Below are 41,393 nucleotides of genomic sequence, written 5' to 3'. Positions count from 1 at the left end.
GGCGCCGACGTTCGGGTCGGCGAGCGCGGCGACGACCGGCCGAATGCGCTCGGCGAGGCCCCGGGGGCCGTGGAGGACGGGCGGACGGGTGCGGGCCTGTGATGGGGTCACGGCGGCCGCGTCCCGGGCCGTCATCAGCGGCTCCGGGTCGAACGGGGCGGTCGGGTCGTGCCTCAGCCGGCGGGCGTGGTCCGCAACGGCGGCCAGGGCGTCGGCGAGCGCGTCACGATGAGCCCCCCAGCGGCGGATCGGGAACAGCAGGATCAGCACGGCCTGCGCCACGCCCCCGAGCGCGATGATCCCGGCGTGCTCCAGGGCTCGCCCGACGCTCGTGGGCAGGGTGATGGTCACCAGCATGCTGCCGACTGTCGTCGCTGCGACGATCCCAGCGGTCGATCCGACGGCCCACGCCATGCCCGCGGCAAAGGCCCACACGGCCAGCAGCGGGAGGAACGTCACGAGTCGCCCTGCCGCCAGGTAGCCCACGAAGGTGCTGAGCGCCAGACCCGCGCCCGCGCCGAGCGCGATCACCTTGCGTGGACGCCAGGTGCGCTGGAAGGTGGCCCCACCCGCGGAGTAGGCGCCGAGGGCGGCGGACGCGGCGTACGCAGGGGAGACCAGCCACAGCGTCGGCCCGATGACGATCGCCACGCCGGCGGCCGTGCGCAGCGCGAGCAGAGGCTCCAGCCGCGTCTCCTCGATCGTGAGCCCGGATCGCACGACCTCTCGGAAGGCCCTCAGCCACGTCACGGGTGCGAGCCTGGCCGGAACGCTCTGCCTGGTCGCGTCGGCAGAGCCGCCACCTCCTGACGGCACCGCGCCCGGGTTCGTCGGTTCACTTCGAGGACTGGTCATCTTGGTCGCCCAGGAGGGCGAGGCGACGTTCCTGTTCGCGCTTGGAATAGGCGGCCGCCCGGATCGCCTCGTCGCTCTCCAGGCCTGATCCCAGCGCGCCGCCCACGGTGGCGACCGAAGCGACGAACCAGGCCAAGGTCCAGTACTCCTCGGCGTGCAGTGGGTTTCGTGTCACGGAGGCGAAGAGCCGGTCGTTGAGGATGAACAGCGCCCACACCCAGTTGATGACCAGCAAACCCACGTAGCAGACGAGCACCCCGATACCCACGGTCATGACCGTCGAGGCGTTGTAGAGCCGTGCGCGCTGCCTCGCCTCCGGTGAGCTCTCCGGCGAGCGATGCCACAGCTCCGCGTCCACGATCAGCCAGCCGATCATGATCGCGACAGACCCGACCGTGGCGATCACGAGGCGTGGGGTGCTCTGGGACGCGGCCAGGCTCCAGACGGTGGAGTTCACGGTGGCGACTGCTCCCGTGGCGAGTGCGGCCGCCAGGGCTTTCGACAAACCCGGCACCAACCGCCACGGCCGGTTGGCGCGGACCATCCCGACGAGCACCCGCAGATAACCGCGCGGTCCGCTGACGACGTACCGAAAATCGTCGGTCTCCTTCTCACCGACTGTGCCCGAGGGCCCTGCAAGCGGTCGGCTTCGCGGAGGTTCTTCAGCCCCGGTGGTGTGCGGACCCGTCAAGCCCAGTACGGCTTCCACGACGGCCCGCAGGGCCCTCGACTGCAGCCGCAGGCCCCCCAGCGAAGGAAGAGAGAGCAGCGCCAAGCCGTGTTCGCGATTCAGATTCACAGCGAGCCTGCGCCCGTGTGAGTGCAGCGGAAGATCGGTGAGGGCAACGACGATGTCCCAGTTCTCCGCACGCCCACGGTCCATGATCCGGCGCATCAAGATGGGCGGGTCCTCCGTCCCCGAGGTGAAGGGCTCACTGACCACCTCGACGTCGAACCGTCGCCCTTGGCCCGACTTGTTGGCGAGCCGAGCAGGAAGTGTCTCGGCCATGCGCTGCGCGATCTCCGTCGGCGCGTCCGGATCTGCCAGGAGAGCCACGACCGTAACGCCCTCGGACGACACCCGCATGACTGGGCCCTTCTCGTTGGCTGCCCCTCGATCGCAAGTGCCCAGAGGTGCCGCCGAGGTAACGTGCACAGCCGCTCCGACCCAGCTTGGCCCGCACTCGCACGCCGCGCCACCTGCCCCCCCGCTTCGGAGACCCGGCAAGGGCCTGCCCTGGCAGGGCAATACGCGAAAGCCAATTGGGCCCGACATGCGCATGCGGTCGCGCGCCTCCGTCGGCCAGGCTGACGGGGAATCCCAGAGAGCCGGGAGCCACCCAGGCGCCCGCAGACGGAGGTTGCCGTCATGACCGTGATGTCCATCGCCAGGTTCGAAAAGTTCTTCCGAGCGGCCGCCGGGCTGGACGTCGACAAGAACGACCTCAAGCGCTACAGCGACTTCGTCGACGCCAAGCTCTACGACCTGCTGACCGTCGCCCAGGCCACGGCCAAGGCCAATGGGCGCGACATCATCCGGACCTCTGACCTGCCGATCACGAAAGGCCTGCAGGAGAGCATTCACCACTTCCGGAAGATCGACCAGGAAGTGGAGCTCAAGCCGATCCTGGAACAGCTCGCCGCCCACCCCGCTCTGGACCGCGCACCCGACGACGAGACCGAGGCGGCCTATCCGGACATCGTCGGCGGACTCAGCCTGGCCCTCGCCCAGAGCTTCAAGATCCTCCACCCCGACCTGAAGAACCCCCGGACCCAGCACTGGGACGAGGCCCGAGCCGTCTTCGACCTCCTGCTGTGAGTGACACCGCTTCACAGGGTCAGTCCGCGAGGTCGGCCTTGCCGAACAGGAGCGCGTAACCGGAGGGGAGTTGGCTGATGATCTGGTTCAGCTCTCCGCCGGTGACAGCGTCGGCGACGGTGGTCAGGACAGCGGAGGCGTCCCACTGCGCCGTGCGCGGCCGGGCACCGGTGCGCACGGCGACCCGGCGGTAGAACTCTTCGATTCCGAAGCTCCGTGCCTGTTGGGGTATAGCGTCGTGCAGAACTTGTCCCAGCGGATCGGGCAGCTGCGACGCGAGGTCCTTGACCTCTCCCGGGCTGATGCGCTGGGCCAGGACTTGCAGCACGGAGTTGGAGACGTCCGCTGCCTCTTCCTGGTTGTTGTACTCGCCTCGTTCGCGCACCCGGGCGAGGAATCCGTCGTATTTCATCGCTGCCTCCCTCAGGCCCCGCCGTGGGGCCGAACGGTGTGTCCGGCCCCACGGCGTTCGCGACTCAGCCGCTGCTCTCGGTGCTTTCGCTCGTCTCGCTGATCTCGATGTGCCGGGGCCTTGCGACCTCGGCCTTGGGAACGGTGATGTCGAGCATCCCGTCCGAGATCTGCGCATTGATCTTTTCGGTGTCGAGCTCTCCGGGCAGCCGCAACCGGTACTCGAAGGACCCGGTGCGGCGGGTGCTCCGGCGCAGGACGCCTTTGCGTTCCTTCTTCTTGATGTCTCCGGTGACCACCAGCTCCTGACCGTTCGCTTCGACGTTGATGTCCTTCTTCTTGACGCCGGGAAGTTCGATCTCGATATGGAAGGCGTCGTCGGACTCCGTGACATCCGCAAGGGGCGTCCACGCGACTGCGGTCGCCGCGCCTCCCACCGTGGATTCCATCAGCCCGCTCATCTCGCTGAGCAGTTGATCGAACTCCGTCAGTGGATTGCGCGCCCAGCCGACGGGCCTGTCCTGCAGTGCGCCACCGCGGTGACGCCGGACGGGCGTGGCCATGGCCATCGCCTCCTTCTTTCTTCTCGTGATGACCTGTTCACGTGATGTCGTGGCTCGCTGGGTGTCATGCGAGCCAGGCGGACTCCTTCGGACGGGTGTGCGGGGAGCTGTCGGTGCCGCCGGGTGCGGCCGTGTGGCCCAGGGAGCGGTGCACGAAGTGGATGCTCATCGCGCCTTCGCCGACCGCGGAGGCCACGCGCTTCACCGAGCCGCTGCGCAGATCGCCGGCGGCGAAGACGCCGGGCAGGCTGGTCTCCAGCGTCAGGCAGTCGCGGCCCTGGCTCTGCCACACTTCGGGAACGGAACAGGCCTGCGCCTCCGCCCCGGTGAGCACGAAGCCGCGCGCGTCGAGAGCGAGCACGCCGGACAGCCAATCGGTGTGCGGATCGGCGCCGGTGAAGACGAACAGGGCCCGCACCTGGAGGTCGCGGTGCTCGCCCGTACGGTGGTCGACCACGGTGACCCCCTCGAGCGTCTTGTCGCCGTGTGCCTCGGTCACCTCGGTGTGCAGCAGCACCTGCACTCGGGGGTGGCGCTCGATCTGATCGATCAGGTAGCGGGACATGTGCGCTTCGAGGCTCGGCCCGCGGACGAGCAGATACACCTGCGGTGCGTATCCGGCCAGGAAGAGCACGGCTTGACCCGCGGAGTTGCCGCCACCGACCACCGCCACCGGGTCGGCCTGGCACTGCTGGGCCTCGTAAAGGGTCGCCGAGTAGTGGACACTCGTGCCCTCCAGCGGCTCGATGCCGGGCACACGGAGGCGGCGGTAGCGGGCGCCGGTGGCCAGCACGACGGTACGGGCGGTGACCTCGCTTCCGTCGGCGAACTCGACGGCGTAGTGGTCGTCCCGCCGTTCGAGCCGCGCCGCTTCCGCCGGGACGCTGATCCGGGCGCCGAATTTTTCTGCCTGGAGCACGGCTCGCTCGGTGAGTTCGGCGCCGGAGATGCCTGAAGGGAAGCCGAGCAGATTCTCGATGCGGGACGACGTCCCGGCCTGGCCGCCGGTGGCCAGCGACTCGACCACGGTCGTGCCGAGGCCCTCCGAGGCGGCGTTCACCGCGGCGGCGAGACCGGCCGGACCGGAGCCGACGATGAGGAGATCGCCGCGGTCGTTGCCCGACTCCAAGGACGGCAGGCCGATGAAACGGGCCAGTTCGGCGTTGCTCGGATTGCGCAGCAGGGTCGTGTCACGCCAGATGACGAGTGGTGTCTGCTCCGGGCCGATGCCGAAGCGCCGCAGCAGCGCCTCGGCCTCCTCGTCCGTCTCCAGATCGATCCAGCGGTGCGGCAGCCGGTTGCGGGCGGCGAACTCGCGCAGCCGCCGCGTGTCAGGCGAGTAGCGCGAGCCGATGATGCGGAAACCGGCCCCCTGCCCCACGAGCAGAGCCCGGCGGCCCAGGCAGGCGCGCAGCACCAGATCACCCAGGGCCGAGTCCCGGGTCACCAGGTGACGCAGCTGGTCCATGGACAGGGCGAGGATCTCGCCGGGTTCCCTGACCACGGCGGTGTAGAAGGCCACCTGTCCGTTCAGGAGGCCGAGTTCGCCGATGAAGCGGCCCGGGCCGTGCACACGCAGCAGGTGCTCATCGGGAGTGCCGTAGCCCTCGACGATGGCGACCGAGCCGCTGAGGACGACGTAGAAGGTCTCGCACCGCTCGCCCTCCCGGATCAGCACCTCACCGGTGTCGGTCGCGCGCCGTCGGCCATGCTCCGCCAAGCGGGCCGTCTGGTCATCCGACAAGCGGGGATAGGCGCCGTAGAGGTCCGGAGTCTCGACGGGGACGCTCTGCTCCGTCTCGTCCGGCACAGGCGCTGCGCCGGGCCGCTTCTCGTCGCCGGGCATCACACGAACGCCTCATGGACGAAGCACCAGCGCCAGTCCTCGCCGGGCTCCAGCGACGCCACGATCGGATGGCCGTCGGCGGCGGCGTGCAGGCGGGCGTGCCGGTTCGGCGAGGAATCGCAGCAGCCGACGTGGCCGCAGGTCAGGCAGAGCCTGAGGTGGACCCAGGGGGAGCCGAGCAGCAGGCACTCCTGACAGCCTTCTGAGGTCTGCGGCTGGACCGGCCGGACAAGCGCGAGGTGGGGGTCTGCGTGCAGGGTCATCCGGATCACCCTTTCCGGGCAGTGATCGACTCTTCCACCCACTGGCGCAGCACGGGGGCGGGCGCCGCCCCCGCCTGCCGGGCGACGGTCACGCCGTGGTCGAGGACCAGCAGCGTCGGTACCGCCTGGACCTCGAACCGCTGCGCGAGGCGCGGGTTCTTGTCTATGTCGACCTTGACCAGTTTGATCTTTCCCGCGAGGTCGGTGGCGACCTTCTCCAGCGCGGGGCTCACCATGCGGCAGGGGCCGCACCAGGTGGCCCACAGGTCGACGACGACGGGCACGCCGGCCTGCTCCACGACCTCGGCGAAGTCGTCGTCGCCGGCATCGGCCATCCAGGGCAGCGGTTGCTTGCAGTTGCCGCACCGGGGGCGGCCCTCGGCTACCGCCGGCACCCGGTTGGTGCGCCCGCAGTGTGGACAGGTGACGTTGGTGGCTTGCAGGGTGCTCATGCCGCCCTCGCCTCCTTCACGTCCTCGGGCTGGTCGTAGGTGACCACCAGCTCTCCGTGCTCGGCGTCCACGCGGACCGTCGCGCCGTCCTGGACGTCGCCGCGCAGCAGGGCGCGCCCGACCAGGGTCTCGACCTCGTGGGAGATGTAGCGCCGCAGCGGCCGGGCCCCGTACACCGGGTCGTAGCCCTGGTGGGCGATCAACTCGCGCGCGGCGTCGGTGAGTTCGACGGAGATACGGCGTTCGGCGAGTCGCCGGCGCAGCTCCTCGAACTGCAGCTCCACGATCCGCTCGATCTGCCGCTCACCGAGCGGCTTGAACAGCACGATGTCGTCGACGCGGTTGAGGAACTCCGGGCGGAAGTGCCCGCGCAGCTCGCCCATCACCAGGGCGCGGGCGTCCGGCTTGATGTCGCCGTCGGCGGTGGCGCCGTCGAGGAGGTGCTCGGAGCCGATGTTGGACGTCATGATGATCACGGTGTTGCGGAAGTCGACGGTGCGGCCCTGGGAGTCGGTGATGCGGCCGTCGTCGAGGACCTGCAGCAGGGTGTTGAAGACGTCGGTGTGCGCCTTCTCGATCTCGTCGAACAGGACGACCGAGTACGGCTTGCGGCGTACGGCCTCGGTGAGCTGGCCGCCCTCCTCGTAGCCGACGTATCCGGGCGGGGCCCCCATGAGCCGGCTGACGGTGTGCCGCTCCTGGTACTCGCTCATGTCGAGACGGACCATGTTCTCCTCGGAGTCGAACAGGGCCCGGGCGAGGGTCTTGGCCAGCTCGGTCTTTCCGACGCCGGTGGGGCCGAGGAAGATGAACGAGCCGATGGGGCGGCGCGGGTCGCGGATGCCGGAGCGGGCCCGGATGATGGCGTCGGCGACGAGCTTGACGGCATCGTCCTGGCCGATCACGCGCTCGCGCAGGATCTCGTCCAGGCGCAGCAGCTTCTCGCGTTCGCCCTCCTGGAGGCGGGCGACGGGGATGCCGGTCCAGGCCGCGACGATCTCGGCGATCTCCTCCTCGGTGACGACCTCGCGCAGCAGCCGGTTCTGTCCTTGTTTGGCGGCCAGTTGCTCCTCCTCCGCGGCGAGCCGGCGCTCCAGGTCCTGGATGCGGCCGTAACGCAGTTCGGCGGCGCGGTTGAGGTCGTAGGCGCGTTCGGCCTCCTCCGCCTCGTGGCGGACCTGCTCCAGTTCCTGGCGCAGCTCCTGCACCCGGCGGATCGCCTGCCGTTCCGCCTCCCACTGCGCATGCTTGGCGTCGGCCTCGCCACGCAGGTCGGCCAGCTCCCTGCGCAGCTCCTCCAGACGTGCCTTGCTCGCGGGATCGGTCTCCTTGGACAGGGCCGCCTCCTCGATCTCCAGGCGGGTCACCCGCCGGGTGATCTCGTCGAGTTCGGCGGGCATGGAGTCGATCTCGGTACGCAGCCGGGCGCACGCCTCGTCGACGAGGTCGATGGCCTTGTCGGGCAGGAAACGGTCGGTGATGTAGCGGTGGGAGAGGGTCGCCGCCGCGACCAGCGAGGTGTCCTGGATCTTGACGCCGTGGAAGACCTCCAGGCGTTCGCGCAGCCCGCGCAGGATGGAGATGGTGTCCTCCACGCTGGGTTCGTCGACCAGGACCTGCTGGAAGCGGCGTTCGAGCGCGGCGTCCTTCTCGATGTGGCTGCGGTACTCGTCCAGGGTGGTCGCGCCGATCATGTGGAGTTCGCCGCGGGCCAGCATGGGCTTGAGCATGTTGCCCGCGTCCATGGCCCCTTCGGCGGCGCCCGCGCCGACGACGGTGTGCAGTTCGTCGACGAAGAGCAGGATGCGGCCCTGGGCTGCCTTCACCTCGCTCAGTACGGCCTTGAGGCGCTCCTCGAACTCACCGCGGTACTTGGCGCCGGCGACCAGGGAGCCCATGTCGAGGGCGAACACGACCTTGTCGCGGAGTCCTTCCGGCACGTCGCCGCGGACGATGCGCTGGGCAAGGCCCTCCACGATGGCGGTCTTGCCGACGCCGGGATCGCCGATCAGGACGGGGTTGTTCTTGGACTTGCGGCTGAGGATCTGGGTGACCCGGCGGATCTCGGCGTCCCGGCCGATGACCGGGTCCAGCCGCCCGGACCGAGCCTCCAGGACCAGGTCGCGGCCGTACTTCTCCAGGGCCTCGTAGGCCACCTCGGGATTGGCCGAGGTCACCCGCTGGTTGCCGCGGACCTTGGTGAGCGCGCTCAGGAACGCGTCCCGGGTCGCTCCGTGCTCCTTCAGCAGCCGCCCCGCGGAGGTCGCCGAGCCCTCCTCGGCCAGCGCCAGCAGCAGGTGCTCCACGGACACGTACTCGTCCTTGAGGCGTTTGGCCTCCCGCTCGGCCGCGTCCAGCAGCCGGGCCAGGCGCTGGGTGACGTAGACCTGGCCCGGCGCCGCGCCCGGGCCGGTCACCTTGGGCCGGCGGGAGAGGTCCTCGCGTACGGCCGCGCGCAACGCCTCGGGGTCGGTGCCCGCCTGCTGCAGCAGCCGCGGGATCAGGCCCTCCTCCTGGTCGAGGAGGGCGAGCAGCAGATGTTCGCCGTCGACCTCGGTGTGGCCCAGGCGGCCGGCGGCGCTCTGGGCCTCCTGCAGGGCTTCCTGTGACTTCTGGGTGAGGCGGTTCATGTCCATGGGGGTAGATCACTCCTCACGCCTGCCTGCCGCAGTGCGGCTTCGAGCAGGCTGATGCGGTCGAGCAGGTCGAGCACCAGACCGAGGGACGCGTAGTTCAGGCACAGCCCGGTGCGCAACCGCTGGACGCGGGCCAGGGCGGCCGGGGCCGTCGGGGCGAACACCAGCCGTTCGGAAGCGTCACGGCCGGCGTCCACCAGTCCGAGGGCGACGAACCGGCGGATCAGGTCGGGATGCAGGCCAGTGCGGCGGGCGACGGTCTCCAGGGACAGCACGGGCACGGGCACGATCGCGTACTGCACGCCCACCTCGTGCGTGCCTGCGGGGGAGGGGCGGGCCTTGGCCGGTCGGTCGGTCATCAGGTCCTCCTGGGGTCGAACGAGGAGACGGCGGCAAGTTCCTCCAGCAGCTCGCGCTCCCGGTCGCTCAGCCGGGGCGGCACCATGATCCGCAGCTCCGCATACAGGTCTCCGTTCGCGCCGCGCGGGTTCGGCATGCCCTCGCCGCGCAGCCGCAGGCGCCGTCCGCTGGACGATCCGGCGGGCACGGTCACCTTCGCCGTGGCACCGCTCGGCGTGCGCACCGGTACGGTCGCGCCCAGCGCCGCCTCCCACGGGGTGACCGGAAGCCTCACGTGGACGTCCCGGCCGTCGAGGCGGAACTCGGGGTGCGGCTGGATCCGCACCCTCAGGAACAGGTCGCCGGCGGGAGCGTCCTCGCCGCTCCCGCGCCCGCCCTCGCCGGCCAGCCGGATGCGCTGCCCGTCGGTGGTGCCGGGCGGCACGTCGACCTGGTAGCTCCGCTGCCCGGTCGGCCCGGCGAGGGTGACCGTACGGCGGCCGCCCCGGTAGGCCTCCTCGACGGTGAGCGGCAGTTCGGCCTCCTGGTCGGCGCCGGGCACGCGCATCCGCCCGGCGCCGCCGAACAGCGAGCCGAACAGATCCTCGACGTCGACCCCTTCGCCGTCGAAACCCGGCGTGGAGTAGCGCACCCGGGGACCGCCGCCGGTGGACCACCGGAATCCGCCCCCCGCTCCGGCACCGGCGCCGACCCGTTCCTCCCAGTCCTCCGGGACCTTCCGGAAGTCCTCGCCGAAGCGGTCGTAGCGCTTTCGCTGCTCGGGATCGGACAGGACGCTGAAAGCCTCGTTGATCTCCTTGAACCGCTCCTCCGCCTCGGGGTCCTTGTTGACGTCGGGGTGGTATTTGCGGGCCAGGGTGCGGTAGGCCCGCTGGATCTCGTCCCGGTCGGCGCTGCGCGGAACACCGAGCACTTCGTACAGGTCGCGTGCCATGGCCGCTCACTCCCGCTTGGCGACGGTCACGGCGGCGGGCCGCAGCTGCCGTTCCGCGTCCCCGTAGCCGGGTCGCAGGACCTGGACCACGGTGTTCGGATCGGCGTCGGGTTCCTGGACCACGCCGACCACCTCGTGCCGGGCCGGGTCGAACGGCACGCCGGTCTCGGCATGGCGCGGGTAGCCCAGTCGCTCCAGGACGTTCACGGCTTGGTCCCGCACGGCCCGGACACCTTCGACGATCGCGCCGGGGTCGGCTGCCGCGTGACTCAGGGCGAGTTCCAGGTTGTCGATGACGGGCAGGAAGGCCGCTGCCGTACGGGCGCGCTCGGCCGCGGCCTGTCCCTTCAGCTCCCTGGTATGGCGTTTGCGCAGGTTGTCGAGGTCGGCCAGGGCGCGGCGCCAGCCGTCCTCGGCCTCGCGCAGTGCGGCCGCGGACGCGTCGTCGGGTGCGGCGGTGCCGGTTGCGGCGTCGGGCCCCGGCTCGGCCTGCTCGGCCGGCGGTCCGGGCTGCGGAAGATCCCCGCGCGGCGGCTGTACGGCGCCTTCCGGTGGCGGATCGGGCTCTGGGCCCCGGGGTGCGATGGGCATGGTGAGTACCTCAGCCCTTGTCGAACTCGGCGTCGATCACGTCGTCGTCGGCCCCGGCGTCGCCCGGCGCGGCTCCGCCAGGACCGGATCCGTCCGGTGAGCCGGTGCCCGCCGGACCGCCCGCGGCGGCTCCCGCCTGGTGGGCCGCGAGCGCCGCGAAGACCTGCTGGAGCTCGGACGTCAGTGGCCGGGCCTTGTCCGCCCCGACCTCGCTCTTGACCGCCTCGCGGGCCTCGGACACCAGCATCTCGGCACGGGCCTTCTCGTGTGCGGGCGCGGCGTCGCCGAGCTCGCCGAGGCGCTTCTCGACCTGGTAGGCGATGGCGTCCAGTTCGTTACGGGCGTCGACCGCCTCGCGCAGGGCCTTGTCCTCGCCCTGGTTGCGCTCGGCCTCCTGGACCATCCGCTCGACCTCGGTGCGGTCGAGGTTGGAGCTCTCGCTGATGGTGATGCCCTGCTCCTTGCCGGTGTCCTTGTCCCGCGCGGTGACATTGAGGATGCCGTTGGCGTCGATGTCGAAGATGACCTCGATCTGCGGCTCACCGCGCGGCGCCGGGCGGATGTCGGTGAGCTGGAAGCGCCCCAGGACCCGGTTGTCGGCGGCCCTCTCCCGTTCACCCTGAAGCACGACCACGTCGACCGCGGGCTGGTTGTCCTCGGCGGTGGAGAAGGTCTCGGAGCGGCGCACCGGGATGGTGGTGTTCCGCTCGATGATCTTCGTCATCACGCCACCGCGTGTCTCCACGCCCAGCGACAGCGGAGTGACATCGAGCAGCAGGACGTCCTTGACCTCGCCCTTGAGGACCCCGGCCTGGATCGCGGCTCCCATTGCCACGACCTCGTCGGGGTTGACGCTCATGTTGGGGTCCTTGCCGCCGGTCAGCCTCCGCACCAGGGCCTGGACGGCCGGGATGCGGGTGGAGCCGCCCACGAGGATGACCTCGTCGATGTCCCTGTCACTGACCTTGGCGTCGTCCATGGCCTGCCGCACCGGGCCCAGGCAGCGCTCCACCAGGTCGCCGGTGATCTGTTCGAACGTGGACCGCATGATCGTCGTGGTCAGATGCTTGGGCCCAGAGGCGTCGGCGGTGATGAACGGCAGGCTGACCTGTGTCTGGGTCACCGAGCTGAGCTCGGTCTTGGCCTTCTCGGCGGCCTCGAAGAGTCGTTGCAGGGCCTGCGGGTCCTTGCGCAGGTCGATGCCGTTCTCCTTCTGGAAGCCGTCGGCGAGCTGGTCGACCAGCCGGCGGTCGAAGTCGTCGCCGCCCAGATGGCTGTCGCCCGCCGTGGACCGTACCTCCACCACGCCGTCGCCGACGTCGAGGATGCTGACGTCGAAGGTGCCGCCGCCCAGGTCGAACACGAGGACCGTCTCGTGCTCCTTCTTGTCCATGCCGTAGGCGAGGGCGGCCGCGGTCGGCTCGTTGATGATGCGCAGCACCTCCAGGCCGGCGATCCGTCCGGCGTCCTTGCTGGCGGTGCGCTGGGCGTCGTTGAAGTAGGCGGGCACCGTGATGACCGCTTCCGTGACCCGCTCTCCCAGCTGCTTGGAGGCGTCGTCGGCGAGCTTGCGCAGCACCTGCGCGCTGATCTCCTCCGGCGCGTAGAGCTTGTCGCGCACCTTGAAGCGGGCCGCGCCCCCGTCTCCCTCGACCACGTCGTACGCGACGGCCTTGGCCTCTTCGGAGATCTCGTCGAAGTGCCGGCCTATGAACCGCTTGGCCGAGTAGATGGTGCCCTTGGGGTTGAGGATCGCCTGCCGCCGGGCCAGCTGGCCCACCAGGCGCTCTCCGGTATCGGTGAAGGCCACCACGGACGGCGTCGTGCGGTTGCCTTCGCTGTTGGGGACGACGGTCGGCTCGCCGCCCTCCCAGACGGCGATCACCGAGTTCGTGGTGCCCAGGTCGATGCCTACTGCCTTGGCCATGAGGAATTCCTTCCGCGAGGGGCGGCCCCGCTCGCGTCGGAGTCGCGCCCGGTCTTCCGCACTCGCTCAGGTGACGGTGGGGCCGCCCGGCGGGCGGCTGCTCTTCCAGGCGCCGCTGCTTGTGCCGGCGCCGGTCCAGCTGGGAAACTCGGCCAGCATCTGCACCGCCTCGTCGGCAACCGCTTCGTCGGCGACGACGTCGTACCGGCTGGGCTGCATGAAGCTCACCGAGGCGAAGTCCCGGCGGCCGCGCTGGGCCGTGTGCACCAGCAGACCGAGCAGAGCGCCGACGAGTGCCCCGAAAACCAGGCCGTACAGGGCAAGGAGCAGTCCCGACACGACCGGGTTCAGCCAGTCCAGCAGCCCGAAGATCCACCCGATCAGTGCGCCGGGCAGGGCGCCGCTCGCCGCACCCTGCAGGGCGGCCCCGCCATATCCCAGGCGGCCGGCCACCTGCTCGACCAATCGCACATCCTGCCCGATGATGGCCACCCTCTCGACGGGAAAGCCCTGATCGGACAGGTGATCGACGGCGCGTTCCGCCTCCTGGTAGGTCGTGTAGGAAGCGATGGTCCTGCGGACCTGCTCGTTCATCAGCCAGTCCTTCCTGCCACAGCCACCGGTGCGCCCCGGCGATCCCTGACAGGCCCAGAGTTGCAAGAGAGCAGCGCGCTCCGCCTACACCCGACAGGTCAGAAATCGACGCGGTCGGTCGGTCCACGAGAACAAGGCCAAATCCCGACAAGCCGGATGACCTTGCCTAGGTTGGGTACGCGGGACTCGCACCGGCGTGGATCCCACGACTCGCTCGATCGCCTCCGATGACCGGAGGAGAACGGAGTGTCCATGGCCTCCCATCCGTCACGGACGCTTTCCCCTCACGTCTCCGACCGTCCGCTCGCGGCGCTGGACCCACACGGGCTGCTGGTGCTGTCCCACGCCCTGCTCAACTGCGCGGAGCAGAATGAGATCGTGCGGTTGGCCATGCAGCACGTCAGTGCCCTTGGTCCCTACCACGCCGAGGCCGCATACCTCGCGACGGACGACGGTTTCTCCCACGCCCCCGGACACGGCGTGGGAGCACCCACGGTCGACGACACCGGGATGAAGGAGTTGGGCGAGGCTGACGGTTCCGTATCCATTCCAGGGCGGTCCTGGACCTGGGCATTCGGCCTGCGCGAGGCCGGCGGTCTGCTCGGCTACCTCGTGGTCTCCTCACACTCCGAGCCCGATGAGCAGGGACACTTCCTCCTCTCGACCCTCGTGGAACTCACATCGGCGGCCCTGTCACTGACAGTCCCGCACGACGCCACCAGTGCCGGCGAACTCAGCCGCCTGCGCACTGAACGGGACACCGCACTGCGGAAGCTGGACACAGTGCGCTCCGAGCTGCACCGGCAAAAGGCCGTGCACGAGGCTCTCGCCCGTGTCGCTGCCCGGGGCGGCGGCGAGGACGCCATCACCCAAGCGCTGCACGAGCTCACCGGGCTGTCGGCGCTCATCGAGGACCGGTTCGGCAACCTGAAGTCCTGGGCCGGTCCCGACCGGCCAGACCCCTACCCGGTACGGTCCACGACCTCCCAGGAAGAGATGCTGGGCCAGGTCGCGCGCAAGGAGGGCCCGGTCAGAGTCAAGGACCGGCTGATCGCCCTGGCCCGGCCACGCGGCGACGTCCTCGGTGTACTCGCCGTCGAGGACCCCGAGGCGACAGCCGACGAGCACACCGTGTTCGCTTTGGATCACGCCCAGCGGGCGCTTGCCCAGGAGCTCGTACATATGCGCGAACTCGCCGAGGTGGAACTGCGGCTGCGTCGCCAGCTGATCGACGACTTGCTGGAGGGCACTGACGAGACGAGCGCCTATGCCCGGGCTGAAGCCGTCGGCCACGACCTGCAACGTACTCACTACGTGATCGTGGTGCACTGGCCGGGCAACGCCGCGGCCAGCTCCTTCACCCGTGCCGTCGAGCAAGCGACGGCTACCACGGCGACCCGGCCGCTGATCACCCGTCGCGGCGACCGGATGGTGCTGTTGACCGAAGCGAGGCCTGACGACGATGCCGTGTACGCGGCGTTGGCCCGTGAGCTGGGGACGCCCGGCGGAGCGATCGGGGTGAGCACCCGCTGCGACTCCCCAGACGGGGTTCCTCGCTGTTACAAGGAGGCATTGCGGGCTCTGGAGGTGCGGCAGAACTCCCTCCAGCGCAGCGGGACGACGTTCTTCGACGAGCTCGGGCTGTACCGGATCCTGGGGCCCGGAAACGATCTCCGGGAGCTCGAAGGCTTCGTGCGAGAGTGGCTCGGCCAGCTGATCGACTACGACGCGGGGCACGACACCGAGTTGGTGGAGACGCTCTCGCGCTACTTCGACTGCGGAGGCAACTACGACGATGCGGCCGCCATGCTGACAGTCCACCGCAGCACCCTGCGCTACCGGCTGCAGCGCATCCGTGAGATCAGCGACCGCGACCTGGCGGATGTGGACACTCGGCTCAATCTGCAGGTGGCAACGCGCGTCTGGAAGATCATCCTGGGCGGGCGGGAGCGCTGACCGCGGAGACCCGGGGTGGGCGCAGCGGGTCGGTCTGGCTGCAGTAGCCCGCCGACACACGTCTTGGAACGCTACCCAGGCATTCGCGGCCTTCCGCCGACATAGCCCTGCCCACGTGGGCTGACGGGATGGGAACGGCGCCACTGAGAGCCGGGCCAGTAGGAGCGGTAGCGGTGTGGTACCGGCCGGTCACGACCTTCTCGCACTTCTCCTATGAATGTGACGAGGCGGCGCGACGAGGCGGGCGGAAGGCGGCATGCGCTTCACAGGCCGCGGAGAAGGGCTCGGGTCTCGTGGTCGATCTGCTGGGCCTCTCCGGTGGGTACGACCACGACCGGTATTTCCGCCCCTGACCCGCTCACGATTGCCGGACGGCTCGCGTCGTGGGGCGTGCGCAGGCCGCCGGTCAGGCGGAGGGCGGTGAGCCGGGTACATACCTCTTCGCGGACCTCGGGCTGGTCTTCGCCGATCTCCCCGGTGAAGACCAGGGCGTCGAGCCGGTCGAGGGACGCGGCCATCGCAGCGATGCCGCGGCGGCAGTGATGAGTGAAGACGTCCAGGGCGAGAGTGGCGCGCTCGTCGCCCGCCGCCCGGCTGCGGACGAGGTCGCGGGTGTCGTCGGAGGTGTCCGAGAGGCCGAGCAGAGAGGGAGGTCAGGCCTTGCCCCACTTCTGGTTGCCGTTGCCGGTGCACGACCACAGTTGGAGCGGGGTGCCGTTGGCCGTCAGCTTGTCCTTGACGTCCACGCACTTGTCGGCCTTGACGCTCACCAGATCGTGCGAGGAGTTCAGACGGAACTGCTGGGCCTGGTTGCCGCTGCAGTTCGCCAGCTGAATCACCGCGCCGTTCGCGGTCGAACCCCAGGCCACATCCATGCACTTGCCCATCGAGCGGACCGTGCCGTCCGACATGAACTTCCACTGCTGCCAGGACGCCCCGGTGCAGTCCCAGATCTGGAGATGCGTGCCGTCCTTGGCGGAGCCGCCGGTCACGTCGACGCAGCGGCCCGAGGCGTAGCCGCGGATCGCTACGGCGGTGACCGTGGGGGTGGTCGTGGTCGTCGTCGTGCTGCTCTTGCCGGTGCCGGAACTCGTGCCGGAACTCGTGCTGGACGAGCCGGAGTTCGACTTCGTACCCGAACCGGTCGCGGACTGGCCGGACTTCTGCGTCGAGGACTGCTTTCCCCCGCCGGACGTCCCACCGCCCGAGCCGCCGCCCGTGGTGGCAGAACCGCCGCCGGCCGTGCCGGGGTTCGCGACGGCACCCGAACCGCCCTTGCCCTGCTCGCCGTTGGTGTTGCGGCCGGGCGAGGCGTGGCTGCCGGGGGAGGGACTTGCCGTGCCGAAGACCCCGGGGACCTCCTGGTCGGCAGGGCCGCCGAGGACCGTGTCGGCGAGGGTGTCGGTGCGGGCGGCGCGGTGCTCCTCGCCGCCGCTGCCGGTGTTGACGAGGAAGGGGACGGCGATGAGCACGGCACCGGCCATGGCGGCGCCCGCGAGGAGGGCCTTGCGGGGGCGGGCGGGGTCGGTCTCGGCGGTGGTGGAGTCGGGGTGTTCTTCCTCGTCGGGGAGGGTGTCGGTGTCGGCTTCCGTGTCTGTGTCGGTAGCCGTGCCCACGTCGGCGGACGCGTGGGTCTCGGACGCGGGGGCGGGCTCGGTCTCGGGTTCGGTTTCGGTGTCCGGGGCGGCGGAAGGTCGTACCGCCGCCTCCGGCTCGGGCGCCGCTTGTGCCGCTTCTGCCGTTGCGGTGGCCGGCGACGCGGCCGTCCCGGGGTGCCGGGTCTGTGTGCTCTCGGCCTCCGACTCCGCGTCGGTTCCGGCCTGGGTCGCCGTCGCGGTCGCCGTCGGTTCGGGGGTAGCGGCCGTCATCGTGTCCTTCTGTCTCGGGTCGGTGGTCATGCCGTGCTCCACTTCTGGTTGTCCGCGCCGGTGCAGGACCAGAGCTGGAGCCGGGCGCCGTTGCCGGTGGCCACGTCCTTGACGTCGACGCACTTGTCGGCCTGGACGTTGACCAGGTCGTGGGCTGCGTTGAGGCGGAACTGCTGGGCACCGGTGCCGTTGCAGGAGACCAGCTGGACACGGGCCCCGTCGTCGCGGGAACCACCGTCGACGTCCATGCACATGCCCAGGGCGCGGACCGTGCCGTCGGAGGCGAACCGCCAGCTCTGCCGGGCCGCGCCCGAGCAGTCCCAGATCTGCAGCGGGGTGCGCTCGGCGGTGCCGCCGCCGGTGACGTCGACGCAACGACCGGACCCGTGGCCGCGGATGCGGACGCCGGTGGGGGCGGGGGCCTTGGCCGTGGAGGCGGGGTCCGCCTGCTGGTCGGCCGCGGTCTGCGTGGCGCGGCTGTCGGGTGAGGGGGAGTCCTTGTCCTGTTCCTTCTGGTCCACGGTCCGTCCGGTGACCTCGTTCGCGGACGCGCGGGCGGAGGGGGAGCCGTCGGTGGGGGAGGCGGTCCCGAAGGTGCCGACCGCGTCGCCGGTCCAGTGGTCGCCGAGGACGGTGTCTCCGGTGCCGTCCGCCCCCGTGGACTTCCGGTCGCCGTCGCCGACGTCCAACAGGAGGAACGGTACGGCGATCAGGAGCGCTCCCAGGAGGGCGGCACCGGCGAGGAGGGCTTTGCGGGGACGGCCGGGAGTGGCGGGGACGGGCCGGGGGGTGGCTGTCGTGCCGGTGGCGGACCAGGTGCCGGCGTGTGGGACCGCCGTGGAGCCGGGAGCGGCGGCCGGCCGGCTCGCGCGTCGGGGCGAGGGCCTCGGGCTCACGTGGTGCGGGGCGGGTGCCCGGTCCGGTTCCCCGGCAGTGAGCGCGGCGAACTCCGCTGCGGCCGCGGACATCCGGGGCAGGGACTCGGTGTCGTCCCCGGTCGCGTCGGCGGGGTCGGGCGCTGCGGAGGACTCGGCCCGCGACCCGCCGGCGACGACCGCGGCGGCGGCTTCGGCGATCGCCGACGGGCCCTTCTGGCGGCGGGGGAGGGACAGCGACGGTGGCTGGGAGGGACGGGTCGTATCCGGCGGGGTGGATTCCGGCGGAGTGGACTGCGGCTGGGTGGCTTCCGGTAGGAGCGGCTCGGTCTCGGTCGGTGAGGTCTCGGCTGTCGGCTCCTCGGGTGAGGTGGTCACGAGGTCTCCCCCTTGCCCCGGGAGCCGCCGGATCCCGGTGCGGCGAGGGCTTCCGCGGCACCGGAGACCAGGGACATGGTGGGCGCCCTGGGGGTGTCGTCCGCGTCGGCCGGCTCGGGCACGGTGGGGTCTTCGACAGGGTCGGACGCCTCGGGCGCGCCGTCCGGCGCTGCCTCCAGCAGTTCCCGAGCCGTCACCACCAGACAGGCCGGTCCCGCCGGGTTGACCGTGAGGGTCAGGCCGTAGGCGGCCAGCACGGTGGCGGGGAGGGTGTCGTGGGTGAGCGAGATGGTGAAGGGCTGATGGGCGGGTGAGGTGAAGACCGGGAGCGTGGGGGTGCCGTCCGGGGAGGTCAGGGGCTGGGGGTCGCCGTCGGTGTTGCGCAGGAAGGTGACCTCCGCCCCGGCCAGGGCGAGGAGCGCCTCCGAGACCGGGGCGTATCCCGTGACCGCCGCCTGGACGGCCGCGTCCACCGGATCCGTCGGATCGGGCCAGCCGAGGGAGGCGGGGGAGGGCCGGTACTCCTCGTTGGGCTGCCACTCCTCGACCTCGCCCGAGACCCCGGACCGCCACTCGCCGACCACGGCCCAGTGCGGCGGTGGTCCCTCGCCCCGCCAGCCGGGGTCGACGACACCGAGCCAGTGGTCGGGGGCGAGCCGGGCCGCCTCCCGGACGTCCTCCGGCAAGGGCGGTATGTTCGGCGGGAGTTGCGACGCCCGCCCTTCCTCGCTGCTCTTCACGTACTGCTCCTGCTGGGTTCCGCGTCGTCGTGGTCGTGGGATGCGTCGGCTACGGGTGGTCGGGGTGTCTGTACCAGGTGCGCCGGGATCACCGGGATGTCGGGGCGTGGCGCCGGTCCCGGCGAGGGCGTGTAGTGGACCAGGCGGGCGTTGTCGTTCTCGGGGCGGAAGCGGATCAGGGGTTCGCCGTCCGGGCCGTGCGACGCCACGATCTTGCTGAACACGCCCTCGCTGAACGGCGATCGGGGCGCCCGCCAGTACAGATGCGCGCCGTGCATGACCGCCATGTCGTTGTGGGTCATCGCCTCGACGGTGGAGTCGTATGCCGGCGTGTCCAGACGTCCGCCTCCCGGGGTCGCCAGGTCGAAGATGTCGTGGTCGCCCGTGATGGCCTTGAAGGAGCCGTCCGACGAGTCGTCCGCGCGGCCCAGGACCAGGCCGTCCCGGACCCGGAAACGACCCGCCTCCTCCAACGCCCGCATGGTATCGGCCAGTTGCTCGAACTCGCGCTGCCGTTGCGTATACCGGTCCGTCACCTGCTCCCAGGCCGTGTCGTCGGTGTCGGCGGCGGTGCGGTCCAGGAGGGTGGGGCTGAAGTAGCCGACCAGGCCGACGTTCTGCGGGTCGGCGCCCAGCCGCACGTCCAGGTTGTTGATCGTCTTGGCCTTGATCTCCTGAGGCTTCGGCAGCATGCCCGCGTCCAGCCACTTCGCGGCCGTCGGGTTGGTGGGGCGCACGTCGATCACGAGACCCCGTTCGCGGGCCATCCGCCGGAACTTGCCGAAGTTCTTCTCGGGCATCCCGTACTCCCGCCGCGCCGTCGCCGGCGTGACCGCCGGACCGAGGCGGTGGCCGATCCGCTGGAAGAGCCTCGCCAAGTCCTCCTTGCCGAGGTCGAGTTCGGCGACGGTGAGCGGCTCGTCCGGGATGAGCGCCCACGAGGTGCTCGCGCTGGTGCCCACCGTGAGCCCCTGCGCGTCGGCGCGACCGACCTTCAGGGACTGGAACGCCGGGTCGTCCGCGCTGATCCCGGCCGGTGGGCGGGGCCGCGCCAGCAGGAACTCCCCGCCCCGCTGGTACAGGGTGACCGCACGGCCGTCGGATGCGCGCCCGGCCGGCGGGAAGGACCGGGCCGAGCCGTCCTCGGCGACGATCGTGACCGTGCTCCCCGTGGCGTCGGCCGCCATCCGGGCGGCGGTCCCGGTGGTCGCGCCGTCCCAGCGCCGCGCCGCGCTCAACTGGGCGCGGATCAGGCTCTCCTCCTGCTCCGCGGTGAGGCCGACGTCGTCCGGGACGCGGCCCGCCGTGGCGTGGAAGCGGACCCGGGGCCGTCCGTCGTGGCCCAGGGTCTCCCCGGCGTCCGCGAGTTCCCGCGCCGTGAACGGCGCCGTACGGTCGAGGACCGCGCTCGACGGGAGCGGCCCGTTCCAGGCGCCGGTGACCCGCGTGTCGTGACCGGCCAGCGCGGCCCAGAAGTTGTTGCCGTCACCGGCCGGTTCGACCAGGTCGTGGACCGTGCCGTCCGGGGCGGTGAGCGTGCCGGTGCCCGCGTCCGGGTCGCGACGCCAGCCGGTGGAACCGGGGCGGGCGGTCCAGGGCGCGACGGCGTGGGCGGGACGGGTGGGTCCTGCATGAGGTGACGGTCGTCGGGTCTCCGAGGCCGGGGCGGGGGCGGGGGCGGGCAGTGGAGGCCGGTCCGTCCACGGCCCGGCACCACCCGTGTACTGCGGTATCGCCAGCCGGTAGTGACGGTCCTTCAGATGCAGTACGACCCGGTCGGCGCCGTCCGCCTCCCCTGCCGTCGGCGTGAAGTCCTGGAACCCTCCGTCCTCCCGTACGACCGTCACCGTGACCCCGAAGTGCCGTGCGGCCAGGGCCGGGAGGAGGTCGGCGGCGCCGTGGTCCCACCCGGCGTTCGCGTCGGACGTGCCGGGGCGGCGGATCTGGGCGGCGGCCAGGGCCTGGCGCCGGGGTGTCGGCAGGGTGCCGTACAGGGGGAACCGGCCCTTCGTGTCGCGCAGTTCGCGGGACTCCGGGGTGCCCGTGCCGAAGTCGGCCCCGGCGGCGTCGAGTTCGGCGTCGGTGAAGGTGTCGTGGCGGTCGGGGACGGTGAGGTCGAGCAGGTCCTGGTGGCTGTCGGACTCCAGGGCGGTGGCCAGGTCACCACGCAGTGCTGTGACGAGGTCGGTGCGGCCGGTCAGGGGGATGCCGGCGGGCAGTCCGGCGGCCGTACGGTGCAGGCCTTCGGCGAGCGCGTGGAAGAAGCCGTCGCCGTCCTCCGGTACGTCGAGGAGGGTGTGCCGGGTGCCGGAGGGGGAGGTGAGCGTGCCGTCCGTGGACTCGGTGTAGCGGGGTGGCGTGGCCTTCTCGGTCGGCGCGGGCGCGTCGTGAACGGGCGCGGGGGGTTCTTCGACTCCGTGTCGCTTCTCTGGCCCGCCTTGTGAGCCGGCCCCGGCCCCGGTGTCCTGCGCAGGCAACCGGTGCCACCGCGTCAGCCGGTCCGTCGCCGCCCGTACCCCGTGGAACGTCTTCGCCGCCTCCTCGGCCGCCGTCAGCCGGTCCGCCAGGCCGTCCGACAGCGCCCGCTGCTCCTTCTCCACGGCGCGCAGCCGGTCCTCCGCCTCCGCCACGGCGGCCCGCAGCGGAGCCAGCACCTCGGGATCCACGACCGTCTCGGCGACGGCCTCCGCAAAACCCCCTGCGGCGGTGGCTCCGCCGGTCTCCGAGTCCCCGCCCGCCGTGACCGCCGCCTCGGCCTCCGCGAGCCCGCGCCGAGCCTCCGCCGCCTCCCGCGCCACGGCATCCCGCCGCTCCCGAACCTCGCCCAACTCCCGCCGGGTGGCCCAGTACGCCTTGTCCGCGTCAACCCAAGCGGTACTCGCGGCGGAGACCTTCGACCACGCGTCGGACACCTTCGCCGGGAAACTCGCCTCGCCGATCAGCCCGAGCCGCCGAGCCTCGTCCTCGCGCACCCACGCAAGCACCTGCCCCCGCGTCTCCACGGCCTGCGGCCCCGGCCGCACCCGCCCGAAGGGACCAAGTGCCCTGCCGAACAAGGCCCCCACGGCGCTGTCCTTCACGTCGTGCTCGACCTCGGCGACCCCCAGCCAGTCCGTCGGGATCGCGAACAGGAACGAACGCCCGGTCTTCGGCTTGACGTTGGACTGGACGCCGTCAGCCCCGGCTGCCTTCGCCGTATCGGTGTCCCCCGCGTTCCCCAGCGTGCCCGTGCCCCCGGGAACCACGCTGCTCGCCGCCCCCGCGGTCACCGCGGCCTGCCCGCCGAGCGCCGAGTCCTGGGCCTCGCCGCGGCCCACCGACACCTCCGACGCGTCGGTCTCCCGCTCGGCGCTCTCCATCGTGCTCTCCGGAGCCACCGTCAACAGCGTGGCGCCGCTGAGGTCGGGCCGGGCGTACAGCCGGAACTCCCCGTGCGCACCGGCCACCGACGGATCCACCAGACCGGCCACCTGATGCCCACCCGGCGTCAACGCGTCGCCGAAGAAGGCGGCCAGGGAGGCGTCCCCGGTACCGCCGTCGAGGGCGAGCGACGAGGCGCTGCCGGGGCTGGTCAGCGGGGTGCGGCGGGCAGCCGTACGGGCGCTCGCCAGCGCGTCGCCGGACAGCCGGCCGGAACCGGCGGCGGCCCCCACCCCGTACGCCTTGGCCACCGCCACCTCGGCGGCGGTGTGCACGGTGTCCCGGCCGACGAGCCGCCGCACCTGGAACCCGTTCGAGGGCAGAGTGAACCCCGCCCCGTCCGCCCGCCACCTGTCGACCGCCTCGGGTGTCACCGTGCCCCGGTCCCAGACGGTGACCTCCGGAGTGCCGGGGGCCAGGTCCGGGGGCGCGAGGGGATCGACAGCGGGAACAGCCGGGGCCGCCCCCATGGGCGTGGTCAGACTCAACGGCACCTGCTCCCGCAGCCGTCCGACGTCCTCCACGCTCTCCACCCGACGCCCGTCGTCGAGCGTCAGCGTCAACCGCATCCGATACGGCGTCACGAACTCCGCGTGCGGCTCGTTCGGATAGAAGACGTACGACTTCCAGCGCGCCGTGGACCGAGCGGTGCCGGTCGTCCGGTCCACCGACCCGGACGTCGTGACCGTCGGCCCGGACGCGGGCGCTCCGCCCGCCCCCGTGCGGATGCCCTCGCCGACCGCGAGTCCCCCGCCCCAGCCGCTCCCCGCCACCGCACTGTTCTCCACGGTCTCGGCGGCGACCCGGGTGTCCTGGAAGGTCGTACTGTGATCGAGGCCGTCGAACTCCTCGACCCCCTCGATCAGTTCGACCTTCAGCGAGCCGGTGCGCCCGCCGAAGTGGACCTTCCCGAGGTTGAGCCGTCCGACCCGGGCCGGCGCGGTGGCCCCCGCGGCGGACGTCATCCGGTCCCGCAGCGCGCGCACGGCCCGCGGGGTGACCAGGGACCGGACCCGCGCACGGCTCGCGTCGTCCGCGTTCAGTGCGCGGAGTCGGGCGTCGAAGTCGGCCAGCACCGCCGTCGTGTCCAGGGAGTTGACCGGGTACGAGCCGAAGGGGTTCGCGCGCAGCCAGTTGGGCCGGGACCACTTCTGCGCGGTGTACCGGGGGACCTCGCCCAGCTTGTCCCCCAGCAGGCCCAGCCGGTGCGCGGCCTTCTCCGGCAGATGACCCAACCAGTCCGAGGCGAAGGTCAGTTGCCTGCCGACCCAGCCGCCGCGGAAGCGGGCCAGGACGTCGTACGCCGGGGAGAGGACGCCGTCGGTGCGTGAGGAGGCGACGACGTCGTGGCGGGTGTCGCCGGACACCAGGACCTTGAAGTTCTCGTCGTCCCGGTCGATTTCGGAGGTCACGGTCCGGGTGACGGTGTGGGTGGTGCCGCGCATCCGGCCCCAGCGGCCGAGGAAGCCGTACGACCCCGCCAGTGATGGCCCGACGGGGTGCGAGGCACCGTATCCGCCGCCGCCCGTGACGGTGAAGGACGTGCTCGTGGTGACCGCCCCGGAGGACTGGGTGTCGCTGCCCAGGGTCTGCTCGGTCTCCACCTTGACCGGCTTGGAGACGACGACCGGGCGGACGACCCGGGTGCGGTGCACGAGGTCCCCGAGCCGGTTGATGTAGGGGCCCTTGCCGAACAGGCCGCCGACGAGGGAGCCGCCCGGCCCCGAAGTCTGGTCGAACTCGGCCGCCAGGTACTGGGGTTGGAAGGGGCGCACCATCGCATCGTGCGCCGGGGAACCATGGCGGGCGAAGTGCCAGGAACCGCGGGACGCGGCGCCCATGACCTGCTCGACGGCCTCGCCGAGTTCCCTGTGCCCGCCGACGCTCACTGTCTGGTAGGGATGGTCGCCGAACGGATCCTCGTGCGGGGCCCGCCCGTTGGCGATCTCGGCGGCCTCCTGCCCCGCCAACTCCGTGATCACCGGGTCTGCCGGGGCCGGCAGTGCGTCAGAGGACCTCGGCGTGTGCTCGTCCGGCACCGACAGCAGCACCCGCCCTCGTACCGCGCCGGTCGTCGCCCGCCCGCCGATCAGGTCGGTCTCCGTCTCCCCGCGCACGAACAGCCCGGTGCCGAGCAGCCCGAAGGAGGGCAGCCCGCGCCACAGGTTGCGCGGGCGCCAGTAGCCGCCGCTCTTCGCCGTCAACTCCAGCCGGTAGCTGTGCAGATGGGAGGGGAGCGCGCTGACCGCGAGTCCTTCGTGCGACGCCGTGGAGCCGTATCCCGTCTTGCGGCCCTTGCCCCAGGCCCAGCGGGGTCCGACGGTGAGGGTGCCGAGGTTCTTCGGGGTGCCGGTCTGGTCCCGGTCCTTGTCGCGGATGGCGAGGCCCGCGTCGAAGCCGGTCTCCAGGGTGCGGGTCCCGCTCCGCGAACCGTCGAGGCGTTCGGTGCCGGGTGAACTGCCGCGCAGGATCAGGTCGTTCTGCGTGCCCTCGTAACGGCGGTCGCTCAGCCGGCCGTCGATCCAGAGATGGCGGTGCGAGCGGCCGAAGCGGCCGGAGCCGGTGAGGGTGATCCGCAGGCCGGTGGTGACGATCGCCTCCAGGCCGCCCGCCACGCTGTGGTGGGACAGGGAGTCGATGACGGCGAGGGTGTTGGCGAGGGCGATCCGGTAGCGGTCGGGGTCGCTCCACCGCCCGGTCCGGGCCGTCAACTCGTCGAGCGGGGCGATGAGATCGGGATGGCGGTCGGCGGCGGTCCGGATCACCTGGTCGGTGAACTCCTGGAGCAGCGTGGGGGATCCGCCCCGGGTGAAGGTCTCGGGGCGGGCCATGCCGAGGACCGCCGGGTTGTCGGCGGTGAGATAGACGGGCGGCTGCGGCGCGTTGTCGTGCTCCTTGCGCAGGGTCGTGCCGTCGTTCCAGCCCGCGAGCCGCCGCGCCTCGGTGCGGGTCATCCGGTCCAGGCTCCACGTCTCGAACGGTGTGGCGTCCGCGTCGCCGGTCCGCCGGACCCAGACGGTCTTGCGCACCTTGTAGAGCTCCGTCGGCACCTTCTTCGCCCGGCCGACGATCTTCCGGCCGCCCGAACCGCCGAAGACCTGCCCGGAGGTGACACCGCGCGCGTACCGGCCGACGGCGGCGAACATCAGCCGGGGAGCGGCGAGTCCGCCGGTCGTGAGGTCGGCGCTCGGGCCGAGGGCGGCGCTCACCTCGAAGCCGTACGACTTCGACAGGCCGCGTTCGTTCTTCACGGTCTGCTGGACGGCGTTGCGCAGTTCGGCGGCCTCGGTCTCGCTCAGCAGCTCGGCCCGGCCCGGGACCACCTTCTCCACGACGAAGGCGCCGAGCGGCGAACGCGAGCGGTCCTCGCCGACGAGCGCGCGGGTGGGGACCCTGCCGTGGGCCAGGCGGTCGGCCATGCGGTGGAAGGTCTCGGTGCTGAAGAAACCGGAGATCTCCTGATGGGCCGAACTTCCGGGCCGCGCACCGGTCTTGGCCAGGGCCCATGTGCGGATCGCGTCGACCGGGCCGTAGCCCTCGGTGTGCACCAGGCGGTAGTCGCTCGCCGGGCCCAGGGCGAGGGTGCGCGGCACCGGGCCCGGTTCGCCGGGCCTGGTCTCGCCGTCCGGGAGGCGCAGGGACAGGCCGCCTCGGACACCGAAGGTGAAGTGGCCCTCGCCGGTGGCGAATCCGCGCGGCAACCGGTCCTTGCGGTCGGCGGTCGGGGCGCCCTCGAAGGAGACCTCGTACTGCACGTCGTCCAGGTGCAGATGGGAGCCGTCGAGCCGGCGGGTCTCCACCTGGCTGAGGGTCTGGTCCTGGAGCGCGTAGTCGTACGACCGCCCGTAGCCGACCGCGCCACCGACCCTGCCGTACGCCACCGGACCGGCCGGGGGCCCGATCGGGAGCGCGCCCGCGAGCTTCTTGGTCTGGGTCACGGTCCTGCTCGGACCCGACGTGACCTGGCTGCGGTGCCCGGCGTCCACCTTGACCGGTTGGCCGTGCGCGTCGGTGAACCGTTCCCACGCCCCGTGCGGGCGGGTCCGCACCCGCATCACCCTGGCCCGGCCGCGGGAGTCGGTGAACGGCGGCGACAGCCAGCCGTCCCCGTGGAAGGCCTGCGGGGTGGCGCGCAGCGCCCGGTCCAGGCGGGCCCGCACGTCCTCGGGGAGCGCGGCCCGGTCGCCGATCTCCCGCACCACCTGGTCGGTGCCCCGCAGACGGGGCCTGCTGTGGCCGTACGTCCCGTCGTCGAGGTGGGCGGGGAGGGTGCTGCCGTCGGTGAAGGCGACGATGCCCTCGGCGGGCGGCGGGGGCAGGAGGGAGCGGTCCAGGCGGGGCGGACGGTGGGTGTCCAGCTCCGCCTCGATGTCGGCGAACGGGTCGGCGGGGCCCGGGGGTTCGGCGTCTCGTCTGCGTGGCGGCGGGGGTGTCTCCAGGCGGGCGGCACGGAGGGCGGTGAGGGTGTCGGGGGTGAGGCGGCGGAGCGTGTCGAGGGTGCGGTCCGTGGTGTCGGGGGCCTGGGCGCGGAGGAAGGTGACGAGGTCGGTGAGGTCCTGGGGAGGTACGGAGTCGTCGTGGTCGGCCAGGGGGGTGGTGGTCTCGGTCTCGGCCGAACCCCGGGGCCCCTCGGTCTCCTCGCCGCCGCCCTCCGCGGGAGCCAGCGCCGAGTAGTGGTCGCGCCCGTTGTAGAGGACGTGGACGGTCCGGGCGCCGCCCGGGTTGTACTCCTGGTCCGGGACGCCGTCGGTGCGGACGACCACGAGCCGTATGCCGAGGGCCTGCGCGACCAGGCCGGGGGCGTGGTCGAAGAAGGGCGTGTTCCACAGGTTCACGTCCCGGATGGCCTTGGCGGCCAGATCGCCTGCCCCGCGCCCGCGTACGGTGGCCGGCTGCGGCCGGGTCCCGGCCCACCTCGGGTAGGCCTCGGCCAGGAGCGCGTTCCAGGCACTCTCGGCCTCCTGGCCGTCCTGGTCCAGCAGCGCCCGGAGCTGCGGCCGGAGGATCGCGCGTCGAGCCTCGTCCGTCAGCCGGTTTCGTCGGGCTGCCGGGGCGTCCGCCGGGTCGGGGCGGTAGCCGGGCAGCAGGGCCCGTACCGCCGCCAAGGGCAGGTCGGCGAGGACGGCGTGGTCGGCGGTGGCGGTACGGCGGCGCAGCTCCGCCCGGTACATGTCGGGGATGAGCCGTTCATCGATGGCCGTAAGTTCCCGCGCGGACAGGGTGGGCAGTGGGCCGCCGAGGATCCGGCGCAGCGTGGCGGTGTCGAGGTCGCGGGTCAGCTCGTCGAGGGCGTCGGACTCGTTGAGCACCGTGTGCTCGGCCGTGCCGGTGAACCCGTCCGCCGCCCGGTCCCGCAGATCCCGCACGCTCGCGCCGACCGGCGGCGCCGTCGGGTCCTGGAGCCGGGCGCTGTCCAGCAGTGACTGGAAGAAGCAGTCGCCGTTGCCGATGACGGCCGACTCGGTGAAGCGCGGGTCGCCGCTGGTGTACACGGTGTTGCCGATGCCCTCGGTGAGCGCCCCGTGGGCGGGGGTCTCGGCGGTCGTCGTCGGGGCGGGGCCCAGGAGTTCGCCGGTGATCCTGACGACGTCCTCGGGGGCGAAGCCCCTCACCGCCGACTCCTTCACCGGTTTGTCCGCCTCCCGGTTGTTGGTCTTGCCCAGCACCCACTTGGGGTGCTTGAAGTCGTCCATCAGGTTCTTGAGTTCGGCCGCCTGCACGGGATCGTCGGGCTTCCTGCCGTACTCCTTCTCCTTCCGCTCCAACTCGCGCAGCTTCTCGACGGCGAACTGGCCGGAGAGGGTGGGCGGACGGTCGATGACGAGGCGCTCGTAGCCGGTCTTCAGCGTGGCCTTGGCCTTGGGATTGCCGGAGTTCCACTTGGCCATGCGAGGGCCCCCGAAACTGTCCTTCTCCTCCAGGTAGGTGACCTTGTGCCCGGACAGGGCCATCGCTTCGAGGTTGCCGCTGCGGAAGCCGAGGTGCTTGAGGTCGCCCCCGCTGCGCCGATTCAGGTACTCGAAGAGCCGCATCTGGCCGGCGCGGTCGCCGCCGCCCCAAGTGGCCACGCCCGCCTCGTCGTTCCAGAAGTCGGTGAGGTCGTGCACCTCCAGACCGGCCCGTCTCTGCTTGTCGGCCATCTCCGGATAGTGGTCGGGGCGCTGGGAGTTGACCTTGGCATCGCCCGTGATGATGACCAGCGGACCGGGATCCTCGTCCTTCGTACGCTCCCTGATGCCGTCGAGGAGCTGCCTCATACCGGCGTAGCTGGTGTCGTGCTCGACGTGGACGTCGCCGCGCTTGCCGCTGAAGCGGGACCACAGGACGATCACCTTGCGTCCGGGGTCGACGGTGACGCCCTTGGTGGCCAGCCAGGCGGCGACCTTGGCCTGGTCCTCCTCGGTGAAGCGGTCGTCGTCCAGACGCCAGCCCTCGCGGACCTTCGCCCGCACCTCCGGGGCGAAGTGGTCGGTGACCCACTCCGTGCCCCCGCCCACGCCGAGGACGAGGGACCTGAGCTTGCTGTTCGACAGCTCCTTGTCGCCCAGGGCCTCGGCGTTGAGCCGGTTGAAGATCCGCAGGGCGTGCGCGTCACCGTCGGACTCGGGCGTGACGACCTCTTCGTGGATACGGTCGTCGGAGATACCGCCGGCCCGGTAGAACGCGGCGATGTCGGCGCTGCGGTCGCGCGGGTTCGCGGGGTCCCTCGCGACGACGACATGCAGGTTCTCGTCGGCCATCAGGTAGGCGGCGATGCCGAACTGGTCGCCGGTCGCGTACCCCGGGTGGTGCAGGACCTTCGTCAGGTGGAGATCGGGCTCCGCCTTCCTGGCGAGGCGGGCGGCCTTGTCCGCCTTGGATTCCTTGGGCGGCTTGGAGCCGCTCGCCCTGGACCTGCCGCTCTCGCCCTTCCCGCTCTCCCACAGGGGGTCCCGGGTCCTGCCCTGGTCCGCGCCGGCCGCCGGGGGGTGCTGCGGGCGCCCTCCGGTTCCGATTCCGCCCGGTACGACGAGCTGCTCGACCGTCGTACCCGAGGCCGCAGTGTCGGCGGCGGTGAGGACCGCGCGGTACTGCTCCGGGGTGGGCGTGGCCGTGTCGGGCAGGCGAAACGCCTTCCGGGTGATCTCGGTGAGGAGTTCCGGGGTCATCCGGCCGCCGTGGTAGGTATCGTCGGCTCTGTCCTCCCACCGCAGCCGCTCCAACGCGCCGAGTCCCCGCAGCAGTTCGGGATCGGTGTCGGTGCCGTGGCCGGTGGTGCCGCGCAGGGTGCGGACGAACTGGAGGGTGTGGTTGGCCGCCCAGGGGCTCAGGTCACCGTCGCCCTCGTGCTGGCCGGCGGCGCGGGCCAGTTCGGTCAGGCCGGCACCGGACGGCTCGGGCCGGAAGAGCACCCACCGCCCCGGGACGACCTCGCCGGTCTCCGACTCGACGTCCAGGATCGGCCGTACCTGCCCCGAACCGTCCAGTGCCGTACCGACCTTGGTGGTGGGCGCGTACACCGGGCGGCCGGTCACGTTGGCGACGTGCTGGGCGACCGACAGGCCGCCGTGGGTGGGGGCGGCGCCGGTGGAGCAGGAGTAGAGGACGATGGGCTCGCCGTCCGGGCCGAGACCACCCCAGCGGATCATGTAGCGGCCCAGCTCCCGGCCGCTGACGGTGACCGCGTGGACGCCGTCCTTGTCGGGCTTGCCGTCCTTGTAGGGCTGGTCCAGGGCGAGTTCGACCTTGGTCGGCCTGCCGTGCGCGGCGAAGAAGGACACCTTCTTGTTCCGCCAGGGCATGTCCTTGGGATCACCGACCAGTACCTGGCGTTGCGGGACGTGGTCCGAGTAGTCGGTCGAGGTGGTCACCGTCGGGTAGCGACGCTGCCGGCGGGTCCAGTCGGCGGGGGAGAACGAGGCCTGGCCCCCGCTTCCGCCGAGGCCGTAGCTCTGTACGGCGCTGTCCGGTATGTCACCCGTGGCCAGCGTCCGGAGCCTGTCGGCGTCGGTGACGGGGCGGGTGACCAGACGGGTGGGGGCCGGGGGCGGGTCGCCGACCAGGTACTGGGCGATCCTGTCGACGTCCTCCTTGACGAAACCCTTGTTCGCGGGGTCCCTCTCGGGCTTGTCGGCGTCCCGCGCGTTCTTCTTGCCGAGCACCCACAGCGGGTGCTTGAACTCATCGGCCAGCTGGTTCAGTTCGGTCTTCTGGTCCGGGGTCGGGGAGTTGCCGTACTCCTTCTTCTTCCCTTCCCAGACGGCCTGGGCGCCGACGGCGATCTGACCGGAGAGGGTGGGAGGCCGGGTGATCTCGATGCGTTCGTAGCCGGTCTTCACGGCGGACGTGGAGTTGACCTCGTGCCACTTGGCCATACGGTCGCCGCCGATGCTGCCGGGCTCCTCCAGATAGCGGACCTTGTGTCCGGAGAGGGCCATGGCCTCGAGGTTGCCGCTGCGGAAGCCGAGGTGTTTGAGCTCGCCGCCGCTCTGCCGGTTCAGGTACTCGTAGAGGCGCATCTGTCCGGTGCGGGTGTCGCCGCCCCAAGTGGCCACACCGGCCCGGTCGTTCCAGAAGTCGGTGAGGTCGTGAACGTCCAGGCCCTTCTCCCAGTGCCGGCCGGCCAGGTCCGGATAGTGGTCCCGGCGCTCGGGGTTGACCTTGGCGTCGCCCGCGATGATGACGACGGGGCCCGGCGGATCGTCCTTCGTGCGCTCCCGGATCTCGGTGAGGAGCTGGTTCATGCCGGTATAGCTGGTGTCGTGCTCGACGTGGATGTCACCGCGTTTCCCACTGAAGCGGGACCACAGCACGATCACCTTGCGGCCGGGCTCGACGGTGACGCCCTTGGCGGCCAGCCAGGCGGCGACCTTGTCCTGGTCCTCCTGGGAGAAGTGGGCGTCGTCCAGGTGCCAGCCGGCCCGCACCCTGTCCCGTACGGTTTGGCTGAAGTTCTCGCCGATCCAGGTGGTTCCGGAGCCCACCGGGATGCTGAGGGTGTTGAGCTTGCCCTTGCTGAGGCCGTCGAAGCCCTTGGCACCGTGGTTGATCGCCTTGACGATGTCCTCGGACCGCTGCTTGGCCGACCTGGTCTGCGGGCCCTGCTGGAAGTGGATGCGCTCGGGGTCGATGCCGCTCGCCGTGTAGAAGTCGACGATCTCCTGGCCCTTGTCCCGGTGGTCCGTACCGGGTGCGGCGCTGTCCACCAGGACGTGGAGGTCCGGGTCGCCGTGCAGGGCGGCGGCGATGCCGAACTGGTCGCCGGTGGCGTAGCCGGGGTGCGTGATGACCCTCTTGAAGGCGGCGCCCTGGGGCGGGGTCGAAGAGGACGACTCGCCGTTCTGCGGGGGCTTCGGGCCCGCCTTGCCGCCCTTACCGCTCCTGCCCCCGCTGTTCCCGTTGCCGAGCAGCGCGTCCACCGTCGTGGAACTCAGGGTGCGGAGGCTGTCCAGGGTGCGTTCCTCGACACCGAGGCCCTCCTGGCCACGCAGACGGGTGATCAGTGCCTCGGCACGGCTGTTGCTGGTGGTCGCCGGGCGTACGAAGGTCTCGGGGGCGGGTGCCTCCGGGGTGCGCACGGGTTGCGGTACGCGCTCGGGGGCGTTCTCGATCGCGGAGTAGTGGTCGGTGCCGTTGTAGTGGAGGTAGACCGGGCTGCCCGCACCGGAGTTGAGGGGTGAGTCCCAGGTGTTCCCGTCCCGGCGCTCCACGACGGTGACGTTCAGGTCGAGCGCGTGGGCCACCTCCGAGGGCGCGTAGTCGAAGAACGGCGTCGCCCACAGGTCGGTGCTGCGGAGGGAGTCGGTGACCAGGTCGCCGAGTGGGCGGTCCCGGAAGTCGCCCAGGCTGGGCCGCAGTTGCGCCCAGCGCGGGTACCGCGTCTCCAGCAGCCGGGTCCAGAGCCGTTCCGCCCGCTCGGGGTCGTTCCCGGTCAGGGCTTCCCGGAGCTGGGCGCGCATCGCGGGGGCCTGGAACTGGCCGGTCAGCCGATCGCGCTCGGCGCGCGACGCCTTGCTGATGTTCGGCTGGTAGTCGGACAGGAGGGCGCGGACCGTGGCCTGGTTCAGGTCCGCGAGGACGCTCCGGTCGGCGGGATCGGCGCGCCTGCGCAGTTCCTGGCGGTAGAGGTTGTCGCGCAGCTGGTTGGCGACCGACTCGTTCTGCTCGGGGGACAGCCGCGGCGGTGGCGTGCCCAGGACCGTCGACAACGCGTCCCTGTCGAGGTCCTGGACCAGCACGTCCAGAGCGTTCCGCTCGTTCAACTCCTGGTACCGCGCGGACCCTTCGAACCGGTCCGCCGCGTGCTGCCGCAGCTGCGGCACGTCCATCGCGGCCAGCGGCGAGTTGTGGCCCTGGTGGTGCAGACCGGCGAGGAGCGAGGTGAAGAAGCAGTCGCCGTTGCCGACGACGTCCAGGACACGGAGCTCCTCGCTGTGCCCCGGGAACGGGACGGTCTGGGTGACGGCGCGGTGCTGGGCGGCGACGGGGGAGGGGGTGACCGGGGTGGCGGTGACCGGCGTGGTGGTGACGGGAGTTGAGGGTGCGGGTTTGTCCGAGGTGGTGGTGACCGGGGTGCGGTTCGCGGTGTCGCTCTCCTCGTCCCGGCTGGTCGTCGGTGTGTTCCTGGACAGGTGCGAGGAGGTGCCCGGCGCGCTCGACGACGTACCCGAGGAGATCGGCGCGGGAGTACCGGACTGCCCCTCCTGGCCCGAGCCTTCGCTCTCGCTGAGGACATCGCGGACCGGTGTCTCCTTGGCACTCCCCGTCTTCACGGACGACGAGTCCAGCGCCCGTACGTCGTTCACCGCGCCGTCGACATCCATGTGGATGTTGAACTGCGACCCGAACTTCGCCACCCCGGCGAACACCGCGCCCATGAACAGCGCACTCCCGGCCGCCCCCAGGAACGTGTCCCCGCTGAACGCCCAACTCCCGGTGAACAGGCCGACGGTGACGAACTCGCCGAAGGTCTCGGCGGCCCCTTCGGTGACCGCGTCCCCGATGTCGTCGCCGATGCCGTCCCGGTCGCGGGTGTTGTTGTGCCCAGGCGACGGCAGCTCCGACCCCCGCCCCCGGTCCACCTTCGGCAGCACGTCCTCGTCGAACTTCTTGAACACCGTGTCGTCGAGATGAGTGCGCCGGAAGAAGTTCTTCAGCTTGTCGGTGATCCCCTCGAACGCCCCGTGGAACATCCCTGTGATCCCGCCGAACACGGCGTCCTGGACGATCTGCGACCAGTCGAACCCGTTCGGCCGCCGCCCGTCCGGCCCGAACGTGATCAGCGCCAGCCGCACCGCGAAGGTGGTGAACGCCTCGTCGAACGCCTCGCTCAGGCTCGGCATCAGATGCGTGCGCTTCGCGAGGGTGTCGAGGATCGTCAGGATGGTGACCCGGCTCTGCGCCCGCGCCACCGCCGCCTTCCCGGCCGTCGCACCGCCGCTGAAGATCGACATCACCAGGATCACGGCGAGTTCGATGAGCAGCCGGACGATCTCGGCGATGATCTGCCACTTCGCCTCGATGATGTTGATGGACGTCTCGACCCGCCCCCGGGCGACGACGTCCAACTCGTCGGCGAACTCCTTGAGATAGTTCCGGCCGCCGTCGTCGACGAACATGTTCATCGCGCGGACGTACCGGGTGGCGACCTGGGGCGGCAGCGAGCGGCCGACCTCGATCACCGACTCCTCGATCAGCTCGGACAGCCGGGTGAGCTGCTTGCCGAGACGGTCGTAGGGCTCGTGGCTCTGATATGCCTTGTCCTCGTCCGCCTGGAGCATCCGCTCGCCGATGAGCAGGAGCAGCAGGTTGTTGACCTCGGGCGAGACGTGGATGGCCATGGACGGATCAGTGCCTTCCGGGGCCGTTCGCGGCGGAGTCGCGGATCGCGTCCAGGACGCCGCTCTGGGTGCCGACGATGTTCCGCAGGTTGGCGTGGGTGCCGTCGGCGACGCCCACGACGGCGTCGGTGATGGCCTGGCCGGTGTCCGTCACCGACGTGCGCTCGGACTTCTCCTGCGGCTTGACCTCGCGCGCGAAGTCGTCGTCCTGGCCGGGCCAGTCCCGCGTCGCGTTCACGGCGGACGTGAAGTCGCGGACCATCTCCTGGGCCAGCGAGCTGATCGCGTCGACCTGCCGCACCCCGGCCTGGATCCGCCCGGGGTCGGCGAAGTAGGCGTTGCCGTCAGCCATGGTGGTGCTCCTCCTCGGGATCCTCGGTGATCTCGTCACCGATGTCGTCGCGCCGCCGGCGCCCGGAGTCGCGGCTCGGACCGTCCTCCAGGACGCCCGAGCCGAAGATCCTCGCCCAGTCGACATCGACCCCGGTCAGCTCGGGCACGCCCGCGCTGGGCCGGGTGAACGGCTCGAAGGCGTCCATGACCTGACGGGCCATCAGCCCGCGTGCCTCGACCGCTGCCTCAAGCACGCTCGCCGCGAGCTGTCCGGCCGCCATGGTCCGGTACCGGTCCTCCAGGAACCGCAGCCCGGTCAACTCGCCCTGCGGGCCCACGGTGACCTCGACACTGCGGTCCTTCGACCGCGACGTCACCGACGCCCCGGCGAGTTCGGCCTCCGTGCGGGCCACCGCCGCCCGGGTGGCGTCCAGTTCGGCCATCGCCTCGGCGAGCCGCTGCTCGTAGGCGGAACCGCTCACCGTCCGATCACCGAGGGAGCCCCGCCTTCCTCCGCGCCCCACACGTCCTCGTCGTCCTCGTCGGCGAGCCAGCTGGCCCGCTCCTCGGCCCCGGAACTCTCGGTCCTACGACCGTCCCGGCGCCCCTCGTCGGCCTGCGGGGTGAACGGGGAGGCCGCCGAACTGGTGCTGACCCGGGCCCTCCTGGCCGTCGTGCCCTCTTCCTCGTCGTCCGCCGTGCCCCGGTTCTTCCCGGCGCGGCGCGAACGCCCGCCCAGGGGACCGCCGTTGCCCGGTTCGCTGAGGACGTTGCGGACCCGCTCCCCGTTGCCGGACTGGCCGCCGGCCGCGCCCGGGGCGCCGCCGCCCATACCGCCCATCGGCATCATCGGCATGCCGTTCGAGGCCTCGGAGGAGTCGGCGGAACCGGTCCGGGCGCCCAGCGCGCCGGATGTGTACGGCGAGTCGTCGTACCCGTCGAAGGCCGAACCGAGGTTCGTCGACCCCGTCGTCCCGCTGCCGAGTCCGCCGATGCCGGTGACACCGTTCAGGCTCTTGAGGCTGTCGAGCCCGTCGAGGCCCAGCCCGGAGGCCAGCGAAGTGCCGTTGCCCGAGCCGGAGTTCAGGGAGGACAGCTGGTCGAGCCCGCTGAGGTTGCTGTTGAGGCTGCCGAGGTTGTGGTTCAGGTCGTCGAAGTCGTGGAGGTCGAGACCGTCGCCGAGGTTCGTGTTCAGGCTGCCCAGGCCGCTGCCCAGGTTGGTGGTGGTGACGTTGCCGTCGGGATCGGTCGTGGTCGCCTCGCCGGTGGCCGGGTCGACCGTGGTGACCGTGCCGTCCGGGTACGTGGTGGTGAGGGTGCCGTCCGGGTTGAGGGTGGTGACGCTGCCGTCCGGGTTGGTGACGCTCTCGCCGGACCTGAGGTCGGTGGTGGTGGACCTGCCGTCCTTGGTCGTGGTGGTGACCTTGCCGGTGGTGGGGTCGAAGATGCTGACCGAGCCGTCCGGGTAGGTCGTGGTGAGCGTGCCGTCCGGATTGAGCCGGGTGGTGCCGCCGCCCGGGTTGGACAGGCTGCTGCCCAGCCCCGAGCCCAGGTTGAGGTTGCTGCCGAGGCCCGTGTTGAGGTCGCTCAGGTTGCCGAGCCCCGCGCCCAGGTTGGAGGTGAGGTTGTTCAGCCCGGCGCCGAGGTTGGTGGTCAGGTTGTTGAGGCCGTCGCCCAGGCCGTTCCCGATGCCGTCGAGGCCGTCGCCGATGCCGGTGAGGTTGTTGCCCAGGTTGGTGAGGCTGTTGCCGATCCCGTCGTTGAGGTTGTTGAGCGCCTCGTTGAGGTTGCGGCCGATGTCGTCGGTGTTCGAGCCCGAACCGTGGTCGTTGTCGCCGTCCTGGCCGCCGCGGTACTGGTCGGTCAGCGAGTTCGTGTCCTTGGTGTCCAGTGTCTCCTCAAGCGGGTCGAGGGCGTCGATCCAGGCGTTGTTGAGATCGGACAGCGCCTGCTTGGCGACCGGGACCAGGTCGCGTTCGACGAACGACGTCCAGCGCCTGACCGCCGCCTCGCCGATCTTCTTCCAGTTGTTGAGATCGTTGAGGTTGCCGTACTCCGGGTGGGTCTGGGTGAACGCGGCGTCCGACGAGTAGTACGTCCCTCCGTCGCCGGAGTGCTCCTCGATGTGGAAGACGTTGTTGGTGATCACCCAGGCGGAGAGGTCGTCGAGGATCTTCATCACCGAGCGGTGCGGGTCGTGCTCGCCCGCGTTCGCCCACGTGGTCCACGCGGTGCGCAGCACGACGGTCTGGGTCCACAGGTCCTTCTGGGCCTTGGCCAGGGCGTCGGCGTACGGGGAGGCGGGGGTGTAGTAGTCGAGCGTGGTGTTCTGCGCGTGGTACGCGGTGCCGCCCATCTGGTCCACGAACGAGTCGTAGTTCTTGCGGAGTTGGTGGACCAGGTCGCGGAAGATCCCGGCCGCCTCCCCCTGCCAGGCACTGTCGTCGCCGCCGAGGGAGTCCTCCCACAGCTTGAGCACCGCGGCCTGGTCGGCGAAGAACTTCTTGGCGCGGTCGAAGGACTGGGCGGTGTCCTGGAAGGACTTCAGCTTCACCGCGTCCTTGTCGAGCACACTCGCGCCGCTGTAGTCGAACCCCTGGGTGCTGTGGGAACTGTCCGCGGCCAGCAGGTCCAGGGCCAGCTTCGCGCCCGCGACGTACTGGCCGACCGGGGAGCTGTCCCACTCGTCGCCCCCGCTGCCGCGGAACGGCGAACCGCCCACCAGCTCGCCGTTGTCCCACAGCCGGGCCCGGCGGTTGTCGTCCAGCGGGACGCCGATGAACACGATGTGCGCCTTGCGCAGGCTGAAGGCGTCGCCGTTGTGGTCCGCGCCGTCCTTGTTGTCGTCCGTCCCCACCCAGGTGAGGATGTAGTCGTCGCCGCTCGCGACATGCCAGCCCGTGATGGCCGTGTAGTCGTTCTGGTTCAGGATCCGCACGCCCTCGGAGCGGATGTCCATGCGGAAGAGGGGGATGCCCTCCTTGCTCTTCAGCTTGTCGAAGAGGGTCGCGCGGCTGGGCATGGGGTAGCCGGTGAACAGGGTCACCGCCTGTCCCCAGTAGTCGTCGGGATCGTAGGGCATCAGTCGTCCTCGTCGTCACCGGAGCCGGAACCGCTGTCGTCCCCGGGGTCCTCGCTCATGCCGTCGTCGACGTCGGAGAAGACGTCGAGGAACTTCTCCGCGCCGATCGAATGCAGGCTGCTGCCCTGCGAGTTGAGTAGCGTGCGGATCGTCTCCCGGATGTCGCTGTCGATGTCGTCGAACAGGTCGGCGTGGTGCTCGAAGATCGTGTCCACGCCCTTGGCGGCCCTGGTCACCGCGGTGATCAGCGCCTTGCCGTGCAGTGAGTCGTCGGCGCCCATCAGGCCGATCGCCAGCGCCTGGTTCTGCCCGAGCGTGTCGGGGGTGGTCGCCCCCTCCACGATGCTGCGCAGCGCCCGGATCCCGCCGGTGTCCGCGGTGCTGTCCTTGCGGATCGCCTTGAGCTCGGCGATGAAGTCGGCGAGGTCGTTGTCCGCGAAGAGGGTGAGCGCGGGGCCGTCGAGACGCGTGAGGTCCGCCATGGTGTCCGTCGCTCCCGGCTAGCGGCCGATGCCGACTTCGGACCACATCTGCGACAACTGGTTCTCGCTGTACCGGTAGTCGTCGGAGATGTTCGTCAGCAGCGCGGCGTGCGAGGTGAGCATCTTCTCCATCGCCTCGACGGCCCCGTTCCAGGCGTTCTGCTTCTCGGTGTACGCGGTGTTGTCATCGCCGTACCAGGTCTTCTGCAACTCGTTGAGCTCGGCGTTCAGGGAGGCCAGGGTGTTGGCGATCGCCCTGGTCTGCTGGACCATGTCGTCGGCCGCGTTGTTCATGTGGTTGTAGTCGACGTAGATCTGGCCGTCGGTCAGGTCGGACACGGCAACCTCTCTCTGTTCTCGGTGGGTGGTGGGCGGCGGGGAGTTCAGCCGGCGAGCTGGTTGAAGGCGGCCTGGGAGGCGCTGTAGGCCTGGTTGATGGCCTCGTTGGAGGAGCCCTGGGACTTGTTGTGCTGGGCGAGGCTCGCGTTGAGGGCCTCGACCATGCTGTTCAGGTTGCGCAGGATGATGTCGCACTGCTGGTCCCACGCCTGGAGCAGCGCGCCGAACTGGCCGCCGTCGCTGCCCTGGTAGCCCGACGACAGGGTGGCGCGGGTGTTGTCGACGTCCTGGCGGGACTTGAGGATGCCGCTGAACGCCGACTCCAGTGCCTGGATGCCGTTGCGCGTCGCCTGTTCGCTTGACTGCTGGCCGCCTGCCATGGGGACCTCCGGGTCCGAGTACGGGAACGGGTCGGGGCCTCCGCAGACCTGGGGGATGGCGCGGAGGCCCCTCATCCCGTACTACGGAGCCGGTGGGGCGCCGGGTTCTCGTGAGGCCGGATCAGTTTTCGCTGAGGACCGGGGAGTTGCAGGCCGGGCCCGTCGTGCGCGGCGGGTTCGCCCCGGACGCCGCCGAGGGGTCCAGGTCCGGGCCGGTCGGCAGCATCGACAACAGCGGTGCCGGCAGCGGCCGTACGGTCGCGTCCGAGTGTCCGAGCGCCTCCAGGGCCGTCTTCGAGGGCACGCGGTACTTCACCCCGTTGTCGGCGACCAGATACGTCGTGTCTCCCACGACGGTTCCGTCCGCGCCCAACGCCCGTACCAGGGCGCCGTGTCCGGGCCGGACGACCACGCCGTCCACGCGCAGACAGGCGGGCCTGACCTGGTCGGTGGGGGCCGCCGTGACCGGGCCCAGGTCGGTGACCGGGACCAGCGCCGAGGCGACCCGGGTGCCGTTGGCGGCGGGCTCCACGCGGGCGCAGGCCGCCTGCCGTTCCGGCACCGCCGTGGCCCGGGGCGGGGTGGCGGGCAGACCGTCGGTGCCGGGGGAGCGGCCCTCGGCACCGGGCGCGAGATGCTGCTTGAGGGTGTCGGCGCCCAGGTCGGCGGCGGTCGGCGAAGCGCCGCCGTACGCCTTCTCGCGGATCGCGGGGTCGCCGAGGGCGAGGGCGGCGCCGGTGGCGGTGAGAGGGACCAAACCCTCTTTCCCGAGCTGGTAGTAGGGGCGTTCGGTGGAGCCGGGCACGCTCACCCGGAAGACCTGGCCGACCTTGCTCGCGCCGGAGCCGAGGGCCGGTCCGGTGGCGCCCAGGTCCGGTACGTCGGGCGAGGTGAGGTCGGGGCCCTCGACCAGGGCGTCCAGGAAGGCCGCGGACACCGGGCGCGGGGTGACGGTGCCGTAGCCGAGGGAGACGGCCGCGCCGGACTTCTCGTCGAGGCGGAGCCTGCTGCCCTGCCACACCAGGTAGACGGCGCTGTCGGGGCCCTTGACCACCACGCCGTCCCCGGGGCCGATGCCCTCGGCCGCGGTCGGGCCGCCCGCGATCAGCGCGGTGACCGCGCCGCCGTCCTCGTCGAGCGCCGAACACACCTGCCAGGCACCGGAGTCGAGGCTGCCCGGCAGGGCGTCCGGGGCACCCGGGATGCCCACCGCAGCGCCGACCGGGGTGTCGCCGAGGGAGGCCGTGGAGACGTCCTCGGCCTTCAGGTCCTTGCCGCCGATCAGCCGCGCCGAGGCGTAGTTGCGCACCGGGCGCAGCCGGCCGTCGTAGTAGAGGTAGCGGGCGCCGGTCTCCCGGTTGACGACGAGCGTCCCCGAGGTACGCCAGGAGTCGTCGCCGCCGGGGGAGATGAGGCCGTAGACCACGGCCCCGGCCGCCACCAGCACGGCGACGACGATCCCGGTCACCGCACCCCGGGTGGTCCGCCCGAGCGGGCTCTCCGGGGCGTCCGGGTCGGCGAGGAGCATCCCGGAGGTGAGCCGGTTCATGACGAAGGCGTGTGCCTGGACCTGGTCGCGCTTGGACTGCATGGTGTCGTCCCCCGCTCAGCCGCTGATCGCCCGGAGCGCGCCGAACACCCCGAGCGTCCACAGGGTCAACGGCAGGACGGCGATGGCGAGTCCGGAGTGCAGCAGCTCCGCCGCGCGGCCCCAGTACGGCAGCATGCGGCGGCCGGGGACCGTCCAGGACGCGATGGCCAGGACGGCGGCCAGGGCCAGCAACGCGGCCAGCAGCAAAGGCCTGTTGTCCGGGCCGGCCGCATCGGCGGCGGTGACGGTCAGCAGGCCCGAGCCGAGCGCGCCCGGCAGGACCAGGGCCATCCGCTGCGGGACGTTCACCATGCCCCGGCCGTGCAGCAGCAGGAGCAGCGACAGCACCCCGGTGGTCAGCGCCTCCGGCAGGCCGGGCCGCAGCGCCAGCGCTGCCAGACAGCCCGCGCCGACCGTGCCCGACGCGCCGTACAGGGCGGTCATCCAGCCGCTCGCCAGCTCGGTGCGGGTGGCCACGTCCCGGCCCTGGTAGGGCTCGATGCCCTCCTGGAGCTGCTGGGCACTGCCCGGCAGGGCGGGCATCCGCATGCCGGCGAGGCGGAAGGAGAGGGCGGGGACGAAGCCGCCGATCAGCACCACCACGGCGGCGAGGCCCGCGGCCGTACCGTCGACGGACAGGCCGAATACGCCGATCGCCGCTCCGGCGAGCGCCGCGCAGACCCACACCAGGGCGGTGCCCAGGAACAGGGGTGCCGCGACGGCGGCCACGGCGAGGGCGAGGACCGCGCCGCCCGCGCCCGCCGCCCCGGCCGCCAACAGCCGTGAGCCGAAGACCTCTTGACCCTGGGGTCCGCTCAACGCGCCCCCGGGCAGCAGGAATCCGGCCAGCGCCAGGAACGGGCCCGCCAAGAAGCCACA

The 41,393-nt window shown here is 71.4% G+C and carries 28 protein-coding genes; 2 read left to right on the top strand and 26 right to left on the bottom strand.

What is annotated here, in order from left to right; all coding sequences use genetic code 11:
- Positions 1–750: FUSC family membrane protein (locus tag ABZ896_RS30955; protein ID WP_360936315.1), on the bottom strand; the 750-nt coding region annotated here is incomplete at its 3' end.
- Between the two features lie 85 nt (positions 751–835).
- A complete protein-coding gene (locus ABZ896_RS30950) occupies positions 836–1,942 on the bottom strand; it encodes a hypothetical protein (RefSeq protein ID WP_360936319.1) in 1,107 nt (368 codons plus the stop codon).
- A 282-nt stretch (positions 1,943–2,224) separates the two neighbouring features.
- On the opposite strand from ABZ896_RS30950, the gene ABZ896_RS30945 reads away from it, so the two are divergent.
- Positions 2,225–2,674, top strand: coding sequence for a DUF1931 family protein (locus ABZ896_RS30945; protein WP_360936313.1), 450 nt, complete (start codon positions 2,225–2,227; stop codon positions 2,672–2,674).
- A 19-nt stretch (positions 2,675–2,693) separates the two neighbouring features.
- Here ABZ896_RS30945 and ABZ896_RS30940 read toward each other — a convergent pair whose 3' ends face one another.
- From ABZ896_RS30940 to ABZ896_RS30890, 11 genes are all read right to left on the bottom strand, one after another.
- Complete coding sequence (locus ABZ896_RS30940) at positions 2,694–3,086, bottom strand: DUF2267 domain-containing protein (protein ID WP_360936311.1); 393 nt, start codon at positions 3,084–3,086, stop codon at positions 2,694–2,696.
- A 64-nt stretch (positions 3,087–3,150) separates the two neighbouring features.
- Positions 3,151–3,648, bottom strand: a complete 498-nt coding sequence (locus ABZ896_RS30935) for an Hsp20/alpha crystallin family protein (RefSeq protein WP_360936309.1) — start codon at positions 3,646–3,648, stop codon at positions 3,151–3,153.
- A 64-nt stretch (positions 3,649–3,712) separates the two neighbouring features.
- Positions 3,713–5,494 (bottom strand): FAD-dependent oxidoreductase, encoded by a 1,782-nt coding sequence (locus tag ABZ896_RS30930; RefSeq protein WP_360936307.1) that lies wholly within the window; start codon positions 5,492–5,494, stop codon positions 3,713–3,715.
- Positions 5,494–5,757: a UBP-type zinc finger domain-containing protein gene (locus ABZ896_RS30925; protein WP_059190752.1), complete on the bottom strand. Its 264-nt coding sequence runs from the start codon at positions 5,755–5,757 to the stop codon at positions 5,494–5,496. Before ABZ896_RS30925 ends, ABZ896_RS30930 begins: the two co-directional genes overlap by 1 nt.
- Before the next feature lie 5 nt (positions 5,758–5,762).
- Positions 5,763–6,209, bottom strand: a complete 447-nt coding sequence (trxA, locus tag ABZ896_RS30920; protein ID WP_360936304.1) for a thioredoxin — start codon at positions 6,207–6,209, stop codon at positions 5,763–5,765.
- On the bottom strand, positions 6,206–8,845 hold the full coding sequence (gene clpB / locus ABZ896_RS30915; RefSeq protein WP_360936302.1) for an ATP-dependent chaperone ClpB: 2,640 nt from the start codon (positions 8,843–8,845) through the stop codon (positions 6,206–6,208). The genes trxA and clpB overlap by 4 nt, the downstream gene beginning before the upstream one ends.
- The gene (locus ABZ896_RS30910) at positions 8,836–9,204 is read right to left on the bottom strand and encodes a chaperone modulator CbpM (protein ID WP_360936300.1); all 369 of its coding nucleotides are present in this window, start codon (positions 9,202–9,204) and stop codon (positions 8,836–8,838) included. Before ABZ896_RS30910 ends, clpB begins: the two co-directional genes overlap by 10 nt.
- Positions 9,204–10,139 carry a J domain-containing protein gene (locus ABZ896_RS30905; protein ID WP_360936298.1) on the bottom strand — a complete coding sequence of 312 codons (936 nt, stop codon included), beginning with the start codon at positions 10,137–10,139 and terminating at the stop codon, positions 9,204–9,206. Before ABZ896_RS30905 ends, ABZ896_RS30910 begins: the two co-directional genes overlap by 1 nt.
- 6 nt (positions 10,140–10,145) lie before the next feature.
- Positions 10,146–10,730 (bottom strand): nucleotide exchange factor GrpE, encoded by a 585-nt coding sequence (locus tag ABZ896_RS30900; protein WP_360936296.1) that lies wholly within the window; start codon positions 10,728–10,730, stop codon positions 10,146–10,148.
- Positions 10,731–10,740: 10 nt separating this feature from the next.
- On the bottom strand, positions 10,741–12,657 hold the full coding sequence (gene dnaK / locus ABZ896_RS30895) for a molecular chaperone DnaK (protein WP_360936294.1): 1,917 nt from the start codon (positions 12,655–12,657) through the stop codon (positions 10,741–10,743).
- A gap of 66 nt (positions 12,658–12,723) precedes the next feature.
- A complete protein-coding gene (locus ABZ896_RS30890) occupies positions 12,724–13,251 on the bottom strand; it encodes a general stress protein (protein WP_360936292.1) in 528 nt (175 codons plus the stop codon).
- 252 nt (positions 13,252–13,503) lie between these two features.
- Here ABZ896_RS30890 and ABZ896_RS30885 point away from each other — a divergent pair, with 252 nt between their 5' ends.
- Entirely contained in the window at positions 13,504–15,207 is a 1,704-nt protein-coding gene (locus tag ABZ896_RS30885) for a helix-turn-helix domain-containing protein (RefSeq protein ID WP_360936290.1), read from the top strand.
- A gap of 263 nt (positions 15,208–15,470) precedes the next feature.
- Here ABZ896_RS30885 and ABZ896_RS30880 read toward each other — a convergent pair whose 3' ends face one another.
- The 13 genes from ABZ896_RS30880 to eccD form a co-directional block, all read right to left on the bottom strand.
- The gene (locus ABZ896_RS30880; RefSeq protein WP_360936317.1) at positions 15,471–15,851 is read right to left on the bottom strand and encodes a hypothetical protein; all 381 of its coding nucleotides are present in this window, start codon (positions 15,849–15,851) and stop codon (positions 15,471–15,473) included.
- A gap of 9 nt (positions 15,852–15,860) precedes the next feature.
- Complete coding sequence (locus ABZ896_RS30875; protein WP_360936288.1) at positions 15,861–17,105, bottom strand: RICIN domain-containing protein; 1,245 nt, start codon at positions 17,103–17,105, stop codon at positions 15,861–15,863.
- The gene (locus tag ABZ896_RS30870; RefSeq protein WP_360936286.1) at positions 17,102–18,328 is read right to left on the bottom strand and encodes an RICIN domain-containing protein; all 1,227 of its coding nucleotides are present in this window, start codon (positions 18,326–18,328) and stop codon (positions 17,102–17,104) included. The genes ABZ896_RS30875 and ABZ896_RS30870 overlap by 4 nt, the downstream gene beginning before the upstream one ends.
- A complete protein-coding gene (locus ABZ896_RS30865) occupies positions 18,325–19,068 on the bottom strand; it encodes a type VII secretion system-associated protein (RefSeq protein WP_360936284.1) in 744 nt (247 codons plus the stop codon). The genes ABZ896_RS30870 and ABZ896_RS30865 overlap by 4 nt, the downstream gene beginning before the upstream one ends.
- Complete coding sequence (locus ABZ896_RS30860) at positions 19,065–34,307, bottom strand: hypothetical protein (protein ID WP_360936282.1); 15,243 nt, start codon at positions 34,305–34,307, stop codon at positions 19,065–19,067. Before ABZ896_RS30860 ends, ABZ896_RS30865 begins: the two co-directional genes overlap by 4 nt.
- A gap of 7 nt (positions 34,308–34,314) precedes the next feature.
- Positions 34,315–34,659 carry a hypothetical protein gene (locus tag ABZ896_RS30855; protein WP_360936280.1) on the bottom strand — a complete coding sequence of 115 codons (345 nt, stop codon included), beginning with the start codon at positions 34,657–34,659 and terminating at the stop codon, positions 34,315–34,317.
- On the bottom strand, positions 34,652–35,122 hold the full coding sequence (locus ABZ896_RS30850; RefSeq protein WP_360936278.1) for a YbaB/EbfC family nucleoid-associated protein: 471 nt from the start codon (positions 35,120–35,122) through the stop codon (positions 34,652–34,654). The genes ABZ896_RS30855 and ABZ896_RS30850 overlap by 8 nt, the downstream gene beginning before the upstream one ends.
- Positions 35,119–37,722: an AAWKG family protein gene (locus tag ABZ896_RS30845; RefSeq protein WP_360936276.1), complete on the bottom strand. Its 2,604-nt coding sequence runs from the start codon at positions 37,720–37,722 to the stop codon at positions 35,119–35,121. The genes ABZ896_RS30850 and ABZ896_RS30845 overlap by 4 nt, the downstream gene beginning before the upstream one ends.
- Positions 37,722–38,204: a type VII secretion system-associated protein gene (locus ABZ896_RS30840; RefSeq protein WP_360936274.1), complete on the bottom strand. Its 483-nt coding sequence runs from the start codon at positions 38,202–38,204 to the stop codon at positions 37,722–37,724. Before ABZ896_RS30840 ends, ABZ896_RS30845 begins: the two co-directional genes overlap by 1 nt.
- A gap of 18 nt (positions 38,205–38,222) precedes the next feature.
- Positions 38,223–38,543: a WXG100 family type VII secretion target gene (locus ABZ896_RS30835; protein ID WP_360936272.1), complete on the bottom strand. Its 321-nt coding sequence runs from the start codon at positions 38,541–38,543 to the stop codon at positions 38,223–38,225.
- A 44-nt stretch (positions 38,544–38,587) separates the two neighbouring features.
- Positions 38,588–38,923, bottom strand: a complete 336-nt coding sequence (locus tag ABZ896_RS30830) for a hypothetical protein (protein ID WP_360936270.1) — start codon at positions 38,921–38,923, stop codon at positions 38,588–38,590.
- A 121-nt stretch (positions 38,924–39,044) separates the two neighbouring features.
- Positions 39,045–40,514 (bottom strand): type VII secretion protein EccB, encoded by a 1,470-nt coding sequence (gene eccB, locus ABZ896_RS30825; protein WP_360936268.1) that lies wholly within the window; start codon positions 40,512–40,514, stop codon positions 39,045–39,047.
- A gap of 15 nt (positions 40,515–40,529) precedes the next feature.
- On the bottom strand, positions 40,530–41,393 hold an 864-nt coding region (gene eccD / locus ABZ896_RS30820; protein WP_360936266.1), incomplete at its 5' end, for a type VII secretion integral membrane protein EccD.

The sequence above is a fragment of the Streptomyces sp. NPDC047072 genome (assembly GCF_040643855.1).
GTDB lineage: Bacteria > Actinomycetota > Actinomycetes > Streptomycetales > Streptomycetaceae > Streptomyces.
The sequence above is the reverse complement of the archived record's forward strand: the minus strand, read 5'-3'. Positions and strand labels throughout refer to the sequence as shown.

Bases quoted from the DNA above. Each gene is read 5' to 3' on its own strand.
- ABZ896_RS30950 (WP_360936319.1), bottom strand. From the start codon at position 1,942: ATGCGGGTGTCGTCCGAGGGCGTTACGGTCGTGGCTCTCCTGGCAGAT.
- ABZ896_RS30945 (WP_360936313.1), top strand. From the start codon at position 2,225: ATGACCGTGATGTCCATCGCCAGGTTCGAAAAGTTCTTCCGAGCGGCC.
- ABZ896_RS30940 (WP_360936311.1), bottom strand. From the start codon at position 3,086: ATGAAATACGACGGATTCCTCGCCCGGGTGCGCGAACGAGGCGAGTAC.
- ABZ896_RS30935 (WP_360936309.1), bottom strand. From the start codon at position 3,648: ATGGCCACGCCCGTCCGGCGTCACCGCGGTGGCGCACTGCAGGACAGG.
- ABZ896_RS30930 (WP_360936307.1), bottom strand. From the start codon at position 5,494: ATGCCCGGCGACGAGAAGCGGCCCGGCGCAGCGCCTGTGCCGGACGAG.
- ABZ896_RS30925 (WP_059190752.1), bottom strand. From the start codon at position 5,757: ATGACCCTGCACGCAGACCCCCACCTCGCGCTTGTCCGGCCGGTCCAG.
- trxA (WP_360936304.1), bottom strand. From the start codon at position 6,209: ATGAGCACCCTGCAAGCCACCAACGTCACCTGTCCACACTGCGGGCGC.
- clpB (WP_360936302.1), bottom strand. From the start codon at position 8,845: ATGGACATGAACCGCCTCACCCAGAAGTCACAGGAAGCCCTGCAGGAG.
- ABZ896_RS30910 (WP_360936300.1), bottom strand. From the start codon at position 9,204: ATGACCGACCGACCGGCCAAGGCCCGCCCCTCCCCCGCAGGCACGCAC.
- ABZ896_RS30905 (WP_360936298.1), bottom strand. From the start codon at position 10,139: ATGGCACGCGACCTGTACGAAGTGCTCGGTGTTCCGCGCAGCGCCGAC.
- ABZ896_RS30900 (WP_360936296.1), bottom strand. From the start codon at position 10,730: ATGCCCATCGCACCCCGGGGCCCAGAGCCCGATCCGCCACCGGAAGGC.
- dnaK (WP_360936294.1), bottom strand. From the start codon at position 12,657: ATGGCCAAGGCAGTAGGCATCGACCTGGGCACCACGAACTCGGTGATC.
- ABZ896_RS30890 (WP_360936292.1), bottom strand. From the start codon at position 13,251: ATGAACGAGCAGGTCCGCAGGACCATCGCTTCCTACACGACCTACCAG.
- ABZ896_RS30885 (WP_360936290.1), top strand. From the start codon at position 13,504: ATGGCCTCCCATCCGTCACGGACGCTTTCCCCTCACGTCTCCGACCGT.
- ABZ896_RS30875 (WP_360936288.1), bottom strand. From the start codon at position 17,105: ATGACCACCGACCCGAGACAGAAGGACACGATGACGGCCGCTACCCCC.
- ABZ896_RS30860 (WP_360936282.1), bottom strand. From the start codon at position 34,307: ATGGCCATCCACGTCTCGCCCGAGGTCAACAACCTGCTGCTCCTGCTC.
- ABZ896_RS30855 (WP_360936280.1), bottom strand. From the start codon at position 34,659: ATGGCTGACGGCAACGCCTACTTCGCCGACCCCGGGCGGATCCAGGCC.
- ABZ896_RS30845 (WP_360936276.1), bottom strand. From the start codon at position 37,722: ATGCCCTACGATCCCGACGACTACTGGGGACAGGCGGTGACCCTGTTC.
- ABZ896_RS30840 (WP_360936274.1), bottom strand. From the start codon at position 38,204: ATGGCGGACCTCACGCGTCTCGACGGCCCCGCGCTCACCCTCTTCGCG.
- ABZ896_RS30830 (WP_360936270.1), bottom strand. From the start codon at position 38,923: ATGGCAGGCGGCCAGCAGTCAAGCGAACAGGCGACGCGCAACGGCATC.
- eccB (WP_360936268.1), bottom strand. From the start codon at position 40,514: ATGCAGTCCAAGCGCGACCAGGTCCAGGCACACGCCTTCGTCATGAAC.